We start from the raw sequence: 47,856 nt of genomic DNA, 5'->3' as shown, positions 1-47,856 counted from the left end.
AGAATAAGTGACCTTTAAGTCCCGCAGAATCAACCAGGGGTTAATCGAGATGCCCAGTTGATGATTAGCGTAACATATCCAGCGCTTCATTCACAGAATCTACTAAACGATCAACATCTTCACAGGTGTTATAAACACCAAACGAAGCACGCACGGTGGCCGGCACATCAAACTTTTGCATCACTGGCATTGCACAGTGATGACTGGCTCTCACCGCGACCCCATCTTGATCCAGCAAGGTCGCTAAATCATGTGGGTGTGCGCCTTCTATAACAAACGAGACCACCGCTCCTTTATTTTTCGCGGTACCTATAATACGCAAGCCATCAATCTCAGTTAAACGCTGGGTGGCGTATTTCAGCAAATCGTTTTCAATGCTCGCAATTTGTTTAAATCCTAACGTCTGAATAAACTCGATAGCGGCACCCAAGCCAATTACCCCGGCAATATTGGGTGTGCCGGCTTCAAACTTATAGGGCAGCTCGTTGTATTCGGTTTTATCAAAGGTGACCGAATAAATCATGTCGCCACCACCTTGATACGGTGGCATGGCTTCTAATAAATCCTGCTTGGCAACCAAACCGCCAATACCAGTTGGTCCATACATTTTGTGACCCGAAAACACAAAGAAGTCGCAGTCTAACGCCTGAACATCCACCGCCATATGCGAAATGGATTGCGCTCCATCCACCAAAACTTTTATATCCGTTTTGCGTGCCAGTTTTACAATTTGCTCAATTGGATTAATCGTACCCAGCGCATTCGACATTTGGGTAACCGCAATCAACTTGGTGCGTGGATTAATCAATTTAGCCAAATCATCCAAACTTAACTCGCCTTGCGCATTAATTGGCCATTTAACCACCTTAATATCCAGTTGATCACGCAGCATTTGCCAAGGCACGAGGTTTGAATGATGCTCCATTTCAGACACAATCACTTCATCACCCGCCACCAAATTAGCGCGCCCCCAACTTTGCGCAACTAAATTAATCGCTTCGGTCGCCCCTCTGACAAAAATCACTTCTTTATAAGAACGCGCATTAAGTAAACTCCGAACCTGCTCTCTTACCGCTTCAAAAGCTTCGGTGCCGCGTTCACTTAAACCATATACGCCACGATGCACATTGGCATTTTGTTCGCGATAGTAACGATTAACGGCTTCAATAACTTTTATGGGTTTTTGACTAGTAGAAGCGTTATCCAAATAGACCAAAGGATGGCCTTTTTCAAATAAAGATAAGATTGGAAATTGTGCTTTTAGCGCGGCCTGATCAAACATATTCACCTTTGAAAATTGTTAGCTCACCCAAGACTATTTTCATGGAAGAAAGCTTGAGTGATAAAGACGGATCGATAGGGTTTTAAGCGTTTAGCTTATGCATTAGTTTTTCGGCTAACCAATGACGCACCGGCGTTAAACTAATCGACTCAAGCGGCTCAAGCAAAAAGGCTTGCGTGACTAAACGGCGTGCGTCATCGGCATTGATCCCACGAGCGCGCAGATAAAATATCTGCTCATCACTGATTTGACCGGAAGCTGAACCGTGTGAACATTTCACATCGTCGGCATATATTTCGAGCTGTGGCTTACTATCTACCTTGGCTTTATCGGATAACAACAGATTTTTATTATCCATCTGACCGTCGGTTTTTTGTGCTTCGCGCGCCACCTTTATCATGCCGTTAAATACACCCACTGCATGATCATCTAACACCAACTTATGCAACTGACGGCTTTTGCCCCACCAGGCCTGGTGCTCAGTATGGGTACGTGTATCCATAATTTGCTGCCCATTCGCAAAGCAAGCACTGCTTTGTTCGGATTCAATATGCTCTTCAGTCATACGCAACACATTTTGATGACGCGAAAGACTCGAACCCAAACCAATATAATGAGTGCGGAACATTGAGTTTTTAGCTTGATCGACGAACTGCAGTCCAAAATACACAGACGATGAATTAAGCGCCTGCAATACCACTTGGTTTAACAGGGCGTTTTCGGCCACATTAATTTCGGTCACCACATTATCAAACGCATTTAGTTCATTGTTCAAGCTAACGTGTTGCTGCAATAAGGTTAACTGCGCGCCGTGTGCTAGGGTGACACGGTTACGAATTGTATTGGCATGCTCATTCTGAGTTTGCACATAGGTACATAAAATGGGGCGCTCAACAACACAATGCGGTTCAAGCTGAATCACCACGCCGTCATCAAACAGCATCGAATTTAAAGTGCCAAAGGCTTCTTTTTCAATGCCCATTTCATGCGATAAAAACGCGGTATAACCTTGCTTAAAGTCCAGTGCATCTTTAACTGACTCAATGCTCAAACCATCCGGCAACTCACTCAAATCATCTGAAAAACGTTCACTAAAATAACCGTCCACAAACACCAAATGCATCACATCAAACGGTGGTAAAAACGGCTTAATATCAACGTCACTGACATGCGCCACACCGGTACGGTGATAATGGGTTTGTAAAAACGCATTTAGCGGTGTGTATTTCCAGTCTTCGTCGCGACGTGTCGGAAAACCTTGCTCGGCAAAGTGTTGGCTGGCTTGTTGCCGAAACGCGACCAAAGCCACATCCGACTCAGACGCGATTAACGCCTCAACCTGCTGCTGATAAAAGCTCATCGCGTTTTGCGCGACCGGACTATGCTTCTTGATAGGCTTGGATAAGGTGGTCATACCCCTTCTCCTCTAATTCTTGTGCTAATTCAAAACCGCCCGACTTAATGATTTGGCCGTCATACAATACGTGCACGTGATCGGGTTTAATGTAATCCAACAAACGTTGATAGTGGGTGACAATTAGAAAGCTGCGATCGGGTGAGCGCAAAGCATTGACCCCTTCTGCCACGATGCGCAAAGCATCAATGTCTAACCCCGAGTCGGTTTCATCCATAATGCAAAGTTTAGGCTCTAACATCGCCATCTGAAAAATGTCGTTACGTTTCTTTTCGCCGCCCGAAAAGCCAACATTCACTGAACGCTCCAACATAACCGGCGACATTTCGAGTTTTTTCATTTGTTCGGCCGCGACCTGTTCAAAGTCAAACATATCTAATGGCGGCTGGCCTCGTGCATTACGCACCGCGTTCAGAGCCGTCTGCATAAACAGCTTATTGGATACACCTGGAATTTCGACCGGGTATTGAAACGCCAGAAACACGCCTCTACGTGCTCGCGCTTCGGCATCCATTTCCAGCAAATCTTCACCGTCGTATTGAACGCTTCCCTCAGTTACTTCATACTCTTCGCGGCCAGCCAAAACGCTCGACAAGGTACTTTTGCCTGAGCCGTTTGGCCCCATAATCGCATGGACTTCACCTGGGTTCAGTTGCAAATTTATGCCCTTCAAAATCGATTTTTCTTCGACCTGGGCGTGTAGATTATTAATGTTTAATAACATAGTCTTCGTCTTTGCTTTTGCGTTAAAAATTGGATTGTATTTGCTCAGCCGGTTGGTTTAAATAGATACAAAACCAACTTGCTGAACCGAATTAAACTTAACCGACCGAGCCTTCCAAGCTTATTGCCAACAGCTCTTCCGCTTCTTGTGCGAATTCGAGCGGCAGCTCTTTAAACACTTCTTTACAGAAACCGTTTACGATCATGGAAATCGCATCTTGTTCACTAATGCCGCGCTGTTGACAATAAAACAACTGGTCTTCACCAATGCGCGAGGTGGTGGCTTCGTGTTCAACCTGAGCGGTTGGATTTTCCACCTCAATATAAGGGAAGGTATGTGCGCCACATTGATCACCAATTAACATCGAATCGCACTGGGTAAAGTTACGCGCGCCTTCGGCTGACGGTAGAATTTTAACCAAACCACGATAGGTGTTATCACTGCGCCCAGCCGACAAGCCTTTGGAAATAATCGTACTGCTGGTGTTTTTACCGATATGGATCATTTTAGTCCCGGTGTCGGCTTGTTGGCGACGGTTGGTTAAGGCTACCGAATAAAACTCTCCAATTGAGTTATCACCTTTTAAGATACAGCTTGGATACTTCCAAGTAATCGCCGAACCGGTTTCCGCTTGGGTCCAAGACAGTTTTGAATTTTTGCCTTCGCAAATTCCACGCTTGGTTACAAAGTTCAGAATCCCGCCTTGGCAATCATCGTCACCCGGATACCAGTTTTGCACGGTGGAATATTTCACTTCGGCGTCTTCATGCACAATCACCTCAACCACCGCGGCATGCAACTGATAGGTATCACGTACCGGTGCCGAACAACCTTCCAGATAACTCACATAACTGCCTTTATCAGCAATCAAAATGGTGCGCTCGAACTGGCCGGTTTTGGCTTCGTTGATACGGAAATAAGTCGATAAATCAATCGGGCAACGCACCCCCGGTGGCACATACACAAATGTCCCATCCGACGCGACCGCTGAATTTAAGGCGGCGAAGAAGTTATCGTGATGCGGCACTACCGTACCAATATACTGCTGAACTAGTTCAGGATAATCATGCACGGCTTCCGAGAAGGAGCAAAAAATAATGCCTAATTTAGCCAAGTCATCACGCTTGGTGGTCGAAATCGACACCGAGTCAAAAATTGCATCCACCGCAATATTGGCTTCACCATCATCATTGATCGGCACCCCTAGTGAAGCGAAAGCTTTCGCTACTTCTGGGTCAATCTGATTGGCTTGAGTATGATCTTTGCCGTCCAATGCTTTATCACAGGATTCAGAACAACTACCGCATTCGGGGGCGGAATAATAGCTGTAATCCTGATAATCAATCGGCTCGTACTCGGCTTTCGCCCAATGCGGCTCAATCATCGTCTGCCAATGTTTAAAAGCCTTGAGACGGAAATCTAACATCCACTGTGGCTCGTGCTTTTTCGCCGAAATCGCACGTACGACGGATTCATTCAAACCCTTCGCAAAGGTTTCCACTGCTGTTGTAGTAAAAAAACCTTCTTTGTAGTGCTGGTTTTTTTGCAAAATATCATTAATTTCTTGGTATTGAGTGGTCTGCGTCATCGAAAATTCACTTGTTAAAACAATTCTTACCATTTTAGTTGGTTATTCAGAAAAAGTCTAGCCTGCAGGCGCATGACAAGCATCTAACCAAGCGGTTATATCGTTCTCATTTAAACCTCGCCCCACAATACGAATCTGCCCTATTGGGATGGACTCTTTATCAGCACCAAACGTATCCCATCTAAACCGTGTGCCTTCGAGTGCGACTGGATTAACATACTCCTGCGTGTTCAGGACAGCCTGCACACGCCAAAAATCAACCGCCAGATTTTGTTTGGCACTGTCCAGCACAAACATTAAATGCTCGAGTACCACTTTAGGCAGCGAAAACTCAAAACTTTGCAACTCAGGCCAACCTGGATTAAGCGCCGCTTTGGGCGCGGCTAGCAAAGCTTTAATCCGCGCACCTGACAAGCTTTCATATAAACTGGTTGCATAGGGTTTTTGAGGCGCCATCTGTTTTAACTGCTCTAACCACCAGGCCTGCTGGTCGAGGGTTACCTCCTGCCAAAACATTAATACAATCGCATCGCCCGCGTTCATCAACTGAGTAAGTTCAGCTTTATCTTCAATCGGGCTGCGAGCATCAATCACCACCCAACCCTGCTCATCATCTCGCACATCAAACACCAGGCCTGGTGCTTCTCTTAAGTTTAAAGCTTGATTAGCCTGCAAGCCATTTAGCAAACGAGTTTTACCCGCCCCCGGCCAACCCAATAAACAAACACAAGGGGTTACTGGAAGCATGCGGTGAAATCACTCACTAGCCGATCATAAAACGCCTCGTAAGGTTGAACTTTACCATCAAAACCGAGCGGATCAAGCGTGCCGATTGACACCTCCAAGCCTTGCAAAACTGGCGCTAAACGCGACTCTGGAAACTGTGGTTCTTTAAAAATACACTTAACTTTTTGGCCTCGAATCAATTCACGTAAATCTTGCACCGCACGCATACTAGGCGGTACCTCCGGGTTCACATGAATGGTGCCTAAGGCTTGCAAACCAAAACTCTGTTCAAAATATTGATAGGCATCATGCATCACCACAAAACGCTGGGCTTGATAAGGTTCCATTTTTAACCACCAGGCCTGGTGAGCTTCATTTAAGCTGTCTAACGTGGCCTGCTCACGCGCCACAATCGCGCCTTGCCGTAAAGGCTGCAAGGCTTGAAGCTGCTGACTAAACTCTTGAATTAAAAGGCGCGCGTTTTGATAACTTAACCAAATGTGCCCATCGGTTCGGATATCCTCAAGCGGTTTCGCTTCATCCTCAGCATGACCATGATCGTGCTCATGTGCATGATCGTGATCCAAATCTTGCCAAATCCCACCATCGCGTTTGGGTAAAAGCACCAGGCCTGGTTGTTGGCGCATCACCACTTGGCTACCATCATAATTACGCAGCGCACGCAGCAGCCAAGCATCGATTCCGGTGCCGACCGACACTACAATATCAGCGTTTTGAATTTGGCGCATATGGCTGGGCTTGAGCTGAAAACCATGCGGAGACGCCCCCGGGCTGAGCAAAACATGCAACTCATCATCTTCATCCAATAACGGCATCACCATCGCGGCTAAGGGCGGAATCGACACCACCACATTTAAAGCCTGAACTTGATTCGCTACCAATAAACTCAGGCTTAATATAAAAATCCGTATCGCGCTTCGCATTTGCTTGCGTCTCCCTGTAAAATAGCCATTATGAACCAGACCCAACCCAGCGCCTCGGCCGACACACCATCTAATTTATTGATTAGTGCACACCAGATTCAACACCGTTTTGGTGACAATCGTGTGTTGCACGATATTGATTTTCAAATTAAACGCAATCAAATCATTACCCTAATTGGACCGAACGGCGCGGGTAAATCCACCCTGGTTAAAATTCTGCTGAAGATTCTTAAGCCTACCCAAGGCCAGGTCGTGCATCACCAAAACTTGGTGATTGGCTTTATGCCGCAAAAAATCCAAATTGATCCGACCCTGCCTTTAACCGTTAAACGTTTTTTACAACTGGGCTTAAAAAAGGCAGAACATAATACCACACAGATCGAAACCATCGCACAAGAACTCCAGGTCGAAAGCCACTTAAACCAAGCGGTGCAGTCCTTATCGGGCGGTGAAATGCAGCGGGTTTTATTGGCACGTGCGCTAATTCGTAACCCAGATTTATTGGTGCTGGACGAACCGGTGCAAGGCATTGATTTACAAAGCCAAAGTCAAATATACCAGCTTATTCATGAGCAACAACAAAAACGCCAATGCGGTGTATTAATGATCAGCCACGATCTGCATTTGGTGATGAAACACACCGATGAAGTCATTTGCTTAAACCAGCACGTGTGCTGTTCAGGTACGGTTCAAAGCTTGCGCGACCACCCAAGCTTTATCGCGCAATTTGGTACAGATTTGCCCGAGCACGCACTTTATCAACATCACCACGACCACTGTAAACACGGATAATTTTTATGACGCTAGACCCCTTTATGCTTTATGCGCTTAGCGCCGGGTTGTTGGCGGCTTGGTTAGCCGCGCCGCTGGGCGTATTTGTAGTCTGGCAACGTCAAGCTTACTTCGGTGAAACCCTCGCGCACTCGGCTTTATTAGGGATCGGCTTGGGGCTGATTTTACAAATCCATTTAACCCTCGCGATTCTCATCACCTCGTTTATTATTGTGATTAGTCTGCATCAACTGCGCCAAAGTGCCTTGTTAGCCACCGATACTTTACTAGGTATTCTGGCGCACGGTAGTCTAGCGCTAGGCTTGGTGGTGATTAGTTTACAAGGCAATATTCAGCTCGATATTATGGGGTATTTATTTGGCGATATTCTGAGTGTGCATCGCGAGGACCTATATTGGATGCTCGGTTTGGGGGTGCTGTTATTTGTGTTTTTTTACCGCAACTGGCACGACCTGCTTAACCTCACCCTCAACACCGAACTCGCGCAAGTTGAAGGTGTAAAAGTCAAAGCCCTACAATTGCAAATGACCCTATTGCTCGCATTGGTGATTGCGGTCGCCATGAAAATTGTGGGCATTTTACTCATCACCTCACTGCTGATTTTACCCGCCGCCACCGCTCGCCGTTTAGCCAATACGCCCGAACAAATGTTGGGTTACACCTTTTTCACCGCCAGCTTTAGTGTCGCAACCGGCTTAATCTTATCTTACTATCTAGATTTACCATCCGGCCCTGCCATTGTCGTGAGCGCTATGACACTCTTCCTTATCTTGCTCCTAAAACCCAAAAAATAACAACCACCAGGCCTGGTGGTTAAAACCCTTCGTTAATCATGTTTCTTGCGACTACAGCTATAGTAAACTCCACAAATAACAAGGAAAAAACCAGTAACTAACTGCACCTCACCGATATAATGTCCCCCTATTCAAATTGCTAATTAGAATAGGTTCAGAGCTAAAATCTTTTACCGCTAGCTGATCAAGCCGAGCTTAATGGATTTGTCTACAATCTCTTTTTCGACAAGGAGGTTTACAAAAAGCCTGAAACCGTTTAGGTTTAGCTTAAACAAGGTTACTAATGCCATTAGCAACGAACCAGGTGCCCCGCGACCGAAATAAATCAGGATTATATTGCGTGAGTGAAATCGAAACGGCTCAACTTCCCAAAAATTGGTTAACTTTACCTTTGTCGGAAGTCATTCAGACTCAAAAAGGTAAAAAGCCTCGTGATTTAGGTGAAAAGTCAGAATTAAGAACAATCCCATACATCAACATAAAAGCTTTTGAAAAAGGCATAATTACTGAATATGCACCAGAGCAAGAAGCCGTTTGCTGTACTCAAAAAGATGTTTTATTAGTGTGGGATGGAGCAAGAGCCGGGCTATCAGGACGCGGAATTAGTGGGTACGTGGGTTCAACGTTGGCTAAAGTAACATCAGACTTAGTCGATATTAAGCTCCTCGCCTATTTTTTTGAATCTATTTACAAAACACTTAATGCGCAGACAAAGGGCGTTGGCATCCCACACATAGATCCAATCGTTCTAAATAACCTACCATTTAATTTGCCTCCCAAAGCTGAACAGCTCCGCATAGTAGATAAACTCGAAGAACTTTTCTCTGAACTTGAGGCTGGGGATAATGAACTCCAAGCCGCACAAATCAAACTCAACCAATATCGTCAATCTCTGTTAAAAAGTGCCGTTGAAGGTTCACTGACCCAGCAATGGCGAGAGGAAAATCGCACCAAAGTGCAAGAAACGGGTGAACAACTGTTAGTGCGAATTTTAAAACAGCGTAGGGAGCAGTGGCAGCAACAAAAGCTTGCCGAGTTTGCCGAAAAAGGCAAAACACACCCTAAAAACTGGCAAGACGCATACCCAGAACCGGTTCAACCAGATACTACCGATTTACCGGAACTGCCAGAAGGTTGGGTATGGGCGAGTTTAGATATGTTGGGAGATATCGTTTCGGGTGTAACAAAAGGCACAAAAAGAAAAGCTGAAATAAAAATGCGTGAAGTACCTTACCTTAGGGTTGCTAACGTACAGCGGGGCTTCTTGGATCTTGATGAGATCAAGACTATTTTGGCCACTGAATCTGATATAAAAAAATATACGTTAATGCCAGGTGATATTTTGTTTAACGAAGGCGGTGACAGGGATAAGTTAGGTCGTGGATGGGTATGGTATGGCGAAGTGGATAATTGTATTCATCAAAATCATGTATTTCGTATGCGGGCTTTTGTGACTGATTTAGTCCCCGAGTTTATCTCACATCACGGAAACACATTTGGAAAATTATGGTTTCAGAATGCAGGTAAACAAACGACGAATCTTGCCTCAATTAACAAAGGAATTTTGCAAAAGTTCCCTGTGCCATTAGCTCCAGCAGTAGAGCAAAAGCGAATAATAGAATTGCTTGAGGAAGAGTTAACTCTTCTAGCAAAACAAGAGGAATATACGCTCGCGGCTCTAACAGCTTCCCAAGCCCAGCGTAAAAATATCTTAAAGTCGGCGTTTTCAGGACAACTGGTACCGCAACACCCTAATGACGAATCTGCTTCAGTGTTGCTCGAAAAAATCAAACGTGAGCGTGAAGCCTTAGCCAAAATGCCTAAACCCCGTAAACCTAGTAGACCTAAAAAAAAAGTTAATCTGATGAATACCTTACTCGAAGTGTTAACCGCAGCTGATGGCTGGCTTGATGCCCAAGATGCCTTTGAAAAATGTGGCATTGTGGATAAAACCTCAACCGATCGTATCGAAGAAATTTACAGCGAACTGCGTAAATTAGAAAAAGCAGGCAAAATCCAAATTCATCGTCTAGGTCACTTCGACCAATTAAAATTGACCACGCAAGACGTTAAGGAAAACTAATGCGCCTAGCTTCATTTACTATCGGATCAGATCGCGAAGGCGAGTGCCAGCGTTTTAAAAACCTAAAAAATGTCACCATCGACTTTGAAGAGCAAGAATGGATCACTCTTGTCATTGGCTGGAACGGCACGGGTAAATCTAACGTACTTGAGGCCTTGGCTGTACTTTTTCGTGATTTAATTATGGGTAAAAACGATAGGAATGAAAAAGATAAACCTTCTTTTTCCTATACCCTAAGATACTTTTGCCATAACAAAGAAATAGAAATCAGTGCCGACCCTGAACGCGATAAAAATACTTATTTAGTCAGCTACCGTGATTTAGGTGAGAATAAAGACTCGGGCAGCACTTTGCAAGTGGATTTACTAAGTGTCTTGTCAGACAAACCCGTATTAGCGTCACTTAAATTTAATGAATTCAAAAAGCGCCAAGATGAGTTTTTGCCTAAATATGTATTTGGCTACTATTCAGGCCATAGTGACCGCATGCAGTCGGTCTTTCGCCCTTATCTTCAGCAATATGATAAAAAGCTACGCAACTCAAAGTCGGAAGACCCAGGGCTAAGACGCTTGTTTTATGCACTGCCTGTGCACAGCCAATTTGTGCTATTAGCCTTTGTGCTTAACCAAGACGATCTAGTCAGGCATTTTTTAGATACCCAGCTCGGCCTAGAAACTGATGAAAATGCAGAAAGTATCGACTCGGTATTGCTTGAACTTAATGAGCCCTCATGGAATTTAAATAAGAGTAAGGCTCCCAAAGGTACTTATGGAGCATGCCAAGATAAGCCTGATATTTTTTGGGGCGCTGAAGGTGTGGTTCGCGATTTTTTAAATCGTGTGCATAACGTCGCTACCGCGCCAATTAAAATTAGACGTGATGATGATGCAACCTTATGGAATAAAAAAGGCCGTGAATACTTGTATATGTTCATCAAGGACATTAATAAGCTCACTGAGTTAGTTGGCGACCAAGAGCCTAGACAGTTTTTCCGCGACCTTGAAAGCACTTATGTTTCTGAGTTAATCAGCGAAGTGCGTATTCGCGTTAAGCTTAAAAAGAACGATGGTAGTGTGACCTTTCGCGAACTGAGTGAAGGCGAGCAGCAGCTATTAACTGTGTTAGGCCTACTGAGATTTACCGCTGAAGAAGAAAGTCTATTCTTGTTAGATGAGCCCGACACCCACTTAAACCCCAAGTGGAGCGTAGATTACATCGACTATCTCAATAAGTTTGTCACCTCTGGCTCTAAGGGTGAAAATAACAGTCATATTGTGTTAACCACTCACAACCCAATCGCCATCGCTGAATTAACTCGAGATCAAGTTCAAATCTTAAGCCGCGACGATGATACTCGCACCATTGAATCACATAAGCCGCAGCATGACCCTCAAGGCATGGGGTACGCAGGTATCATCACCAGTGATATGTTTGGTTTAGGCTCAAGCCTTGATAAGCGAACTCAAAAACGACTTGAAACATATCGAGCGCTTGCAAGCATCGAAAACAAAACCAAGTTTGAAGCACTTCGTTTTCAGGTCATTTCTGAATGGTTGGATAATGATAGATTTAGCATGTCTCAACGCGATGATGACTATGAGCGTTATATCAAAATCAGGAATTCACTTTTGAAAGAACAATCCGGAACCGATGATTACCAGCAACTAGTAAACTTTGCACTAAGTTTATCGCAAGAAAAACGAGATGAAATTGCTAAGCAGGTTATCGCTAAGTTGCTGAAAGAGGATCAACAATGAGATTTGTTGATAATACTTTTATCAATTTACCTGCCAACTGGGAAGATAAAGCCGAGGCTGCTAAAAATGAGTTATTAGCAGGTAACATTGTTGCTGATGATCGTAGTGCCATTTGGAAAGAGTTAAAAGAAAGCCTAGAAACCCTATCAAATGGGAGATGCTGGTATTGCGAAACGAATATCCCGAGAGCCGATAATGCTGTCGACCATTATCGGCCTAAAGGCAAGGTTCAAGGTGTTGCATTAACTGCTGACGGCAAATCCTTAACACGATATGACATTGAACCTGAACATTCTGGTTATAAATGGACAGCATTTAAACCTGAAAACTTTCGTTTTTCCTGCCAACACTGCAATGAGTACAGAAAAGACCTCCAAGGAACAGCAGGTGGTAAATGGAATTACTTTCCCTTGGTCGATGAACAAAAACGTGCCTATGAAGAGTTAGATGAAGACAATGAAGTGCCTGTCTTACTCGATCCATGTAAAAGATTGGATTGGCGGTTACTTTCTTATGACAAATCAGGTGTGCCATTTTCTCGATTTGAAGAGGGGTCGCCGGAAGATATTAAAGTAAAACTCTCTATTCGACTGTATCACCTTGATCAAAAAAGATTAAATGAAGGCCGGATCGCTCAATGGAAACTTTTTAAGCCACTGATAAATGAAACAAAAAAATGGTACTTAAAAAAACTTCGTCAAGACCAAGGCGCCGATGCTTACTTTGAACAAAAGCTTCGAGAAATAGGGAAATGGTTTCACCCTAATAATAAAAATACTTATTTAGGTTTTCTTGTATATCAGCTTGAGCAAGATAGCGATAAGGATGCGCTGCATCCATGGATAGGTGAACTTATTAGGACGGTAGGATGAGTAAAGAAATTGTCACTAACACTGAATTATTTGGTGAAATTCAAACATTAATCACCCAAGCCAAGCAACAAACGGCGGTGGCAGTTAATGCCGCGCTAACCATGATGTATTGGCAAATTGGTCAGCGTATTAACCAAGAACTACTCAAGGGTGAGCGGGCAGAGTATGGTAAGCAGATTGTGGCCAATTTAGCTCAGCAACTCACTCAAGCGTTTGGTAAGGGATGGAGTGCAAGAAACATCGCCTACATGATGCAACTGAATGAACAATTTCCAGATCAACAAATTTTGCACTCACTGTGTGCAAAATTGAGTTGGAGCCACTTTAGGCAGCTCATTAGCTTAAAAGATCCGCTTGCCCGTGAGTTTTATGCACAGATGTGTGCCGCAGAATTTTGGAGCGTACGGACCTTAAGTGAGCGCATCAATAGTATGTTGTTTGAGCGCACAGCATTGTCCAAAAAGCCTGAAGAAACGATAAAGCTAGAACTAGCGCAATTGGCGCAGCAGCAGGTTACTCCAAACTTATTACTAAAAGACCCTTATGTATTGGATTTTTTAGGGCTCAATGACCATTATCTCGAAAAAGATTTAGAGGATGCTATTTTACGCGAGCTAGAACAGTTTTTATTAGAGCTTGGCGCTGGATTCTCGTTTATCGCACGGCAAAAACGTATTCAGCTTGATGGTGATGACTTTTATATCGACTTGTTGTTTTACAATCGTCAACTCAAGCGTTTAGTGGTCATTGACTTAAAGTTAGGAAAATTCAAACATCACTACAAAAGCCAAATGGAGCTTTATCTTCGCTGGCTAGATAAGTACGAACGTCAAGAAGGTGAGCAGGCGCCTCTTGGCATTATTTTGTGCGCCGAGAAAAATCAGGAGCAGGTTGAACTTTTAGAAATGGATAGTGCCGGTATACATGTCGCTGAATACTTAGCCGTGCTACCCGACAGAGAAATTTTGCATCAACGTCTACAACAGGCTATCCGTACAGCACAAGACAGGTATAATCAGCGCCCTTTATTGAATAATACCTCTCAGGATTTGGAAGACCATTAGTGAACGCTCCTGCATTAGTACAGAAAGTTTGGAATTACTGTCACACCTTACGTGACGATGGTGTTGGCTATGGCGATTATTTGGAGCAGCTAACCTACTTATTGTTTTTAAAAATGGCTTACGAATACTCACAGCCCCCTTATTCACGCGATACCAAGGTACCTAACGATTACAACTGGGATTCATTAACTGACTTAACTGGTATGGAGCTAGAAAATCAGTACCGTAATGTATTGAATATACTATCTGATGCCCCGGGTATGCTGGGCGCTATTTTTTATAAGTCGGAAAATAAAATCCCTGATCCAGCAAAACTGTCACGCATTATAAAAATGATCGACGAAGAAAGCTGGATCAGCCTAGATGCCGATACCAAAGGCGATTTATACGAAGGTTTGCTGCAAAAGAATGCTGAAGACACAAAAAGTGGAGCAGGACAGTACTTTACGCCACGCCCATTAATTGATGCCATGCTGGCTTGTGTTCGACCTGAAGCAGAAAGAACGATTCTGGATCCAGCTTGTGGCACAGGCGGCTTCTTTTTAAGTGCCAGCGACTGGATCACTTATGGCGATGAGAGGTGGATTGAGAAAGGCATGAACCACTGGAATCCGTCTAAACATGACCCCAGCACAATTGCCAAAACCAAACTCAATAAAAACCAAGCGAACTTTTTACGGGATGAGACCTTCTTTGGTAATGAAATCGTGCCCTCAACCCGGCGTATGTGTTTAATGAATTTGTTTTTACATAATATTGGCAGTATTGATGGTGAACCAAAGATAGAGCGCGCGGATGCTTTGCTTACAGCAATAAAGGGCGACAACAAAGTAGATTATGTATTAGCTAACCCACCGTTCGGTAAAAAAAGTAGCATGACCATTACTAATGCTGAAGGTGGCGAAGATAAGGATGTCTTGACATACAAGCGCTCAGATTTTTGGGCCACTACAACCAATAAACAGCTTAACTTTTTGCAGCATATTGTGGCGAGCTTAAAAGATACTGGTAAAGCCGCCGTTGTATTACCTGATAACGTATTGTTCGAAGGTGGTGCGGGTGAGCGCATTCGCCGAAAGTGGTTGATTCACTGCGATGTACATACCATTTTGCGTTTACCGACAGGTATTTTTTATGCTAATGGTGTGAAAGCCAATGTGGTGTTTTTTGATAATGCACCACGGGATGAAAAAGTGCATACCAAGGGAGTTTGGTTTTACGACTTAAGAACCAATAAGCACTTTACGTTAAAACAACGTCCAATGACGCTGCATGATCTTAAAGATTTCATTCAATGCTATCACCCTAAAAATCGCCACGAACGCGAAGAAACTGAACGCTTTAAATATTATAGTTATGATGAGTTAATCAACCGTGATAAAGCCAGTCTTGATGTGTTTTGGCTTAAAGATAATAGCTTGGATAACCTTGACAACTTGCCCCCCCCCGACATTCTTCAACAAGAAATCATTGACCATTTAGAAGCTGCACTGGCTGCATTTAAGGATGTGGCTACAGGATTGCCGGATAGCAACCAAAAACTAAGTATGTAAATCTACTACAAAAAATGTAAATATTTGCATGTCTATCTAGCTCTACCAAGCAAGAATTTTTAGCGGTCGCAGACTAACATCAAAAACCTACTTTTATAAGGTGCTATTAAAGCCCAGTTTTGTTATTTTTAATACTCTTTATTTCGCGCCTGTCAACCAAACCAACACCAGTAGTTTTAGGGCGATCGGTACACCAGCATACAGCCAAACTAGGGTTGTAAAACTTGCGGCGCTTTTATCATCCCAGCCCATCCAATCGAGCAACGGAAAAGCCAAACCGACGGCTAAGGCCAACGCCAATTTGGTTAACATGCCCCACACGCCAAACAGTAAACCACTCAATGCCACTTGGTTTTGACTTAAGTCTTGTGCAATATCGGCCTGAATCGAACCGGGTAAGGCGACATCGGCGCCCAAACTTAAACCGGATAAAAAGCTGATGAGCATAAAGCCATATAAATCGCCGGATTGCAAAGTAAACACCCAGCCAAAACTTAAACAAGCCAATAAAATGGAAGCACGCCAAGCGGTGTATTTGCCTATTTTGCTGGATAACTTAACCCAAAACGGCAAGGCCAAGACACCGGCTAGAAAAAACGTCATCAGCAATAAACCTGTCTGCGGCGTCAAATCCAGGTAATGCTGCACAAACAATAAAAACAAGGTCGCCGGAAACGCATTCGCCAGGCTATTAATAAAATAAGCTGGCCAAAGTTGGCGACTGGCGGAGTCATATTTAATTAACCACCAGGCCTGCTTGGCTTGCGCCCAATTTAAGCGCCAACTTTGGTTTGATGTTGAATCGGAAGCACTAGCCGGCAAAGCCACCAGATTAAGTCGCCACATCATTAGCGCCAAACCCAGCGTTAAACTAATCGCAACAATCGGATACAACCAACTAAACAACAGGCGGGTATCGTTGGGATCACTTAGGGCTAAAGGCAACAACAAGACACTGACTACCCCCAGTATCGCAAAGGCTTCACGGCTTGCGGTAAAGCGGGTTTTTTCATGGTGTTCTTGGGTGACTTCGGCAGATAAAGCTTGGTAGGGAATCATAATCAAAGTCCAAGCCAAATAAACTAACAAAGCCCACACCAACAAATGCCAAGCGCTGGGATTATTGGGCAATAACAATTGCCACAAACTCACCAATAACAAACCCCAACCCAAAGTCATCAGGCCATAACGCCCGCGATGGCTGAGACGATCACGCCACCAACCAATTAACGGATCGGATACCACATCCGTGACCCGCGCCAATAACAACATCAAACCTACCAGCGCCATCTCGACACCTAACTCATAATAATAAGTCGGCAAATACACATATAACGGAATGCCCAGCATCGCCAAAGACCAAGATGGCAAGCCGTAAACGATGGGCTGGGTTGTGCGCGGGTTAATCCTCATTGGTATTTAGCGGGCTTTCAGTCGGTTAGCGACTAACTTAATAAACCAACCTAGCACGGGAATTTTGCGATACACGTATTCGCCGGTATCCCAATAATCCATATGCACAATCACTTGGCCAGCTTCGTTGAACAAAATTTTACTCATGCCATTAATTTGCTGAACATCGGCATTGGGCTTTAACTTGAAATAGAACCGCCATTCCAAATAACCGGTTTTATCCGCACCCGCCATATGATGAATCCGAAATGACGGTTCATGCAGGGTTTCAAACATATGTTTAAAAATCTGTTTAAGCGACACGAGTCCGCGCACTTCGTTAAATGGGTCTTTAAAATATATCTTTTGGTCAAACACCTGAACAAATTCTTGATCAATCGTCTCGGGTGTTAGGTTTTCAAACAAATTTTTATAGATGTCTAACTGATGTTGAATGTTCATATTAATTTCCTGTTCGGATTTAAAAGCCCCAGCTTAATGCAGCATCTTTTTGGTAAACGCCAACGACCAGCGATAAGGCAACACTTTTAGCAAACTGAGCATAACACGCAAGCCAAATGGAAAGCGGATTTCAAATCCACTTGAACGCTCTAACCCTTGGTTAATTAATATCGCGGCTTGAGTTGGTTCCACCAGGCCTGGCATATCAAACGTATTTTTTTCAGTCAAACGTGTTTTAACAAAACCGTGATTGATGATTTGCAGTTGTAACCCATTTTGCGCCAACTCTGGCTGTAATGACTCGGCCAGATTCACCAACGCCGCCTTAGGAGCCGAATAACCACCGCCATAAGGCAGACCAAAATAGGAAGCAAGACTGGTATTCCAAACCCAGCGCCCTGTTCCCTGCTCGGCAAACAAAGGTTGCAATGCCAACATTAACGACACCGCACCTAAATAATTCGTCTGGTTCATAAAATTAAAACTCTGCCAATCCCACTCTTTAATCGTCATGGGCTGATAAGCGCCAACATTATAAAACCACATATCCAAGCCATCGTACAACGACCAGGCCTGGTGGCTTTTAACCTGACAATCTTGCGGATCAGTGACATCTAAGTTTAGACAACTTAAGTTTGTATAAGCTCGTTTTAACTCCGCTAACTCAACCGATGATTCAGCATTACGGGCAGATGCGACGACTTTATGCCCTTGTGCCAACCAAATTTTGACGAGTTCCAAACCAATTCCTTGTGATCCGCCCACAATCCAAATTTTTTTGTTCTGTGTGTTTTTTTTCATATCGCCCCCTTGTACATCTGTACAATTTATGTATAAATATAATATAACAAACTAACGACGGACAAAGCAAATGTTTGAGCAGGATAAAAAATACAAGGTCGCCGTGATTGGCAGTGGCATCAGCGGAATCAGCGCGGCTTGGTTTTTAAGCCAACGCCATGATGTGACCTTGTTCGAAAAAAACGCCAAACTCGGCGGCCACACCAATTCCATCGAAACTGAAGTCAGCGGTGAGCCGACCACCGTGGATACTGGCTTTATTGTTTATAACGAACCTAACTATCCTTTGCTTAAAGCCATGTTTAAGCATTTAGAGGTGGCGACCCACCCAACCGATATGAGTTTTGCGGTCTCCATAGATCAAGGTCGATTGGAATACGCAGGCAACAATCTGAACACCTTGTTTGCACAACGCAAAAACCTGTTTTCTATTCGACATTGGCGCATGATTAAAGACATTCTGCGTTTTAACAAACTGGCCAAAGCAGATTTAATAGGTGGCTTAAACCCCAACTTAAGCCTGGGTGAATATTTAACCCAAAATAACTTTAGCGAAACCATGCAGCGTGATTACTTGCTCCCGATGGCCGCGGCGATCTGGTCTTGCCCGACCGACACTATGTTGAATTTTCCGGCACAGAGTTTCTTACAGTTTTTTGCTAACCACGGCTTGTTAAATGTCAACGACCGTCCACAATGGCGCACGGTCAAACAGGGCGCACATCAATATTTAGAGAAAATTTTAGCGCTCAAACGCTTTCAAGTGGTTCAACAAGGCGTCACCGAAGTCTTCACTTCATCAAGTGATAAGGGGGTGCGAATCATAAGCGCGGATGGCGAGTCCTACCAGTTTGATCACGTCGTGTTTGCGTGTCATGCCGACCAGTCTTATGCCTTATTAAAAGATCAAGGTTTTGAGCTGTTAAACCACTTCCAATATCAGCCCAACCAGGCCTGGTTGCATACCGATGTTGAGCAAATGCCGCGCATTCGTTCGGCGTGGGCTTCGTGGAATTATCTGAGTGGTCAAGATCGTCAAGCCAAACAAGCGGTCGCGGTGACTTATTGGATGAATCAATTGCAACCACTCGGCATTCAAACCGATGTGTTTGTCACCTTAAACCCGATTACCGAACCCAAAGCCGATTGTGTAATTCAAAAAATTGAATACGAACACCCGGTGTTTGATCGCGCGGCCATGCAAGCCCAAATAGAATTGGTTAATTTACAAGGTCACAAAAACTGCTGGTTTGTGGGGGCTTATTGCGGTTACGGATTTCATGAAGACGGCCTAGCCAGCTCGGCCCAACTCGCCAAACACTGGCAGATTAATTTGCCGTGGGAGGTGTAAGATGGCGTCAAATCTATACGTTGGACAGGTGATGCACGAACGCATGCAACCGGTGGCTTATCACTTTAAATACGCCACCACCAGCATCAAGGTGGACATTGATCAAATCCAACAAGAGTCGGACAAATTACGCTGGTTAAGTTTTAACCAATTCAACCTTGTCAGTCTAAACGAACGTGATCACGGCGCACGCGATGGCACATCTTGGCGAGTGTGGATTAACGGCTTTTTGGCCGAATACAACCTAGCTCGCCCCGCTCGAGTGGAGCTGATATGTTATCCGCGTATTTTAGGTTATGCCTTTAATCCGTTGGCGATGTGGTATGCCTATAATGCGCAAAATCAGTTAATCGCAGTGATAGCCGAAGTCAGCAATACGTTTGGTCAATGGCATCATTATTTGCTTAAACTTGAGCCACAGGACTCGAAATCGGATTCCGATTCAGCCAGTCATATCAAAGCCCAAGCCGATAAGGTATTTCATGTTTCGCCTTTTATCGATATGCAAGCACGTTACCACTTTCGATTACGCCCGCCGACCGATCAAGTTTATACCTACATTAAAGAAACACGAGACGGCGACGCGTTTTTCTACGCCAGCCAAACGGGTAGATATCGCCCTTTAAATAACACCAACCTACTCAAACTCGCTGGCATTGCGCCTGTAAGCATGCTCAAAGTTATCAGTCTGATTCATTGGTGGGCGCTTAAAATCTGGTTAAAAGGCGGCAAATTTAACACCACCCCTAAACACTTGAAATCCGTTCAGTATAGTCATTCGGAGATGTTCTTATGTTAAGCAAAACTCAATCACACACCCTCAGCTCTAAACGTGCGCCTTTTTATGGCGCGATGCTGTTAAAGAAACTGCCATTTAATCAACTCAATGTGGGTTCACTCACGGTAAAAATTGGTGAACACCAACACCGTTTTAATGGACAACAAGCCGGCGTGCATGCGGATCTAATTCTGCTGAAACCTTTGACGTTTATGTGGTTGCTAGTCACCCAAGGTGAACTCGGCTTTGCTAAAGCTTATGCCAATGGTTTAATTGAAACCTCAAACTTGCACAGCCTGCTGAAATTAGGCGCGGACAACGAAACCGCTTTAGCTCGCACTTTAAAAGGCCATAGCTGGTTTTATAAACGCCTGCTTAAACGCCATCAGGCCAACCATAATTCGATTGAAAATAGTCGTGAAAACATTTCAGCGCATTACGATTTAGGCAACGACTTTTATCAACTTTGGCTTGATTCAAGCATGAGTTATTCGAGCGCATTATTTAAGCACCCTGAGCAAGACTTAACTGAGGCTCAAGTTCTTAAGTACCAGCGCATTTTGCATGCACTCGACTTTGAAGAGGGCGAACATATTTTAGAAATCGGTTGCGGCTGGGGCGGTTTTGCTGAACAAGCGGCACGCCAAGGCGCCAAAATTTCGGGTATTACTTTATCGCGCGAACAACTTGAATTTGCTAAACACCGCCTGCGCGATGCCGGGCTCGACCACCAGGCCTGCTTAAGCCTAACTGACTACCGTCATCAAGATGGACAGTTCGACCATATTGTGAGTATTGAAATGTTTGAGGCGGTTGGTAAAGAATATTGGAACGACTACTTTGAACAACTCAAACGCTGCCTAAAACCAGGCGGCAAAGCCGTATTACAGATTATCACCATCGACGAAGACTATGCCGACGCCTATCAAAACGGGGTCGACTTTATTCAAACCTATATTTTCCCGGGCGGTTTATTGCCTTCAAAAACCCAATTGCATGAATTAGCACAAGCACATGGTTTTAACGTTACCAACGAGTTAGCGTTTGGTCAAGATTATGCTGACACCCTTAACCTCTGGCGTCAGCGATTTGATCAACAACGCCCGGCGCTGGAAAAGCTGGGTTACGACGCTCGTTTTCAACGTATCTGGCATTATTACTTGGATTACTGCCGAGTGGGTTTTGAAACCCAGCGCACCGATGTCGTTCAAATCACTTTGGAGCACGCATTATGACAACCCGAATGGTCTTAATATTCGCTTTAAGCCTTAGTTTACTCACAGGATGTAGCAGCATGAGCCCAACCAACTATGAACACACCGAACCCAAGCTGGATTTATTCGATTATTTCGAAGGCCACACCTTAGCCTGGGGTCAATTTCAATCTCGCTCCGGCGAGCTGCAACGCCGTTTTACGGTTGATATTAACGGCCAAGTTAAAGCCGATACCTTAGTATTAGACGAACAATTTGTGTATGACGATGGTGAAACCGAACAACGCATTTGGACCATCAAAAAAGTCGGCGATAATCAGTACGAAGGTACCGCTGGTGATGTGATCGGCAAAGCGACTGGCCAAGCATCCGGAGCTGTTTTTAACTGGCGTTACACGCTTGATTTACCCTATAAAGATTCAAGTATCCATGTGAAGTTCGATGATTGGATGTTTTTGCAAACCGATCAAGTCATGCTTAACCGTGCCAAAGTCACCAAATGGGGATTCCGCGTGGGTGAAGTGACCTTATTTTTCCAAAAACCGGATCAACCATAATGTGGCGCACCACGGTTTTAATCAGCCTCCTAGCGGGTTCTTTGTCCGTCCAGGCGCAGTCTTTAATAACAACCGGCGAAGGCACGGCACGCTGGGGTTTTATAAAACTCTATGATGCCAAGTTAAAACTGCCAGAGACGGTTCGAATTGATGAGGTTTTAGCTGACCATGTGCCAGCACAGCTTGAACTTTGTTACGCTCGACGCTTAACCGTCGCCAACTTTGTTGATGGTGCAAATCATGCCTTAGCCGATGACTTACCCCAGCAACAACGTGAAGCGGTTGACCGCTTGCACGCGGCTTACCAGCCCGTTAACAAAGATGACTGCTATTTGCTAGAACATGATCCAGAATTGGGTACCGCCTTAAAACTCAACGGCCACGAATTGGTTCGCATTGCCACACCCGGATTTAAAGCCGTTTATTTTGGTATCTGGCTGGGTGAGCACCCCTTGTCTGACAACTTAAAAACTCAACTATTGGGCGTTTTAGCCAACAAGGGGGCATCATAATGACCAGTCTTATCTGGCTTCAACGTGATTTGCGCTTAAGTGATCACGCCCCACTTATGCACGCAATTAAACGCAACTGTAAACTGGTAATAGCTTATTTTCATGATCCTAAACATATCATTGGCGAAGCTAACAATGCTTGGCTGGCCGACAGTTTATTAAATTTACAAAAGACCATTCGCCAACAAGGTAGCGAATTGCTCATGCTAGAAGGCGATTTTAGTCACAACTTTAGCCAAGTTTTAAGCCATTATAAAACTGATGAAGTGCTATATCACTACGAAGTAGGCGAACCTTTTTTAAGCCAGCAACACTTAGCCCTTCAAGTTTGTCATCAACATAAAATCAGTTTGCAACCCTTCGACCAGGCCTGGCATCCAGCCGAGCAAGTGCTGACGCAAAAAGGTCAGATCTATTCAGTATTTACACCTTTTTATAAAAAACTGCTGACCCTGCTAAATCAAGTCGACTATCCTTACGACGCACCGGATAATTTACAACAAACAAAGCCAGCCCAAACGCCCCGGCCAGAATGGCTAAATTTACCCGCGTCATTAAACAAACTCAGACAAACCGCTTGGGCGCAACGTATGATATCCCACTGGCAAATAGGCGAGCACCAGGCCTGGTTGCAGGTAAAAAACTTTTGTGAAAATTCCTTAAATGACTACCCGATTCAACGCGACTATCCAGCTGAACCGGCCACCAGCAAATTGTCTGTACATTTACAGTTTGGTGAGTTATCAGTTCGTGAACTGTTGCACTACTTACAAGGTTTAAAGGCTCAGCCAGAATATGATGTTCACGCCATAGATAGCTTTATCCGCCAACTCGCTTGGCGTGAATTTGGTCGCTATTTATTGCACTTTAACCCATTATTGGAAAACCAAAGTTTTCAGTCTAAGTTTAATAATTTCCCGTGGGATGATGACCCAGATAATTTGCGCGATTGGCAGCTAGGCCAAACCGGCGTACCCATTATTGATGCTGGCATGCGCGAGTTATGGCAAACCGGTTGGATGCATAACCGTGTACGTATGTTAGTAGCCTCCTGGTTAACCAAAAATGCCAATCTAAGCTGGCGTGAAGGCCAGGCCTGGTTTGCAAATACGTTAATAGATGCCGACCCAGCTAACAACGCGATGGGCTGGCAATGGGTCGCCGGTTGCGGAGTCGATGCTGCGCCCTATTACCGCTTATTTAATCCAGTGGTGCAAAGTACGCGTTTTGATACCCAGACCGAATACATTAAACACTGGCTGCCTGAACTTAAACCTATTCCGGCTAAATGGGTGCATGCGCCTTGGCAACACCAGAATGAATTAAAGTCCATCGGTTTTGACCTGCCTAAACAATATCGAATCCCAAAGATTGATTTAGCCCAAAGTCGGCACAATCACCTTGATCGAGTGCAAGCCCAAAAAAGTTATACGCAAGCATTACAGTTGCAAAATTAACCCTATAGAGTATTATGGCAAAATTATGAATTCAATTGATCAGAACGCCCTCTATCCAATCCGAGAAGTTTCCCGCTTAACAGGCGTGAAACCCATAACACTGCGCGCCTGGGAAAGGCGTTATGACTTGATCGAACCGGTTAGAACCGAGTCGGGTCATCGTTTATATACTCAAGAGCACATAGATTTTTTAAATCAGGCACTTAAGTTAATGGACGAAGGCATTCCGGTAAGTCGGGTTAAAGCAGTATTATCGGAAAGAGTGGTCGGTGAAACTAAATGTTTTGGCCAGGCCGATCCGCTTGATCAATTGGCCATTTTAGAAAAAGCCATGCAAGCGATTACGCAACTAAATTTGGTGAAAATCCACCGTGTACTCGATCGTTTGTTTGCTGACTACAGCCTAACCCCTTTACTAGAAGTGCTTATTGAACTCGATAACCAACTCAAGGCCAATCAAACCAGCACTCTCTCAATTAAGATTTGGCACAGCGCACTGCAAGAACGCTTGCATGTCCGGCTTCATCACTTTCAAGTACGTAATCACCTGCCAAGCAAACGCATCTTTATTCAAACCACCAGTCAAAACCAGAATTGGATTGCAAAATTAGCCGCTGTTTTTTGTTTTGAACAGGGCTTTCAGCCCATCAGTTTGGATGAAATGATTCCATTTGAAAAGCTGCAAGATGTGATTAAACCATTAAACATTTATGGTGTGATATTGATTGATAAAAATGAATCTTCGTCAATGCAGTGGCAGGTTTGGTTTGAACACTTTGCCAGCATGCGCACCTGGGTAATGGGAAGTGCCGACATTGAAGATTTAACGCCACCCAGCATTAACTGTGAACTACGTGGTTGGCCAAACTGGCTATCACCGCTCGCTTAAAGCGATTTAAGTTGAGCAATTTCAGCTTTAGCCGCCTTTAACTCTAATGCCAGTTCTACCTGTGTTGTGACGTCTTTTTGAATACCTATATAATAGGTAATCTTATCTAGCTCATCATAAAATGGCGTGACACTTAGTTCATTCCAAAATGGCGTTCCATCCTTGCGATAGTTTTTCAAAATTGTTCTCACAGGTTGTGTCGAATTAATTGCCTCACGAATCGCATCTACCGCCGCTTGATCCGTGTCGTCACCTTGTAAAAAACGACAGTCCTGATACAAAATATCCTCAGAAGTATAGCCAGTTAGCTTTTCAAATGCCGGATTAACATAAACCAAGATCGTATCGTCGCCCTCTTTTTCGGCCAATACAATACCATCTTGCGCGCTCTCTACCAACTGCAACAACAACTCACTACGTAAATTAAACTTCTTCATATGTATTCCATTGAGCCATTCCATTCGTTTCGACATTCTAGCAAGGTTATAAAAGGTTTAAAACAAAACTGAGTCTATAACTAAGGAAATATACACTCTTTAAAAACTGGAACGGAGACTAGAAAATAAAAAACCCGCCGAAGCGGGTTTTTTAACAGAATCTGAAACGAGATTAACGCTTCGAGAACTGTGGACGACGACGCGCTTTGCGCAAGCCGACTTTTTTACGTTCTACTTTACGTGCATCACGTGTCAATAGATCACGTGAACGTAGAGCGGTACGATTACCTTCTTCAAACGAAAGTAAAGCGCGTGACAAACCATGACGGATTGCACCAGCTTGACCGGTTGTACCACCACCCACTACGGTGATGTAAGCGTCAAACTTGCCTTCGCTTTGGGTTGCTTGTAATGGCTGATTAATCACCATCAAATCTGTTTCACGAGCGAAATATTGGTTCATTTCGCGACCGTTTACCATCATCTTGCCAGAGCCAGCGCGTAAGAATACACGAGCGACTGAGCTTTTACGACGACCTGTTCCGTAATATTGTTCTGCTGCCATGAAATTCCCCTTACAGCTCTAGTGGTTGTGGTTGTTGTGCAGTATGTGGATGCTCAGTACCAGCATACACTTTAAGCTTACGATACATATCGCGACCCAACGGACCACGTGGCAACATACCCTTAACGGCTAATTCAAGCACGCGCTCAGGCTTAGACTCAAGCATTTTTTCAAATGAAATTGTCTTTAAGTTACCGATGTAACCAGTATAACGGTGATACATTTTGTTTTTACGCTTGTTACCGGTTACACCGATTTTTTCTGCGTTAACGATCACGATATAGTCACCACAATCAACGTGAGGAGTATATTCAGGCTTATGCTTACCGCGTAAACGTAAAGCCACTTCAGCCGCCAAACGACCTAATGTTTTGCCTTCAGCATCAACAATGAACCAGTCGCGTTTTACTTCTGCTGGCTTTGCTACAAATGTTCCCATTTCAAAAATCCTAATCTAGTAAATAATCCTAAACTGCAAACTTAATCTTATTCAGATCAACTCCGCATCCTTACTGTTTAACGGGCAATAAGAGGGGGAAGGATTAATAAGAACGGAGATTATAAAGAAGATGCAACCAGGTTTCAACTTATATATGCATTCAGGCTTAATTTAAATGTTTTCATAAGCCAATGAATTGGATCGTTTTTTAAGTAGGATTCAATTCACCAAGCATTTAAGCACCATTTGTTAGCGATCACTTACCGCGGACGGGTCTTTTAGCATCGCGCTAATACCTTCTCCACGCTGGTCAACCGATAGATAACATGAATTGCCCGCGCCGGTATAAACCTGAGTTGGGCGGAAAATTTTGTTGTTCTGTAATTGTTCACGCCAGTGCGCCATCCATCCGGCCGAGCGTGCCACCGCAAAAATGGATGTGAACATTTTCGGGTCAAAGCCCATTTCTTTATACAGAATGCCTGAGTAAAAATCCACATTTGGGTAAACACCCTTGTGCCCTAGATGTTCTTCACAGACTTTTTCGACTTCAAGCGCGGTTTTAAACATTAAACTTAACTCGCCACTTTGGTTTTTCTTTTGCAGTAGCTTTTCGGATAAACGTTGCAAAATGGTGGCTCGTGGGTCTTTGGTTTTGTATTCGCGATGCCCCATACCCCAAATGACTTTTTTCTTCGCCAGACGATCTTCGATATAAGCGCGTGCATTCTCTGGGCGGCCAATCGTCTCAAGCATCTCGATCACCATCTGGTTCGCCCCACCATGCAGTGGGCCGGATAAAGAGGCGATGGCCGAAGAAATAACCGAGCAAGGATTGGCTAGGGTGGAACCCGTTACCATGGTGGTAAAGGTTGAGGCGTTAATGGTGTGTTCAGCATGCAAAATTAAACAGGCATCAAGCAAACGTGCCCAATCGGGATCGGGTTCTTCGCCAGTTACCATATATAAAAAGTTTTCAGCGTAGGTTAAATCTTTGCGTGGTTCAATTGGATCGTAACCGTTTCGCATATGCTCCCACTGCGCCACCAAGGTGGCCATGTGAGCGATGATTTTCACGGTTACATCGTTGATGTAGTCTTGGTTCTCAGTGCCGCCTTTCATGTATTCGGTACTAGGGTAAAAACTCGCCAAACTGGCGACCACCACCTGCAACATGTGCATAGGATGGGTGGTTTCTGGCAAGTTTTTCATAATCTCGCGAATGTTGTATTTAACACGACGATGATTACGTAACTGGTGATCAAAATCCGCCAATTCGCTAGCCGTGGGTAACTCACCAAACAATAACAGCAGCGTGGTTTCTTCAAACGACGACCGCTCGGCTAATTCCATAATGTCATACCCACGATACGTGAGCAGTCCCTTTTGACCGTCGATAAATGAAATTTTCGATTCGGTGGCCGGAACGCCCGCCAATCCTGGAATATATTGCATGCTTACTTCCTTAACACTTACACACTAAAAGACGAGCCACAACCACAGGTTGTGGTGGCGTTCGGGTTTTCTATGACAAAACGCGCACCCTGCAAGTCTTCTAAATAATCAATTTTTGCACCGACAAGATATTGGAAACTCATTGGGTCGATCAACAAAGTCACGCCATCGCGTTCAACGGATGTATCGTCTTCAGCCTGTTCTTCATCAAATGTAAAGCCATACTGAAAACCAGAGCAACCGCCACCGCTAATGTACACGCGCAGTTTTAGATCCGGGTTTCCTTCATCGGCTATTAAACCGCTTACTTTTGCAGCGGCTTGTTCAGTAAACTTTACTGGGGTTGGCATCTCAGACATGGTCGTCTCCTCAATTTATGCTGCAGTGTCGATAAATCAGCGCCCAAAAAGGTCGCCCAGTTTTATCGACCGGGTAGATCATTATAAACCAAAAGCCTAATGGCTGCGAACTCGAACTAAGGCATTAGCGCGACTTGCTCCAAACCGCAGGTCTCTTCTAAGTCAAACATCAAGTTCATATTTTGTACCGCCTGACCCGACGCACCTTTTACCAGGTTGTCGATGACTGAGGTCACTACGACTACATCGCCGCCCGCCGGACGGTAAACCGCCATCCTACACATGTTCGAGCCTTTTACCATGCGGGTATCTGGTAAGCTGCCAGCAGGCATCACATCCACAAATGGTTCTTGTGCATAATGCTCTTCAAATAAGATTTGCAGCTGCTCTTGCGACCAGTCTTGGTTTAACTTGCCATATAACGTCGCCTCAATCCCGCGAATCATCGGCACTAGGTGCGGTACAAAGGTTAAACTCACCCGCGATCCGGCCATGTGATTCAAGCCCTCTGAAATTTCTGGTAAATGCCGATGCCCATTAATACCATAGGCTTTAAAGCCTTCACTGGTTTCGGCACTTAAAGAGCCTACTTTCGCACCACGACCTGCACCACTAACACCCGATTTGCCATCTGCGATTAAGTGATCAATATCCACCAGGCCTGCTTTTAGTAAAGGTTGAAAACCTAACTGAATCGCAGTTGGGTAACAACCTGGGTTCGCAATAACCTTGGCGGTTTTAATTTTTTCACGGTTAAATTCTGGTAGACCATACACCACTTCGTCCATAATTTCTGGGCAGGTGTGCGCCATGCCATACCAGCTTTCCCAAACTTGTAAATCGTTCAAACGAAAGTCGGCCGCCAAATCAATCACGCGCACCCCCGCTTGAACCAACGCCGGCGTCAAACTCATCGCAACACCATGCGGGGTGGCAAAAAACACCAAATCACAATCGGTTAAAGTCGACATATCTGGCCCTGAAAACACCAAGTCATAATGCCCGCGTAGATTAGGAAACATCTCAGCGACCTTCATGCCCGCTTCAGAACGAGAAGTGATGACTTTTACTTCGGCGTGTGGATGATTGGCTAGCAAACGCAACAATTCAACACCGGTATAACCCGTGCCGCCAACAATTCCTACCTGAATCTTTTTCATAACCCACTCCTTAGTTTTCGGACATGATAATTAAGCTATTTTATCGAAACCCAACAGGCTTGCATTGAAATTTCACCCAGAAATCGTGTATTTGCTTAGAATAGAACTCTTCTAAACCGAAAAACGGGATTCACCATGAAAAAACTCGCCCTGATACTACTGACCTTGATACCAGGCCTGGTGGTTGCCCAGCCCACCATGGAAGTCAAACATAACCTTTACCAAGTCGGACAACAAGCTTTGACCGACAATAAACCTTTGGTGATATTTTTTAACGCCAGTTATTGCTTGCCTTGTGAAAAACTTAAACAACGCGCGCTCAACGCCATTATTCGATTCGAACACTTTCCCGCTGGAACCCATTTTGTAGAAGTTTTTATTGACAGCCCGCAAGTGTTAACCGACTTTTATAATCAAACCACTACCGCTGAAGATTTTGCTTTATTTCATAATATCGTTGAGCTACCCAGCTTACTGTTTGTAAATGGTGAAGGGCAAGAACTCGCGCGCCCGATCATAAATAACGGGGCTTATGATTTTTTTGGACACTTATTAAACAGCCGCCTGGATGTCGCGATAGACGAGCTTAATTCGCGCTAATTTTTAGTAGAAATTTTGATACAAAAAAGCCCCGACTAACTGAGTTAGCCGGGGCTTTTTATTGAACGTAATAAACGTTGATCTAATCTAAATTAGATTACATCATGCCGCCCATTCCACCCATGCCGCCCATATCAGGGGCTGAGCCGCCATCTTTCTTCGGTAGATCCGCAATCATCGCTTCAGTCGTAATGATTAGGCCTGCGATTGAAGCGGCGTTCTGTAGCGCAGTACGCGTTACTTTAGCTGGGTCAATAATCCCCATTTCGATCATGTCGCCATACTCTTCAGTTGACGCATTGAAACCAAAGTTACCTTTGCCTTCCATGACTTTATTCACAACCACAGAACCTTCTAAGCCACAGTTCTGTACGATCTGACGCATCGGTTCTTCCATTGAACGTAAAGCAATCTGGATACCAACCTCTTGGTCGTGGTTGTCACCTTTAACGGTCACATTCGACTTAGCGCGAACCAAGGCTACACCACCGCCAGGTACGATACCTTCTTGTACCGCAGCACGTGTTGCGTGAAGCGCATCGTCTACACGATCTTTCTTCTCTTTCATTTCCATTTCAGTTGCCGCGCCAAGCTTGATCACCGCCACACCACCAGAAAGTTTAGCTAAACGCTCTTGCAGCTTCTCTTTGTCATAATCAGACGTGGTATTCGCTAATTGTGACTGGATCTGCGCACAACGTGCTTCGATGTCGGCTTTAGCACCGATACCATCAATAACCGTGGTGGTGTCTTTACCAACATTGATGTTTTTCGCTTGACCTAAATCTTCTAACGTAGCACCTTCCAAACTCATGCCAACTTCTTCAGAAATAACCGTTGCACCGGTTAATACTGCAATGTCTTGCAACATGGCTTTACGACGTTCACCAAAACCAGGCGCTTTAACCGCGGCCACTTTAACGATGCCACGCATATTATTGATAACCAACGTCGCTAGTGCTTCACCTTCAACATCTTCGGCAATAATCAATAACGGACGACCTGATTTTGAAACCGCTTCTAAAGTCGGGAGCAATTCACGAATGTTAGAGATCTTCTTATCATACAAAAGCACATAAGGGTTATCGAGCTCGGCCACCATTTTTTCTTGGTTGGTGACGAAGTAAGGCGATAAGTAACCACGATCAAACTCCATACCTTCTACCACTTCAAGCTCATCATGCAATGAAGAACCTTCTTCAACCGTGATCACACCTTCTTTACCAACACGTTCCATCGCGTCCGCAATCAACTTACCAACGGTGCTGTCAGAGTTCGCTGAGATCGTACCTACTTGAGCAATCGCTGCCGTCGTTTCGCAAGGCTTAGACATTTTCTGGATTTCAGCAACCACCGCTTCAACCGCTTTATGAATACCACGGTTAAGATCCATTGGGTTCATACCAGCCGCAACCGATTTCATACCTTCACGCACAATCGCTTGTGCAAGCACGGTAGCGGTGGTTGTTCCGTCACCAGCGACATCATTGGTTTTAGAAGCGACTTCTTTAACCATTTGTGCGCCCATGTTCTGGAACTTGTCTTCCAACTCAATCTCACGTGCGACCGTGACACCATCTTTGGTTATGGCAGGTGCGCCAAATGACTTTTCAATCACCACGTTACGCCCTTTAGGGCCAAGCGTTACTTTTACGGCGTTTGCTAGGACGTTAATCCCTTCAACCATACGCTCGCGCGCTTCAATTCCAAATCTAACTTCTTTTGCCATCTTCGTGATTCCTCAATTTAATTCATTTCGTTATTCGTCTAACAAGATATCGACTTAAGCATAAACTGCAATAATGTCGTCTTCGCGCATAACCAATAGCTCTTCGCCATCAACTTTTACTTCTTGACCGGCATACTTGCCAAACAATACTTTGTCGCCCGCTTTCACAGACATGGCGATAACCGTACCGCTATCAGAAGCCTTACCTGGACCGACTGCAACTACTTCGCCTTCGGCTGGTTTTTCTTTCGCCGAATCTGGAAGTACGATACCGCCAGCTGATACTTTTTCTTCTTCTAAGCGACGCACAACAACGCGATCATGCAAAGGTTTAATGCTCATTGATTTTCTCCTAACTCAAGTTTGATAGAGGGGTTTTACAACTGTTGATGCTCAATTTTGAGCACCCACTAAAAATTATTTATTTAAAGACAAGGCTAATATGGGGCTGGTAAAACCAGTTTCAAGAGGAAAAATGAAATTTTTATTGTTAATTACGCAATCACCAGGCCTGGTGATTGTTTCCGAGCATCACCAATCATAAGTCGGCAGACTTTCAAAACCGGGCTTGGCAAAGTAATAACCTTGCATTAAGTTAATATTCAAATCACTGCAAAAATCAACTTCGGCTTGTGTCTCCAGGCCTTCGGCTAAAACGGTGACATTCAACTGACAACACATATCCACCAAACTTTTAACAATAATTTGTTTGGTTTTATGGGTATCAATGTCTCGCACCAACTCCATGTCAATTTTCATAATATTGGGCACAAAACTTGCCAGCGTATTTAAGCCAGCATGGCCCGCACCAAAATCATCCAACGCCGTAGTAAAACCTTGCTTTTGGTAGTACTCGAAAATTTTAGTTAAATGCGCGACATCTTGCACCTGTTCGGACTCGGTAATTTCAAACATAATGCGCTCGATCGGAAAACCAAATTTATTGGCAGCCTGTAGGGTACTTTGAATGCAATGCGCAGGTTCATATACTGCATTTGGCAAAAAGTTGATACTTAACATGCTGCCCAATTTTAACTCACTGGCTAACTGAATCGCCTTTACTCGGCAAGCCTGGTCAAATGAATAACGGTTGTGATCATTAACCTGGCTTAAAATACTCCAAGCCGACTCACCCTGTGGGCCACGAACCAAAGCTTCATAACCAAACATTTTACGCTTTGAAAAATCAACGATGGGCTGGAATGCAAACGTGAAATCAAAACCCAGCTCAGCGTGGCATTTCCCGCAACCGGATAGGATTTCTTCAATGGGAAAATGTGTCGGCATACAACCTCCTATTCACTTAATCAGGGCTCATTATATCTTTGAGCTAAACACTTTATATTGTTTATCATAGGATTCATTGTACTTGAAGCTGTTATGACCTGTACAATCAGGTTCAAGAAATCCTTTTATTCATTTTCATCAAAGGCTCTAAGTTATGTCAACATCCACTCCACCTAAAATACTAATTAATGCGCCTGTTTTTTTCAGCACCGCTTTAATTACGATTGCTCTGGTTTTATTTGTTAGTTTTTTTCAAGAACCAGCAAACCTTCTATTCTCTGGCACCCTAAGTTGGATATCAACCCAGTTGGGTTGGTTTTACATTATAGCCGTTGCCGGTTTTCTAATTTTCATCTTAATATTAGCGGTCTCTCGCTATGGCAAGGTCAAGCTTGGCAATGACCACAGCCGACCCGACTTTACTAACTTGTCTTGGTTTGCGATGCTGTTTTCTGCCGGCATGGGCATTGGCTTGATGTTTTTTGGCGTGGCCGAGCCAGTAATGCATTATGTGAGCCCACCTGTAGGTGATGCCGAAACGGCTGAAGCCGCACGCCAAGCCATGCGAATCACCTTTTTCCATTGGGGATTACACGCCTGGGCGATCTACGCGATCGTTGCGATGTCATTAGCTTATTTCAGCTTTAGACACGGTATGCCGATGACAATTCGTTCATCGCTTTACCCTATACTTGGCGAACGTATTCACGGCCCTATTGGTCATGCGGTGGATACCTTTGCGGTATTGGGTACCCTTTTTGGGGTGGCAACCTCGTTAGGCTTTGGTGTCATGCAAATCAACGCCGGACTTAACTACTTGTTTGACGTGCCGGTTTCTGCCACCACACAAGTTATCTTAATTGCGGTTATTACGGCCATTGCTACGGGTTCGGTTGCGCTCGGGTTAGATGGGGGTATTCGACGTTTATCCATTTTAAACATGCTGCTAGCTGGCGCTTTATTAGCCTTTGTGTTAGTTGCTGGCCCAACCGTGTTTTTACTACAAACCCTTGTTCAAAATACGGGTATGTACATTTCTAATATTTTCGAAATGACCTTTAATCTCTATGCCTACGAACCTACCGACTGGGTCGGTGGTTGGACCTTGTTTTATTGGGGCTGGTGGATTGCTTGGGCACCTTTTGTTGGTATGTTTATCGCCATGGTTTCAAAAGGCCGCACTATTCGTGAGTTCGTGCTGGGTGTTTTATTAGTACCCACCGGCTTTACCTTTATGTGGATGACCTTTTTTGGCGGCAGCGCTTTAAATATGATTATGATTCAAGGAATTGGTGAATTGGCAACCGCCGTTTCAGCCGATACATCGGTTGCGCTATTCCAGTTCTTAGAGCACCTGCCTCTTTCCAGTATTACAGCCATGGTCGCTACCTTATTGGTGATTACCTTTTTCGTCACCAGTGCCGATTCTGGCTCGTTAGTGGTTGATCGCTTAACCTCTGGCGGCAAAACTAATTCGCCGACATGGCAGCGTATTTTCTGGGCGGTGATTCAAGGTATTCTCGCGGCCTCCCTATTAGTAACGGGTGGCTTAGCGGCATTACAAACCGCCACCATTGCGAGTGCGTTACCTTTCGCCATTATTATGATTTTAATGGCCTGGGGTTTAATACGATCGCTGCGTATTGATGCGGCTAAACATAGCAGTTTAGCCTCACCGCGTTTAAGCAACAGCCATATGAGCTGGAAAGAACGTTTAACCACATTAGTTAGCCTGCCATCAAAACGTGAAGTATTAGACTATATTGAAAAAACCGTTAAACCCGCTTTAACTGAAGTCAAAGATGAACTTATTAAGCAAGGGGTTGACGCCCACGTTAAGACGGCAGAAGACGGACGGGTTTGGATCGAAGTACGTCACGGTGATCAAATTGACTTCTTCTATTCAGCGCGCCCACATGCTTACGAACCCGCCGCTTTAGTTATGCGTGATACACAGGAGGCCTTAATGAAAGAACGTCAATATTATCGTATTGAAGTTCATTTAGGTGAAGGCGGTCAAGATTACGACATTATGGGCTGGCCAAAAGAAACCATCCTGAATGATGTACTCGAACAATATTCGCGTCACGTGCACTTTTTAAATCAAGTAGTAGCACCTTAAAATAAACGGAGAAATTAAAATGAAAACTAACCCTATTCTTATTAAAGCATTAGGTTTAAGTATCGCGATGACGGCGCCCGCTAGCGTGCTGGCGAGTCTCGATATTAACTTTTACGGCTCCGCTCGCATGCAAGCTGAAACTGTAAACCCAGATAGTGGGGTAACATATCAATCAGGTGAAAGCGATAGCTATATAGGTATGCGTGATGCCTACTCTCGCCTAGGGTTCAAGGCCAACTGGCAAGCTAGCAATAAAGTTGAAGTGTTTGGGCAATTAGAAATCCCGTTTGATATGGCTAATTTTAAGGTACAAGACCCTTATAACGACACACGTGATCTACGTGTCGCTCAAGTAGGAATCAATACGGATCATGGGTCATTGGCTTATGGCCAAATGTGGCTACCTTTTTACAATGCTATCTCTTACAAGGTAGATAGATTCAGCACTTACTATAGTGGCTATGCTACGCTCGCCTATTTCCGTGCTTACAACGCCGTTAGTTACTATAGCCCAGACTATAATGGTTTGTCGTTTGCCGCCGGGGTTGTCATGAAGGATGATTCGGGTCGCGCTGATACCTTTGACGACAATCGTTACCAGTTGACCGCTACTTATAACAATAATGGTACTGACTTTTCGATCGGTATAGAACAGGTAGATAATGCGATTGACGAACAATTGTTGGGTGCGGCTTTAGGCCAACAAATTGACCAGTTGTATGTAGGAGTTAAACTTGAACAATGGAGTGCGAAAGGCTCTGATAATTCAAACGTAGCTAACTTTTATGCCGACTACCAGTTAAACCAATATACTTTTAAAGCAATGATTGCTGACGTTGATGGCTTTGGTGGGGAGATTTTGCATATCGGTGCAGACTATCAATACAGCAAAAACTTAAAAACCTTTATCGAGTTTTATCAGCAGGAAAGTGGGAACGCCATTGCTAACCGTAAAGCTGGCGGTGGCGGCGATTTTGCTGACTCATTAACAGGTGGTGGTAATGCACTGGCGGTTGGTTTCCGTTACGACTTTTAATCTACTCACTCAATAAGCCTGCAATCAAAACATGAAACCAGGCTTTGAATGACAAACTTAATTGGCCGCGTTGGACTTTTCCAAACGCGGCTTTTTTTCACCACCCTCAGCCTCAGCCTCAGCCTCAGCTAATTACACGGGTTGAAACTGGGTTAAATAAATCGCCGCGATTAACAATCCCAACGTCACAACCCAGATTACAAAGTAAATGATTAACGAACGTTTGGCATTTTGCTGTTCCGCATTGGTTCTGGGATGAATGCCTTTTAAGAAAAACACAATTTTGGACGACAAATTCACCGACACAATATTCACCGCTAATAACAAGCCCGCACCCAGCGCCAAATCAAAATGCCCGAGCGTCAACATAATGCCAAACACCACAGCGGGCGGTAATAAAGCCACCGCGACCATGACGCCAACTAACACGCTCGCCACGCCGGAGGTAACCGACAAAGCCGCCGCTGCACCGGACGCCAGCGCTAACACCACCGCCGGCAACTCCACGTAAGTTCGAGATTGAAGTTCGCCCACGCTAATATCTATCGGCACCACTAAAGCCATTAACATCGACAAACCAATCGCTAAGCCAACGCCCGCCACACCAGAAACTAAGGACTTTTTCATTAAATCCAAGTCGGCCAACGCGGTCGCTAACCCCAAGGCTAGGTTAGGGCCTAATAAAGGGGCAATCACCATGCCACCAATAATAATGGCGACGTTATCTTCGATCATACCTATTGCCGCCACCACAGTAGACAAGGCCACCAACACTAAATAGTTAGTATTCAGGCGAGCATTTTGTTCGATGGTTTGATAAAGCTGTTCACGGTAGGTAGTCGAACCATCTTGCTCTTTGGTATCGTCTTTTTTCGTTTCAGGTTCGGGTAAAACCGATTCGACCTCCAACACCATAACTTGAACCTGGTCTGGACATTCTTGAGACACGTCTTGAATTTGATCTAACGCTTGCTGCACTTGAGAGTCATGCAGCGTGATTTGAAACCAATGCTTATGTTCGTCTTGCAATTCCGCTTGTCGAAACAACCAGGCCTGGTGATTATTCAACAACTTAGTTAACTTAGGTGAGGCGGCGGGATGACAGGTAATATCAATTAATTTCATAACAACCTCTGACTATATTCAAACAATTATGACGGCTTATTATCCGTGTTATCGGCCTCAAAATCCGGCCGATGTTCTTCAACCCACTGCTCATCTTGGCGTGGATCCATTTCAGCCAAAACTGAGCCGGAGGCCGCTGGTACCGCCACAAACACACTCAAGTGATCATCTGGAATCCGCTCACGCATTAAGGCAAACACACCCAAGCCAACGGCAAATAAGGCCAGGATGATAAAAAATACCGTCACCGAGTAACCCAACACAAACCCTAGTAACAACGGTGCTAAAAACGAACCTAAGCCATAGGAAAATAATAGGGTCCGACTGATTTCGACAATATCCTTGTTTTCATCAAACACGTCGTTAGCGCGCGCCACACTTAACGGATAAATGCTAAACAAACTGATACCAATTAAAAAACCCAGCCCATAGAGTACCCATAAACTATTGGGCGCGATCAGCATCAACATAAAAATAACAAAACTAAAGAACCCAGCCCAGGCAATCAACTTACGCCGGCCATAACGATCAGATAACGTCCCCACTGGCCATTGCGCCAATAACCCGCCTAAGATACTAATCGCCATAAAAATCGCCACCGCACTGCCATCACCAAACGACTTAAGCACATAAAGCGGCATCATGGTATAAAACGCGCCGACGAAAAACCCACCTACAAAACTGCCGACCAAAGCCAACGGTGCGACCGTCAATAGTTTAGGCATACTGTAACGTTCAAATGGCCGCATGACTGGCTGCGATATTTTGGTGATCGCGATTGCAACCAGTGACCACAACACCAGCACCGAACCGATTACAAACACACTTTCAGGCTGCACATCCATCAGTAAAATAAACTGACCTAAAGCGGTCGCCAAGAAGAAAATAATGGTGTAAATCGCCAGCACGCGTCCCCGTTCTGCGTGGGTACTTTTTTCGTTTAACCAACTTTCCAACACAATTAACAAAGCATAAAAAGCAAACCCAGAGATCAGGCGCAACACGCCCCAGACATAAGGATCAAAGACTAAAACATGCCCCAGAAAAGAAATGACCATTAACGCCGAAAAGGCCGAAAAACTTCGGGCATGCCCGACGGTAACAATAAGTTTTTGACTAAAAATCGCTGCTAAGATTGCGCCCAAAAAAAACGCGGCATTTATGATACCAATGCTCGATTCGGTCATGCCTTCTTGCTTTAAAAACACGCCAATATAAGTCATCAACATGCCATAACCGGTCGCTAACAACGCGATGGCAAAAAACAATGATGAAATGGGAAGTAGGGTTTGCCTAAAAAGCATAGATATGAACTCGATTAAAACTCAAAAAAACGTGCTGGCACGCTCACGAGCGATCCAGCGATGAGTTTTGAAGGGCTTAAAACAAACGGGCGTAACCAAACCCGATAAAGTCGGTGTCGCTATTTTCTAGCCCACCACCGATATAAACATCTAATTGGGTATTTGCATTTAGCAAATAGGTTAAGCCCGCATTAAGAATTAATACCGTATCGCCCGAATAAGTAAGCGGCGCATCCGCATAAACTTCAACATAACTGCCAACTTGGCCTGAATGGGTAAAACTCGTACCAACCGCCGCTTGAAGATTTAATTCACGTGCATCTTTCCGATAGTCCGACTCAAGCTGTAGCACACCAAACAACCCCCAGTCAGATTGCAAAGCCTTATCCCATAACAGGCCACCCAACATTCTGGTTTCACTTAGATTATCCGAATTGTCACCAGTTGGTAAGTCCAACTGAGCTAACGCGGATAAATTGTAATCTGCGCTGGTAATCATGCGTTTTTTCAAAGCCAAGGTGACATCACTTTGCGTTGAATCACTTTTTATCGTCTGATAACCCGCCCAGCCAATGCCCAGCTCTAAGTCGTGCGTTAAGCCGGTACGAAGGTTCAATAAAGGTAGCGTATGCGCCGTTGTTGAATTCCACATATCAGCCTGATAGCCCAACTCAACATTCAATTGACCCGGGGCGAGAGTATGCGTGCCAGTCGAAAATCCAGGACGATCCGCCACCACACCTTGTGCCTGAACCCAAGCCGGAATGAATAACACACACATTACTTTTAAAAAACGATTCATACTTGTTCCTTTAACACTCAACTAAAACTAAATTATCACGATGAATCATCGATTCATCGCCTGCATACCCAAGCAGTTCTACAATTTTATGGCTGGATTGACGCAAAATTTTGCGCGCTTCGTTATGATCATAATTGATTAAACCACGTGCAATTTCTTTACCCGCTTCATCCTGACAAATCACCAGTTCTCCGCGCTTAAACTGACCGTCCACCTGAGTAACGCCAACGGGCAATAAACTACGACCCTGTTGCATCACGACTTTAACTGCGCCGGCATCCAAGGTTAAATAACCACGCGCCTGCAAATGACCCGCCAACCATTGTTTACGCGCCCTCATTGGTTCTAAATCGGGAACCAATAAGGTGCCTAAATTTTCAGCCGCAAACAAACGCGGCAACACATTCGGTTCACGTCCAGAAGCAATTAAGGTCGCCGTTCCCGAACGCGCCGCACGTTTCGCCGCCATCACCTTGGTGAACATGCCACCACGCCCTAACGCACCGCCTTCAGAGCTCGCCATAGCTTCAATGTCTTTGCGACTCACTTGCGCTTGCTCAATTAATTTGGCTTGCGGATTTTCACGCGGATTGGCGTCATACAAGCCTTGTTGATCCGTCAAAATCACCAAAACATCTGCGCCGATCAAATTGGCGGTCAAGGCCGCCAAGGTATCATTATCGCCAAACCGAATTTCATCGGTCACAACGGTGTCATTTTCATTAATAATCGGAATCACGCCATGAGCAACCAGTGTTTGAATGGTATTTCGTGCATTCAAATAACGCGCGCGATTCGACAAGTCATCATGTGTCATTAAAATTTGCGCGGTATGTAAACCACTTTTAGCAAACTCAGATTCATAAGCCTGCACCAAGCCCATCTGACCCACCGCGGCAGCGGCTTGCAACTCATGCAAAGCGGATGGTCGGCTTAACCAACCTAAACGTTTCATGCCTTCTGCCACCGCACCCGACGACACAATAATGATCTCAACCCCCTGTTCGCGCAGCTGCACCATCTGTGCAACCCACTTGGCCAGTTCAGCTTGATTTAAACCCGAGCCATCATTCGTCAGCAAAGCGCTGCCCAATTTAATCACCCAACGTTTAGTCTTTGTTAAGGCTTGACGATCCATGTTAATCTCACTCTTGCTCTTCTAACGCTTTCGCTTTATTGGCAATCAAAGCCCAAGAAATTTTCTGCATTAATTCGTCTGTACCTCTGCGCTCAACCGCTGAGATTCGATGCACTTCACCGGTCCAATTTAGACGCTGAATAATGTCATCACAACGTTCGTCGGCTTCTTCATCTAAAAGTAAATCGGTTTTGTTTAACACTAGCCAACGATCTTTGCCGGCTAATTCTTCACTAAATTTTTCTAACTCTTTTTCAACCACCCGAACCGCATCAACCGGATCCGAACCATCAAGCGGCGCAATATCTAATACGTGAAGCAACAAACCGGTACGTGACAAATGCTTAAGAAATTGCACGCCCAAACCAGCGCCTTCTGCCGCGCCTTCGATTAAGCCTGGAATATCCGCAATCACAAAACTGTTTTCAGCCGAAACACGCACCACACCCAAGTTTGGGTAAAGTGTAGTAAACGGATAGTCGGCTACTTTTGGGCGCGCCGCAGAAACCGCACTGATCAAGCTTGACTTACCGGCATTCGGCAGACCCAGCAAACCGACATCCGCCAACACCGTCATTTCGAGCAACAACTCTCGCAATTCGCCGTCTTCGCCCAAGGTATGCTGACGTGGTGTACGGTTGGTGGAACTCTTAAAGTGAATATTGCCCAGACCATGATGTCCGCCTTTTGCCACCAGCAATTCTTGACCGTTTTCAGTCAAATCGCCAATCTGCTCTTGGGTGTTTAAATCCGTTACCATCGTACCTATCGGTACATGGATGACCAGATCTTCACCGGCACGGCCAGTTTTTTGATTTCCCATACCAGCTTGACCGTTCTGGGCTTTAAAACGTTTGGTAAAACGAAAGTCCACTAAAGTATTCAGGTTGGCATCGGCCACAAAAATAATGCTGCCGCCATCGCCTCCGTCGCCGCCATTTGGGCCACCAAACGGAATGTACTTTTCGCGTCTAAAACTGGCAATGCCGTTCCCGCCGCGTCCGGCTTCAACAAAAATTTGCGCTTCATCTACAAACTGCATGGTTCACCAACCTAAATTAACCGATTATTATTTTTTCAAACAAAAACGCCCCGCACAAATGTGTGCAGGGCGTTCTATTTTAGCATGTGAACGGTCGAAACGATTAAGCAGTCTGCTCAACAATCTCAACATAGGTACGCACTGGCTTACCCTTGGTCACGAATGCAACTTTACCGTCTGCTTTAGCAAACAAGGTATCGTCTTTACCACGACCAACGTTAACGCCAGCATGGAACTTAGTACCACGCTGACGAACAATAATGCTTCCTGCTGAAACAGCTTCGCCACCGAAACGCTTAACACCTAAGCGTTTGGCATTAGAATCGCGACCATTTCGTGTACTACCTGCGGCCTTCTTATGTGCCATGGTTCTATCTCCTGTAACAGGCCTTCAACAACCAGGCCTGGTTCTAGTCTAAGTTTAAAACTTAAGCTGAAATACCTGTGATTTCAACTTCAGTATAGTTCTGGCGATGGCCTTGCTTAGAACGAGACTTGTTCTTACGACGACGGAATTTGATGATAGTCACTTTTTTGCCACGACCGTTACCTATAACGGTTGCCGCAACTTTTGCACCTTCAACAACAGGCGTGCCTAATTTAACAGACGCGCCTTCACCGACCATCAAGACCTCGTCAAATTCAACCTTGTCACCTTCATTCAGACCTAAAGTCTCAATGCGCAAAGTTTGACCTTGACGTACTCGATATTGCTTACCACCGGTTTTAATTACAGCATACATTTTTGTACATCTCCCGGATTGAAAATTCTGTTCATTTGGACGATTCGGATAATAGATCGAGTCATCGCTACAGTAAAGGCGGGATTATATAGAGTTTTATTTGCCAGGTCAAAGCAAATACACAAATATTTTATGCTTAACTTAAGCACCAGGCCTGGTGCTGGCTAAATTCAGAATCAATTGTATAAAAAAACCGACAAAGTTGTTCAAAACCTTTCCAAAGCCCTCGAATCATAATAAACTTCATAATCGTTTATACGCCGATAAATTTGCCAGCATGGCCGACTTCAAAACCTAAGACACTTATATTTATGACGCTGAATGACATTCGCCAACTGATTCAATCTGACATTGAAGCCACGGATCAACTGATCCTTGAACGCCTCGCATCCGATGTGATCTTAATTAACCAAATTGGCCACTACATTATTAACAACGGTGGCAAACGTCTGCGCCCCTTAATTGTTTTATTAAGTGCGCACGCCTGTCAGTACAACGGCAATCAACATCGCATGATGGCGGCGGTAATTGAGTTTATTCACACCTCAACCCTATTACACGATGACGTGGTGGATGAATCCGACACACGTCGCGGCCAAAAAACCGCCAACGAAGTTTGGGGCAATGCCGCCAGTGTATTGGTGGGCGACTTTTTATATTCGCGTTCGTTTGAAATGATGGTCGAACCCGGCTTAATGCGTATTATGCAAGTGATGTCGGAAGCCACCAACGTGATTGCCGAAGGCGAAGTCTTACAGCTACTAAACTGCCACGATGCCAATACCGATGAAGCCCGCTATATGCAGGTCATCCATCGCAAAACCGCCAAGTTGTTTGAAGCCGCTGCTCAAATGGGGCCGGTATTAAGCCAACAACCTGAACTGGAAACGGCCTTTGCACTTTATGGCCGGCATTTAGGGGCGGCCTTTCAGCTAATTGATGACGTGTTAGATTACACCGCCAGCACCGAAGAACTGGGCAAAAGCATTGGGGATGATTTGGCAGAAGGCAAACCAACTTTGCCATTGATTTATGCCATGCAGCATGGCGAAGAAGCGCAAAAACAAGTGGTTAAACGCGCGATTGAGACCGATGGCATTACATTGCTTACCGAGGTGACGGAGATCATCAAACAAACTGGCGCAATTGAGTTTACGCAACACAAAGCGCAACAAGAAGCTGAGCTGGCCAAACAAGCCTTAGCGCCAATTAAAGATTCCGAATACAAACAAGCCTTGATCGCCTTAGCCGATATGGCCGTGAATCGCCGCCATTAACTAACGGTTAAATTCAACGGCCTAACCTACCAACTTAGGTCTTTTATTTGGCTTTTTTCGAATCCACTATTTCTTCGACTACGCCCTCAATTTGCTCACGCAATTGTGCTTCATGCTCTTCGCGGCGTGCCTCTACAAACTGTTTATACAGCTCCAAATTGTTCAGCTTGGTTTTATCCCAGTCAATCCGACGCAGCAACCAACGCGTCATATAACGCACGATTTTTAACTGATCCGCCGATTGATAAAGCAACTCGGGGCGTGGTCGCAGACCGTGAATTCGCTCAACCGCAATCGTCTGGTTTTCCACATCCGTGCGAATGCGTAAAAACCCACTTTGGCTATCATCAAAGCTAATACTGTAATACACACGAACAACTTGGTTGAGGTTAAAAATGGCTTTCGCCAAAATCGTTGATTCACGTTTGCCGTTCACCCCCACCGTATTAATGAAGATGTTCTGCCCTTTAATACTGCGGAAAAACTGCTCAACTTCATCAATCGGCACCTCTTTATAGCGAATTTCGGTTAAGCGTTCTGCGTTTTTTAATGCGTCCGAGCGTCGCTCTAAAGACTTAAAGAAAAATTTAACCGCAGGGCTAATATCGTTTTGCGTACTCATAATATACCTCTAACACCTTAACGACCAACCCAAACAAAGCTTAAATGCTAGAAGTTATTTTTTTTATAAGCTGGGGTGGTATGCCACCACTATTTCACACTCACTTGGTTACGGCCGTTCTGTTTACTTTTATACAGCATCGCATCGGCCTCAGCGATCAGTTCAACATAGTCGTTCATGTTATAAGGAACACGAGCACTCATACCAAAGCTCATTGTAAGCGTTTGTTCGGATTGCCCGACATCAAACAACATTCGCTCAACCTTTTGCCTTAACTGCTCAGCCAACTCGGTCGCTTTAACCAAGTCGGTTTCGGGCAAAATAAGAATAAACTCTTCCCCGCCATAACGATGTAAGGCATCACTGTAACCCACATTCTGAATAATCAACTGCGCCACGTCTACCAATACTTTATCGCCGGATTGATGACCGAAACGATCATTAAAGTCTTTAAAACTATCAATATCACACATGATAATACTAACTGGCTTTTCTTCAATTAAATGGCTTTTCCAGACCCGTTTAATCATCTCGTCAAAATGACGACGATTATGAATCCCGGTTAAAAAGTCGGTATTAGAGGCCTTCTTAAAACCTAAATTTGACTCTTTTAAAGATTCAATTAACTGGTCGTTTTCGAGCCGCTGAAAAATATTTTTTCGGTGAGTGGAGTTAAGTTGTCGGGCTTGCTCATACAACATTAAGGCAAACACTGCCAAAATCAGCACCATCAGCATCGACTCAAAGGTGAGTTTTTCGAAGTGATATAACATATAACTGCCAAGATAAGGCACAGATGACAAATAGAAAGCCGGTAAAAAGTAAGCCGCATACACCGCAGCCCCGGCTGCCAAGCCGAACACCATAATACTGGCGGCTAAGGACTCGAACGGCAGGCTTTCAAAATCCAAGAAAAACACCGTCATACCCCATAACACCCCATTAACCAAAGAGGTGGTTAATGACATTTGTTTCATCCAAGGCTTCTGACGTGTTGCTTCATCTGCACTCAACCAATGGCGAATAAAAACAAACCGAACCAATATATTCAGCGCCAAAATACCACCCCAAACCACTAACCAGGGGGACGGTACTTTTGAATAAAACAAAAACACAAATATCAGACCAAATATGGCATGGGAATACACGGTGCCTAAAGCTTTCGAATAAAGATCATAAGCCAGCAATCGCTCGACTTCATTTTCGGACACAGTCGGCTTGTTAATCAAAGCTTGCTTTGGTTTTGGCACGAAATATCATCCCGTTTTTAATTTTAAGGACTGTCTAAACAATATAATCAAATTCGATTCAACAAACCACTTTTGTGAACCTAAAACTACCCGCTAACTGCGAGCTTTTCCTAGACGAAGAAATATAAAACCTGCTCAAAGACAGGTTTTATAGGAATGCAGAATTAAAACTTTGCTATCAGGTGTGTTTTAGAATGGTACATCATCGTCATCAAAATCATTCGGCTGATAAGCGGGGCGTGCAGGCGCTTGTTGGGCTGGGCGCTGTTGCTGAGCGGGCGCACCGCCGCCCATTGGGGCTTGTGCATAACCACCCATACCGCCTTGTGGAGCTGGGCGTTGTTGAGCCGGACGTGCTGGGGCTTGTTGCTGGGTTTGACCAAAGCCACCATCATACGCACCCTGACTTTGATCAAACGCGACATCACTTGGACCGCCTTGTTGTTGGCCGCCACGGTTACCGCCGCCTAACATCTGCATCACACCGTTAAAGTCCAACACCACTTCGGTCGAATAACGATCCTGACCACTGGTTTGATCTTGCCATTTGCGGGTTTGCAGCTTGCCTTCTAAATAAACTTGCGAACCTTTGGTCAGGTATTGTTGGGCGATTTCGGCTAATTTGCCGAAAATCACCACGCGGTGCCATTCGGTTTTTTCTTGTTTTTCACCGGTGGCACGATCATTCCACTGCTCACTGGTGGCGACATTTAAATTTGCGATTGCGGTTCCATTGGCGGCAAAGCGCACTTCTGGATCACGACCAAGGGTACCGACTAAAATTACTTTATTGACTCCACGCATAGCTCTACTCTCTTACCTTTGCTTCTTGAAAATATTGAATCAGGGCTTCTTCATCAACTATTTTACGATCAATTTTAAAAAACGCTCGTTGCTCTTCGGCGATCACCACCGCTTCAAACACACCATCATAAGCACACATTCTTTTCTGTATGTCTTCAATTTCACCCGGTTCAACTGAACCGATTGATACCGATGCGATACTCCAAGGCATGGGTTTTTGCATAGTCAGAGCCAACACGAACCACAAACTTCCGATGACAATTGTAAAACCGAACACGCCATTATAACCATAGGCTTGATATAAATAACCACCAATTGCACCACCAACCGCCGCACCTAAAAACTGACTGGTGGAATAGACGCCGGATGCGGTGCCTTTTTTATCCGCCGGGGATAACTTTACCACCAAAGACGGCAAAGAAGCTTCCAACACATTAAAGGCGGTAAAAAACAATAGTAACCAAACAAACAACCAGGTGTAACTTGTGTGCCATTGGCTCATGCCCAGCTGGGCAAGCGTGATCATTAAAATCGCACCGGCGAATACTATTTTCATGCGGCCAAAACTTTCAGCCTGGATAATAAGCGGCACCATTAATACAAACGACAATAACATCACCGGTAAATACACTTCCCAATGACTAAGCGAATCTAAACCGGCTTGGTCACGCAGCATAAATGGCACCACAATAAACATCGCGGTTAAGACCGCGTGCAATACAAAAATACCCACATCCAAACGCAATAACTGGGTGTTTTGTAATACCGACCAAATTTGCGCTGGCACCGCTTGCGCTTCACGCTGAAATTGCTGATTTTTAATTTCCGGCACCGCAAACATGACTAATAACGCGCCCACCACAGACAAACCAGCGATCACCCAAAAAATGCCGCGTACACCAAACCATTCCGCCAAAACCGGCCCAGCCACTAAAGATAAGGTAAACGACAAACCAATTGTAATCCCTACAATTGACATAGCTCTAAGTCGAAACGGCTCGCGTACTAAATCGGCGACACTGGCGGTTAATACCGCGGCGACCGCCCCCATGCCTTGAATCGCACGACCGACAATCATCATTTCAATGGATTCGGCCAATGCGCAAACGATCGAGCCAACAAAAAATACCGCCATGCCCAATATAATTAAAGGCTTTCGACCAAAACGATCGGACAACATGCCATACGGAATTTGCAACAAGGCTTGCGTTAAACCGTAAGCGCCTATCGCCAAGCCGATTTGTAAGCCGGTGACGCCTTGAAACTCTTGCTCGGCAAACAGCGCAAACACCGGGAAAATCATAAACAAACCCAGCATGCGCGTGGTAAAAATCCCCGCAATCGAGAAGGTCGCACGGCGCTCGGTCGGATTCATGCGGCGCGATAACAATTCAGACATAACTAACCTTTCATTCCTAAAACCATTCGGCACTATAATTAATGCCGAGATTATAACACTTAGGAAATGCCACAGATGAAAAGCCTTAATGCCTTAAATCGGGCATCTCGATTAACCCCTGGTTGATTCTGCGGGACTTAAAGGTCACTTATTCT

General features: G+C 44.7%; 47 protein-coding genes. 18 read left to right on the top strand and 29 right to left on the bottom strand.

Going from position 1 to position 47,856, the window contains the following annotated elements:
* Positions 1-64: 64 nt before the first annotated feature.
* The 6 genes from IBX48_RS03255 to IBX48_RS03230 form a co-directional block, all read right to left on the bottom strand.
* Positions 65-1,282, bottom strand: coding sequence for a cysteine desulfurase (locus tag IBX48_RS03255; RefSeq protein WP_296830679.1), 1,218 nt, complete (start codon positions 1,280-1,282; stop codon positions 65-67).
* Between the two features lie 82 nt (positions 1,283-1,364).
* Complete coding sequence (gene sufD / locus IBX48_RS03250; protein WP_296830677.1) at positions 1,365-2,696, bottom strand: Fe-S cluster assembly protein SufD; 1,332 nt, start codon at positions 2,694-2,696, stop codon at positions 1,365-1,367.
* Positions 2,662-3,420, bottom strand: a complete 759-nt coding sequence (sufC, locus tag IBX48_RS03245) for a Fe-S cluster assembly ATPase SufC (protein WP_296830674.1) — start codon at positions 3,418-3,420, stop codon at positions 2,662-2,664. The genes sufD and sufC overlap by 35 nt, the downstream gene beginning before the upstream one ends.
* A 97-nt stretch (positions 3,421-3,517) precedes the next feature.
* Positions 3,518-5,008 (bottom strand): Fe-S cluster assembly protein SufB, encoded by a 1,491-nt coding sequence (gene sufB / locus IBX48_RS03240; RefSeq protein WP_296830671.1) that lies wholly within the window; start codon positions 5,006-5,008, stop codon positions 3,518-3,520.
* A gap of 57 nt (positions 5,009-5,065) precedes the next feature.
* A complete protein-coding gene (locus tag IBX48_RS03235; RefSeq protein WP_296830669.1) occupies positions 5,066-5,755 on the bottom strand; it encodes a hypothetical protein in 690 nt (229 codons plus the stop codon).
* Entirely contained in the window at positions 5,743-6,678 is a 936-nt protein-coding gene (locus IBX48_RS03230) for a zinc ABC transporter substrate-binding protein (RefSeq protein ID WP_296830667.1), read from the bottom strand. The genes IBX48_RS03235 and IBX48_RS03230 overlap by 13 nt, the downstream gene beginning before the upstream one ends.
* 30 nt (positions 6,679-6,708) lie before the next feature.
* On the opposite strand from IBX48_RS03230, the gene IBX48_RS03225 reads away from it, so the two are divergent.
* The 7 genes from IBX48_RS03225 (at position 6,709) to IBX48_RS03195 (ending at position 15,593) form a co-directional block, all read left to right on the top strand.
* On the top strand, positions 6,709-7,470 hold the full coding sequence (locus tag IBX48_RS03225; RefSeq protein ID WP_296830665.1) for a metal ABC transporter ATP-binding protein: 762 nt from the start codon (positions 6,709-6,711) through the stop codon (positions 7,468-7,470).
* 5 nt (positions 7,471-7,475) lie between these two features.
* Entirely contained in the window at positions 7,476-8,264 is a 789-nt protein-coding gene (locus tag IBX48_RS03220; protein ID WP_296830662.1) for a metal ABC transporter permease, read from the top strand.
* Between the two features lie 340 nt (positions 8,265-8,604).
* Complete coding sequence (locus IBX48_RS03215) at positions 8,605-10,347, top strand: restriction endonuclease subunit S (protein WP_296830660.1); 1,743 nt, start codon at positions 8,605-8,607, stop codon at positions 10,345-10,347.
* On the top strand, positions 10,347-12,104 hold the full coding sequence (locus IBX48_RS03210; protein WP_296830658.1) for an AAA family ATPase: 1,758 nt from the start codon (positions 10,347-10,349) through the stop codon (positions 12,102-12,104). The genes IBX48_RS03215 and IBX48_RS03210 overlap by 1 nt, the downstream gene beginning before the upstream one ends.
* Complete coding sequence (locus IBX48_RS03205) at positions 12,101-12,976, top strand: hypothetical protein (RefSeq protein ID WP_296830656.1); 876 nt, start codon at positions 12,101-12,103, stop codon at positions 12,974-12,976. Before IBX48_RS03210 ends, IBX48_RS03205 begins: the two co-directional genes overlap by 4 nt.
* The gene (locus IBX48_RS03200) at positions 12,973-14,040 is read left to right on the top strand and encodes a PDDEXK nuclease domain-containing protein (RefSeq protein WP_296830654.1); all 1,068 of its coding nucleotides are present in this window, start codon (positions 12,973-12,975) and stop codon (positions 14,038-14,040) included. Before IBX48_RS03205 ends, IBX48_RS03200 begins: the two co-directional genes overlap by 4 nt.
* Complete coding sequence (locus tag IBX48_RS03195; protein WP_296830651.1) at positions 14,040-15,593, top strand: type I restriction-modification system subunit M; 1,554 nt, start codon at positions 14,040-14,042, stop codon at positions 15,591-15,593. Before IBX48_RS03200 ends, IBX48_RS03195 begins: the two co-directional genes overlap by 1 nt.
* A gap of 138 nt (positions 15,594-15,731) precedes the next feature.
* Here IBX48_RS03195 and IBX48_RS03190 read toward each other — a convergent pair whose 3' ends face one another.
* Genes IBX48_RS03190 through IBX48_RS03180 form a run of 3 tightly spaced genes read right to left on the bottom strand, consistent with a single transcriptional unit; the run spans position 15,732 to position 18,248 of the window.
* The gene (locus IBX48_RS03190) at positions 15,732-17,006 is read right to left on the bottom strand and encodes an MFS transporter (RefSeq protein WP_296830649.1); all 1,275 of its coding nucleotides are present in this window, start codon (positions 17,004-17,006) and stop codon (positions 15,732-15,734) included.
* A gap of 6 nt (positions 17,007-17,012) precedes the next feature.
* A complete protein-coding gene (locus IBX48_RS03185; RefSeq protein WP_296830647.1) occupies positions 17,013-17,447 on the bottom strand; it encodes a nuclear transport factor 2 family protein in 435 nt (144 codons plus the stop codon).
* 33 nt (positions 17,448-17,480) lie between these two features.
* On the bottom strand, positions 17,481-18,248 hold the full coding sequence (locus tag IBX48_RS03180) for an SDR family NAD(P)-dependent oxidoreductase (protein ID WP_296830645.1): 768 nt from the start codon (positions 18,246-18,248) through the stop codon (positions 17,481-17,483).
* A 70-nt stretch (positions 18,249-18,318) separates the two neighbouring features.
* Between IBX48_RS03180 and IBX48_RS03175 the strand changes: the two genes are divergently transcribed.
* From IBX48_RS03175 to IBX48_RS03145, 7 genes are read left to right on the top strand one after another with little or no spacing between them, the layout of a single operon-like run.
* A complete protein-coding gene (locus IBX48_RS03175) occupies positions 18,319-19,599 on the top strand; it encodes an FAD-dependent oxidoreductase (protein WP_296830643.1) in 1,281 nt (426 codons plus the stop codon).
* Between the two features lies 1 nt (position 19,600).
* Positions 19,601-20,398 carry a DUF1365 domain-containing protein gene (locus IBX48_RS03170; RefSeq protein WP_296830641.1) on the top strand — a complete coding sequence of 266 codons (798 nt, stop codon included), beginning with the start codon at positions 19,601-19,603 and terminating at the stop codon, positions 20,396-20,398.
* Positions 20,392-21,612, top strand: a complete 1,221-nt coding sequence (locus IBX48_RS03165; RefSeq protein WP_296830638.1) for a cyclopropane-fatty-acyl-phospholipid synthase family protein — start codon at positions 20,392-20,394, stop codon at positions 21,610-21,612. The genes IBX48_RS03170 and IBX48_RS03165 overlap by 7 nt, the downstream gene beginning before the upstream one ends.
* The gene (locus IBX48_RS03160) at positions 21,609-22,148 is read left to right on the top strand and encodes a DUF3833 domain-containing protein (RefSeq protein ID WP_365942344.1); all 540 of its coding nucleotides are present in this window, start codon (positions 21,609-21,611) and stop codon (positions 22,146-22,148) included. The genes IBX48_RS03165 and IBX48_RS03160 overlap by 4 nt, the downstream gene beginning before the upstream one ends.
* A complete protein-coding gene (locus IBX48_RS03155) occupies positions 22,148-22,660 on the top strand; it encodes a chalcone isomerase family protein (protein WP_296830636.1) in 513 nt (170 codons plus the stop codon). Before IBX48_RS03160 ends, IBX48_RS03155 begins: the two co-directional genes overlap by 1 nt.
* Positions 22,660-24,117, top strand: a complete 1,458-nt coding sequence (locus IBX48_RS03150; RefSeq protein ID WP_296830634.1) for a deoxyribodipyrimidine photo-lyase — start codon at positions 22,660-22,662, stop codon at positions 24,115-24,117. The genes IBX48_RS03155 and IBX48_RS03150 overlap by 1 nt, the downstream gene beginning before the upstream one ends.
* Positions 24,118-24,142: 25 nt before the next feature.
* A complete protein-coding gene (locus IBX48_RS03145) occupies positions 24,143-25,006 on the top strand; it encodes a MerR family transcriptional regulator (protein WP_296830632.1) in 864 nt (287 codons plus the stop codon).
* Here the strand turns inward: IBX48_RS03145 and IBX48_RS03140 are convergent.
* From IBX48_RS03140 to argC, 6 genes are all read right to left on the bottom strand, one after another.
* Positions 25,003-25,443, bottom strand: coding sequence for a PAS domain-containing protein (locus IBX48_RS03140; protein WP_296830630.1), 441 nt, complete (start codon positions 25,441-25,443; stop codon positions 25,003-25,005). The two genes, IBX48_RS03145 and IBX48_RS03140, sit on opposite strands and share 4 nt — an antisense overlap.
* Before the next feature lie 172 nt (positions 25,444-25,615).
* Positions 25,616-26,008 (bottom strand): 30S ribosomal protein S9, encoded by a 393-nt coding sequence (rpsI, locus tag IBX48_RS03135; protein WP_296830628.1) that lies wholly within the window; start codon positions 26,006-26,008, stop codon positions 25,616-25,618.
* A gap of 10 nt (positions 26,009-26,018) precedes the next feature.
* A complete protein-coding gene (gene rplM, locus IBX48_RS03130; RefSeq protein ID WP_296830626.1) occupies positions 26,019-26,447 on the bottom strand; it encodes a 50S ribosomal protein L13 in 429 nt (142 codons plus the stop codon).
* A 249-nt stretch (positions 26,448-26,696) separates the two neighbouring features.
* On the bottom strand, positions 26,697-27,902 hold the full coding sequence (locus IBX48_RS03125; protein WP_296830623.1) for a citrate synthase: 1,206 nt from the start codon (positions 27,900-27,902) through the stop codon (positions 26,697-26,699).
* Between the two features lie 17 nt (positions 27,903-27,919).
* A complete protein-coding gene (gene erpA / locus IBX48_RS03120; protein WP_029935992.1) occupies positions 27,920-28,261 on the bottom strand; it encodes an iron-sulfur cluster insertion protein ErpA in 342 nt (113 codons plus the stop codon).
* 116 nt (positions 28,262-28,377) lie between these two features.
* Positions 28,378-29,421, bottom strand: a complete 1,044-nt coding sequence (gene argC / locus IBX48_RS03115) for an N-acetyl-gamma-glutamyl-phosphate reductase (protein WP_296830620.1) — start codon at positions 29,419-29,421, stop codon at positions 28,378-28,380.
* A gap of 135 nt (positions 29,422-29,556) precedes the next feature.
* Here argC and IBX48_RS03110 point away from each other — a divergent pair, with 135 nt between their 5' ends.
* Positions 29,557-30,021 carry a hypothetical protein gene (locus IBX48_RS03110; protein ID WP_296830618.1) on the top strand — a complete coding sequence of 155 codons (465 nt, stop codon included), beginning with the start codon at positions 29,557-29,559 and terminating at the stop codon, positions 30,019-30,021.
* 97 nt (positions 30,022-30,118) lie between these two features.
* On the opposite strand, the gene groL is transcribed toward IBX48_RS03110, so the two are convergent.
* The 3 genes from groL to IBX48_RS03095 form a co-directional block, all read right to left on the bottom strand.
* Positions 30,119-31,750, bottom strand: coding sequence for a chaperonin GroEL (gene groL, locus IBX48_RS03105; protein WP_296830616.1), 1,632 nt, complete (start codon positions 31,748-31,750; stop codon positions 30,119-30,121).
* A 54-nt stretch (positions 31,751-31,804) separates the two neighbouring features.
* Positions 31,805-32,092, bottom strand: coding sequence for a co-chaperone GroES (groES, locus tag IBX48_RS03100; RefSeq protein WP_296830614.1), 288 nt, complete (start codon positions 32,090-32,092; stop codon positions 31,805-31,807).
* A gap of 189 nt (positions 32,093-32,281) precedes the next feature.
* Positions 32,282-33,037: an EAL domain-containing protein gene (locus IBX48_RS03095; RefSeq protein WP_296830612.1), complete on the bottom strand. Its 756-nt coding sequence runs from the start codon at positions 33,035-33,037 to the stop codon at positions 32,282-32,284.
* Positions 33,038-33,191: 154 nt separating this feature from the next.
* On the opposite strand from IBX48_RS03095, the gene betT reads away from it, so the two are divergent.
* Positions 33,192-35,159, top strand: a complete 1,968-nt coding sequence (betT, locus tag IBX48_RS03090) for a choline BCCT transporter BetT (RefSeq protein WP_296830610.1) — start codon at positions 33,192-33,194, stop codon at positions 35,157-35,159.
* A 19-nt stretch (positions 35,160-35,178) separates the two neighbouring features.
* On the top strand, positions 35,179-36,195 hold the full coding sequence (locus IBX48_RS03085) for a porin (protein WP_296830608.1): 1,017 nt from the start codon (positions 35,179-35,181) through the stop codon (positions 36,193-36,195).
* Positions 36,196-36,327: 132 nt separating this feature from the next.
* On the opposite strand, the gene IBX48_RS03080 is transcribed toward IBX48_RS03085, so the two are convergent.
* The 7 genes from IBX48_RS03080 to rplU all read right to left on the bottom strand — a co-directional run bounded on the left by IBX48_RS03080 (position 36,328) and on the right by rplU (position 42,349).
* A complete protein-coding gene (locus tag IBX48_RS03080) occupies positions 36,328-37,320 on the bottom strand; it encodes a TIGR00341 family protein (RefSeq protein ID WP_296830606.1) in 993 nt (330 codons plus the stop codon).
* Positions 37,321-37,346: 26 nt separating this feature from the next.
* Entirely contained in the window at positions 37,347-38,624 is a 1,278-nt protein-coding gene (locus IBX48_RS03075) for an MFS transporter (RefSeq protein WP_296830604.1), read from the bottom strand.
* A gap of 76 nt (positions 38,625-38,700) precedes the next feature.
* Positions 38,701-39,426: a transporter gene (locus IBX48_RS03070; protein ID WP_296830602.1), complete on the bottom strand. Its 726-nt coding sequence runs from the start codon at positions 39,424-39,426 to the stop codon at positions 38,701-38,703.
* 10 nt (positions 39,427-39,436) lie between these two features.
* On the bottom strand, positions 39,437-40,564 hold the full coding sequence (gene proB / locus IBX48_RS03065) for a glutamate 5-kinase (RefSeq protein ID WP_296830600.1): 1,128 nt from the start codon (positions 40,562-40,564) through the stop codon (positions 39,437-39,439).
* A gap of 7 nt (positions 40,565-40,571) precedes the next feature.
* A complete protein-coding gene (gene cgtA, locus IBX48_RS03060) occupies positions 40,572-41,606 on the bottom strand; it encodes an Obg family GTPase CgtA (RefSeq protein ID WP_296830597.1) in 1,035 nt (344 codons plus the stop codon).
* Positions 41,607-41,709: 103 nt separating this feature from the next.
* A complete protein-coding gene (gene rpmA, locus IBX48_RS03055) occupies positions 41,710-41,973 on the bottom strand; it encodes a 50S ribosomal protein L27 (protein WP_296830595.1) in 264 nt (87 codons plus the stop codon).
* Positions 41,974-42,034: 61 nt separating this feature from the next.
* Positions 42,035-42,349 (bottom strand): 50S ribosomal protein L21, encoded by a 315-nt coding sequence (gene rplU / locus IBX48_RS03050; protein WP_029936018.1) that lies wholly within the window; start codon positions 42,347-42,349, stop codon positions 42,035-42,037.
* 311 nt (positions 42,350-42,660) lie between these two features.
* Between rplU and ispB the strand changes: the two genes are divergently transcribed.
* A complete protein-coding gene (ispB, locus tag IBX48_RS03045; RefSeq protein WP_296830592.1) occupies positions 42,661-43,626 on the top strand; it encodes an octaprenyl diphosphate synthase in 966 nt (321 codons plus the stop codon).
* Between the two features lie 43 nt (positions 43,627-43,669).
* Here the strand turns inward: ispB and IBX48_RS03040 are convergent, their stop codons facing one another.
* From IBX48_RS03040 to IBX48_RS03025, 4 genes are all read right to left on the bottom strand, one after another.
* Positions 43,670-44,248, bottom strand: a complete 579-nt coding sequence (locus IBX48_RS03040; RefSeq protein WP_296830591.1) for a hypothetical protein — start codon at positions 44,246-44,248, stop codon at positions 43,670-43,672.
* An 89-nt stretch (positions 44,249-44,337) separates the two neighbouring features.
* Entirely contained in the window at positions 44,338-45,498 is a 1,161-nt protein-coding gene (locus IBX48_RS03035) for a GGDEF domain-containing protein (protein WP_296830588.1), read from the bottom strand.
* A gap of 189 nt (positions 45,499-45,687) precedes the next feature.
* Positions 45,688-46,302, bottom strand: coding sequence for a single-stranded DNA-binding protein (gene ssb, locus IBX48_RS03030; protein WP_296830586.1), 615 nt, complete (start codon positions 46,300-46,302; stop codon positions 45,688-45,690).
* Between the two features lie 4 nt (positions 46,303-46,306).
* Entirely contained in the window at positions 46,307-47,701 is a 1,395-nt protein-coding gene (locus tag IBX48_RS03025; protein ID WP_296830584.1) for an MFS transporter, read from the bottom strand.
* Between the last annotated feature and the right edge of the window lie 155 nt (positions 47,702-47,856).

The organism is Thiomicrospira sp., assembly GCF_014859555.1.
Lineage (GTDB): Bacteria > Pseudomonadota > Gammaproteobacteria > Thiomicrospirales > Thiomicrospiraceae > Thiomicrospira.
This window is presented reverse-complemented; position numbering and strand designations above follow the sequence as displayed.

Coding starts and splice junctions, on each gene's coding strand:
- IBX48_RS03025 (WP_296830584.1), bottom strand. CDS start 47,701: ATGTCTGAATTGTTATCGCGCCGCATGAATCCGACCGAGCGCCGTGCG.
- IBX48_RS03145 (WP_296830632.1), top strand. CDS start 24,143: ATGAATTCAATTGATCAGAACGCCCTCTATCCAATCCGAGAAGTTTCC.
- IBX48_RS03160 (WP_365942344.1), top strand. CDS start 21,609: ATGACAACCCGAATGGTCTTAATATTCGCTTTAAGCCTTAGTTTACTC.
- rpsI (WP_296830628.1), bottom strand. CDS start 26,008: ATGGCAGCAGAACAATATTACGGAACAGGTCGTCGTAAAAGCTCAGTC.
- IBX48_RS03225 (WP_296830665.1), top strand. CDS start 6,709: ATGAACCAGACCCAACCCAGCGCCTCGGCCGACACACCATCTAATTTA.
- IBX48_RS03140 (WP_296830630.1), bottom strand. CDS start 25,443: ATGAAGAAGTTTAATTTACGTAGTGAGTTGTTGTTGCAGTTGGTAGAG.
- ssb (WP_296830586.1), bottom strand. CDS start 46,302: ATGCGTGGAGTCAATAAAGTAATTTTAGTCGGTACCCTTGGTCGTGAT.
- IBX48_RS03110 (WP_296830618.1), top strand. CDS start 29,557: ATGAAAAAACTCGCCCTGATACTACTGACCTTGATACCAGGCCTGGTG.
- groL (WP_296830616.1), bottom strand. CDS start 31,750: ATGGCAAAAGAAGTTAGATTTGGAATTGAAGCGCGCGAGCGTATGGTT.
- IBX48_RS03085 (WP_296830608.1), top strand. CDS start 35,179: ATGAAAACTAACCCTATTCTTATTAAAGCATTAGGTTTAAGTATCGCG.
- sufD (WP_296830677.1), bottom strand. CDS start 2,696: ATGACCACCTTATCCAAGCCTATCAAGAAGCATAGTCCGGTCGCGCAA.
- betT (WP_296830610.1), top strand. CDS start 33,192: ATGTCAACATCCACTCCACCTAAAATACTAATTAATGCGCCTGTTTTT.
- IBX48_RS03220 (WP_296830662.1), top strand. CDS start 7,476: ATGACGCTAGACCCCTTTATGCTTTATGCGCTTAGCGCCGGGTTGTTG.
- IBX48_RS03170 (WP_296830641.1), top strand. CDS start 19,601: ATGGCGTCAAATCTATACGTTGGACAGGTGATGCACGAACGCATGCAA.
- IBX48_RS03080 (WP_296830606.1), bottom strand. CDS start 37,320: ATGAAATTAATTGATATTACCTGTCATCCCGCCGCCTCACCTAAGTTA.
- IBX48_RS03165 (WP_296830638.1), top strand. CDS start 20,392: ATGTTAAGCAAAACTCAATCACACACCCTCAGCTCTAAACGTGCGCCT.
- rplU (WP_029936018.1), bottom strand. CDS start 42,349: ATGTATGCTGTAATTAAAACCGGTGGTAAGCAATATCGAGTACGTCAA.
- IBX48_RS03175 (WP_296830643.1), top strand. CDS start 18,319: ATGTTTGAGCAGGATAAAAAATACAAGGTCGCCGTGATTGGCAGTGGC.
- cgtA (WP_296830597.1), bottom strand. CDS start 41,606: ATGCAGTTTGTAGATGAAGCGCAAATTTTTGTTGAAGCCGGACGCGGC.
- erpA (WP_029935992.1), bottom strand. CDS start 28,261: ATGTCTGAGATGCCAACCCCAGTAAAGTTTACTGAACAAGCCGCTGCA.
- IBX48_RS03040 (WP_296830591.1), bottom strand. CDS start 44,248: ATGAGTACGCAAAACGATATTAGCCCTGCGGTTAAATTTTTCTTTAAG.
- sufC (WP_296830674.1), bottom strand. CDS start 3,420: ATGTTATTAAACATTAATAATCTACACGCCCAGGTCGAAGAAAAATCG.
- IBX48_RS03155 (WP_296830636.1), top strand. CDS start 22,148: ATGTGGCGCACCACGGTTTTAATCAGCCTCCTAGCGGGTTCTTTGTCC.
- ispB (WP_296830592.1), top strand. CDS start 42,661: ATGACGCTGAATGACATTCGCCAACTGATTCAATCTGACATTGAAGCC.
- IBX48_RS03075 (WP_296830604.1), bottom strand. CDS start 38,624: ATGCTTTTTAGGCAAACCCTACTTCCCATTTCATCATTGTTTTTTGCC.
- proB (WP_296830600.1), bottom strand. CDS start 40,564: ATGGATCGTCAAGCCTTAACAAAGACTAAACGTTGGGTGATTAAATTG.
- IBX48_RS03125 (WP_296830623.1), bottom strand. CDS start 27,902: ATGCAATATATTCCAGGATTGGCGGGCGTTCCGGCCACCGAATCGAAA.
- IBX48_RS03095 (WP_296830612.1), bottom strand. CDS start 33,037: ATGCCGACACATTTTCCCATTGAAGAAATCCTATCCGGTTGCGGGAAA.
- IBX48_RS03200 (WP_296830654.1), top strand. CDS start 12,973: ATGAGTAAAGAAATTGTCACTAACACTGAATTATTTGGTGAAATTCAA.
- IBX48_RS03230 (WP_296830667.1), bottom strand. CDS start 6,678: ATGCGAAGCGCGATACGGATTTTTATATTAAGCCTGAGTTTATTGGTA.
- IBX48_RS03150 (WP_296830634.1), top strand. CDS start 22,660: ATGACCAGTCTTATCTGGCTTCAACGTGATTTGCGCTTAAGTGATCAC.
- groES (WP_296830614.1), bottom strand. CDS start 32,092: ATGAGCATTAAACCTTTGCATGATCGCGTTGTTGTGCGTCGCTTAGAA.
- IBX48_RS03070 (WP_296830602.1), bottom strand. CDS start 39,426: ATGAATCGTTTTTTAAAAGTAATGTGTGTGTTATTCATTCCGGCTTGG.
- IBX48_RS03255 (WP_296830679.1), bottom strand. CDS start 1,282: ATGTTTGATCAGGCCGCGCTAAAAGCACAATTTCCAATCTTATCTTTA.
- argC (WP_296830620.1), bottom strand. CDS start 29,421: ATGAAAAAGATTCAGGTAGGAATTGTTGGCGGCACGGGTTATACCGGT.
- IBX48_RS03235 (WP_296830669.1), bottom strand. CDS start 5,755: ATGCTTCCAGTAACCCCTTGTGTTTGTTTATTGGGTTGGCCGGGGGCG.
- IBX48_RS03210 (WP_296830658.1), top strand. CDS start 10,347: ATGCGCCTAGCTTCATTTACTATCGGATCAGATCGCGAAGGCGAGTGC.
- rpmA (WP_296830595.1), bottom strand. CDS start 41,973: ATGGCACATAAGAAGGCCGCAGGTAGTACACGAAATGGTCGCGATTCT.
- IBX48_RS03180 (WP_296830645.1), bottom strand. CDS start 18,248: ATGAAAAAAAACACACAGAACAAAAAAATTTGGATTGTGGGCGGATCA.
- sufB (WP_296830671.1), bottom strand. CDS start 5,008: ATGACGCAGACCACTCAATACCAAGAAATTAATGATATTTTGCAAAAA.
- IBX48_RS03205 (WP_296830656.1), top strand. CDS start 12,101: ATGAGATTTGTTGATAATACTTTTATCAATTTACCTGCCAACTGGGAA.
- IBX48_RS03185 (WP_296830647.1), bottom strand. CDS start 17,447: ATGAACATTCAACATCAGTTAGACATCTATAAAAATTTGTTTGAAAAC.
- IBX48_RS03190 (WP_296830649.1), bottom strand. CDS start 17,006: ATGAGGATTAACCCGCGCACAACCCAGCCCATCGTTTACGGCTTGCCA.
- rplM (WP_296830626.1), bottom strand. CDS start 26,447: ATGGGAACATTTGTAGCAAAGCCAGCAGAAGTAAAACGCGACTGGTTC.